Here is a 57671-nt window from a genome sequence, read left to right as displayed (position 1 = left end):
TCGCTGCTCAACGTGCAGAGATAAATTTGCCTTTTGAAAGAGCTGCAGCTATTGATTTAGCAGGTCGAGATGTACTAGATGCCGTTAAGATGTCCGTTAATCCAAAAGTGATAGAAACGCCTTTCATTGCTGGGGTAGCTATGAATGGTATTGAGGTCAAAGCTAAAGCGAGAATAACTGTCCGCGCTAATATTTCTCGTCTAGTAGGTGGTGCAGGAGAAGAAACAATTATTGCTCGTGTCGGCGAGGGTATCGTATCTACATTAGGATCTAGTGATTCCCATACTCAAGTATTAGAGAACCCCGATAACATTTCTAAGACAGTATTAAGTAAAGGGTTAGACTCAGGGACTGCTTTTGAAATCTTATCTATTGACATTGCAGACGTGGATATTAGTAAAAATATCGGGGCTGACTTACAAACTGAACAAGCGATTGCAGATAAAAATATAGCTCAAGCTAAAGCAGAAGAACGTCGTGCTATGGCCGTTGCCAAAGAACAAGAAATGAAAGCAAAAGTACAAGAAATGCGTTCTAAAGTAGTTGAAGCTGAAGCTGAAGTTCCGCTCGCTATGGCAGAGGCACTACGTTCAGGCAACATCGGTGTTAAAGATTATTATAATTTGAAGAATATAGAAGCCGATACTGGAATGAGAAATGCTATTAATGAACGAACGAATCAACAAGGCGATGAATCACCAGAAGAATAAACAGGGGTGGTGATCGAATGCAAATAGGTATATTTATTTTTGTTATGACTGTCCTAATATCTATTGGTCAAGCTCTATTAGATAAGGATCATAAAGATCGAGATACTAGCGAACCTACTCAACATGAACAGACTAATGAAGAGGATGGTGATAAAGTTGAAGAGCAAATGAGTGAGGCTAAAGATTTGAATCAGCCTAACTCTCAACAGGGTAGTCCTAAGGAGAGAACTAGACCGGAAAAAATGAATAACGATTCGCCTCAACCCAGTACTATTTCTCCTATTAATCCTGAACAACAATCTAGTGAAGCAAGTAAATTGAAACAACGTCAGCGTGAAAAAGATAAAGAAAAAAGACTAGAATTAGAACGGGAAATGTATGAACGAGTAGATGGGATACGGGCTGTGCTTGATCGTGAGAAAGAGATGAAGCTCGAACGCTTAGAAAAGAAGGCACAAGCGATTATTACTGATTCAACGCTTTCCATTCATACTAAACGTATAAGGTTAAAACAACTTTATCAAGCTAAAAATCAACCTCACTTAAATGATGACAAAATATTTGCTTATGATGAAGATGCAGTTATTAATGGTTTAATATGGTCTGAGATATTAAATAAGCCTAAACAATTAAATTAGTACAATCCTAAACTGGAAGGGAACAAATTTCTATACTATGTTCTCCTCCAGTTTTTGTAGTTTTAATAAATGTTTCGAGGGTACTTTATATAAACGAACTGAACTAAAGATGTATTGAGATGATACATTTAATCTACTGTACACTTTTACAATTACAAATTATCCTTAATATTTAATAGTTAGTATAAAAAATCCTTGATAAATCGACTCGCTTATTATATAACCCTTTGTAAGAAAGGTGAACTTAAGCTAAAATATAGATGAAATCATTAATATGTAAAGGAGCGGCTATATGCCTGGAATTATTCAAATTGATGACATCAACGTAGTTCAAGCTTTACTAGGTAGTAATGACGAACACATCGAAGCGATTGAAGATGGGTTTGATGTTATCATACATGCAAGAGGGCAAGAGATTGCTGTTAAAGGAACAAAAGTAGAAGAAGTAGAAAAAGCTGAAGATGTCCTCATCAACTTAAGAAAAGTGATAGAACAAGGAGTAACTATTACAATTAAAGATGTCGAAGCAGCAATCAAAATGGCAAAAAATAATACAATAGACTACCTTCTAGACTTATACGAAGAAGAAATAACTAAAGATGCGTTTGGTAAGACTATTCGCGCTAAGACTATGGGGCAACGTATGTACGTTAACGCTATGTTCCATAACGATCTTGTACTTGGTCTCGGACCAGCTGGGACAGGGAAAACTTTTTTAGCCGTAGTGTTTGCGGCTAAACAACTTCGTAAAGGCAATGTTAAGCGCATCGTGCTCACCCGTCCAGCAGTGGAAGCAGGTGAATCATTAGGGTTCTTACCTGGTGACTTAAAGGAAAAAGTTGACCCATATTTGCGTCCTTTATATGACGGTTTAAATACCGTATTAGGTAGAGAGCAAACAGCGCGCTTTATTGAGAGAGGTATAATTGAAATAGCCCCTTTAGCATACATGCGTGGTCGTACGCTCGACGATGCCTTTGTCATCTTAGACGAAGCACAAAATACCACCCATGCTCAGATGAAAATGTTCCTTACGCGCCTTGGGTTTGGCTCAAAAATGGTTGTCACTGGCGATCAATCCCAAATTGACTTACCTAAAGGTATTAAAAGCGGTCTAAATGAAGCTGTTAAAAAACTTAGAGATGTCAAGGGTATCAGTATTATGAAGCTTGATCAAACTGATGTAGTGCGACACCCATTAGTTAGTAGAATAATTGATCGATATGAAGGGACTGATTAAATGTTTACCGTAGATTTTAGTGATCATACTGATCAAGTATCAGAACAATGGCTTACTAACATAGAAGCGTTACTTAACTTCGCAAAGAAGAAAGAGAATATCGATGATGATGCTGAATTATCAGTCACTTTTACTGATAAAGAAGAAATTCAACAAATAAATAACACTTATCGCAATAAAAATAAAGTAACCGATGTGATATCATTTGCATTCGAAGAAGATGACCAGGAAATAGTGGGTGGTGAAATGCCACGTGTATTAGGCGACATTATTATCTGTACCGATGTAGCTGTGGAACAATCACAAGAATTTGGGCACTCGCTTGATAGAGAACTAGGTTTTCTAGCCCTTCATGGATTTTTACATTTATTAGGCTATGATCACATGACTGAAGAAGATGAAAGAGAAATGTTTGGTCGTCAAGAAGCGATATTAAGTGAATTTGGATTGAATAGATACTAGCAGATGAAACGCTTTACATACGCTTATCAAGGTTTAGTATCTTTATTACGAAAGGACCATAAATTTCTTTTACATTGTATTATTGCAACACTAGTCATTTTCTTCGGTATTTATTTTCATATTAATAAGTATGAATGGTTAATTATTATACTATGTATAGGTCTCGTGCTTGCTTTTGAAGCAATCAATACAGCAGTAGAGTTTGCCGTAGATTTAGCTACAGAAGAGTATCATCTTTACGCCAAATATGCTAAAGATATTGCTGCAACTAGTGTGCTCATTATTAGTATAATGGCTGCTATAATAGGGTTTGCCATCTTCTTACCTTATATTTTTAAATAAAGATGTATTTTTAATTTAAATAGTAAAAGGCAGGTAAAACTATGACAGAATTTAAATCAGGGTTCGTTTCCATTATTGGACGCCCTAATGTAGGTAAGTCTACATTTGTAAACCGAGTAGTCGGACATAAGATTGCCATTATGTCAGATAAGCCTCAAACTACTCGCAATAAGGTCCAAGGTGTTATGACTGAAGAAGATGCCCAAATTATCTTCCTTGATACGCCAGGCATCCATAAACCTAAGCATAAATTAGGTGATTATATGATGCGAGTAGCGCGTAATACGCTAGCGGAAATAGATGCTATCATGTTCATGGTAAATATCAATGAGGAAATTGGTCGTGGGGACGAATACATTATGGATATGCTAAAAGATATAGATACTCCTATATTCTTGGTGCTTAATAAGATAGATTTAGTACACCCTGATGAACTAATGCCTAGAATAGAACAATATCAAACATATATGCACTTCACAGAAATTGTACCTATGTCAGCGTTAGAAGGCTTAAATGTAGAGCATTTTATAGAAGTACTAAAATCACATCTTCCTGCAGGACCTAAGTACTACCCGGACAATCAAATTTCTGATCACCCTGAACAATTTGTAGTTAGTGAACTCATTAGAGAGAAAATTTTACATTTAACTAGTGAAGAAATCCCACATTCTATTGGCGTTAATGTCGATCGAATGATCAAAGAAGACGAAGATTTAGTACGCGTTGAAGCTACTATTTACGTAGAAAGAGATTCTCAAAAAGGCATCGTTATTGGCAAAGGCGGCAAAAAATTAAAAGAAGTAGGTAAACGTGCACGTGTCGATATCGAGCGATTACTCGGTTCTAAAGTATACTTGGAACTTTGGGTAAAGGTTCAAAAAGATTGGCGTAATAAAGTTAACTTTATCCGTCAGATGGGCTACATTGAAGATCAAGATTAGTACTGTAGAGAGTCGGTGGATATATGCTAATAAAGCAAAAGGGCATCATTATTAAATCTGTTGATTATGGCGAATCTGATAAGATCATTACGATTTTAAATGAGCATGGTGCTAAGATCCCTTTGTTGGTACGCCGGGCGAAGAAAAGTAACAGCAGTTTACAAGCTGATACTCAGCCCTTTGTCTTCGGTTTATTTATCTTTTCTCGCTGGAAAGGAATGGGAACGCTGAGCTCTGTAGATGTCATCAATCAAAATTTTCACTTGAGACTTGATATTTATGAAAGTAGCTATGCGTCATTGTGTGTTGAAACTATAGATCGATCTATTGAAGACGATGAAGTCTCACAATATAGTTATCAATTATTATCGTTCGCTTTAGAGAAGATGAGTGAAGGCATTTCAGCTCAACTCATGTCTGTCATAGTTTTGCTGAAATGTATGCCTGCTTTTGGTTTCAATGCTTCATTTAATCAGTGTGCAGTCAGTGGACAGACTGAACAATCTGCCTTATGCGGATATAGTTTTAAATATGATGGAGCTATTTCTGAAGCCTTTTTATCCGAGGATCCACATGCTGTAAGACTCTCTAATAAGACACTTTATTTACTTTATGTCTTGCAATCTTTACCTATAGATAAAATGGATGGTATAAACATTAAGCAACAGCTAGTCGATGAAATGTCTGAACTTATGATGATGTTATATAGAGAGTACGCTGGTATGTTTTTTAAAAGTCAAAAATTAATTAATCAACTACGACGGTTGGACTCCTAGTTAACGTTGTAACGTCATACTATATAGAACGAGTTACCCATATGCTAATTTATTGAGAAGCGTGAGATACGTAAAGCGCTTTAAAAGTGAGATCTTCTCTATTATATTCAATATAAACAATTGGTGAAAATGAACTTTAAAACATTCTAGCCTATACTTTGTAATCCTTAGAATAGTAATGAAAAAGGGAGCGGGGCAGAAATCTTTTTATTCAAATTAGATTTCTGTCCCGCTCCCTTTTCTCTCCTGCCCAAGACCTTTAAGTCCTAGACTCATTTTTAGTTGTTAGAAGTAATTCTTTAATTTACGTTTACTGTTTATCGACCTTAATATTTCACTTTCTCAGCTAAGAAAGCTTCTAATTCTGAAATAGGCATACGAATTTGTTCCATTGAATCTCTATCGCGCACAGTAACTTGATTGTCTTCTAATGAATCGAAATCGAAAGTGATGCAATAAGGTGTTCCGATTTCATCTTGGCGACGATAACGTTTGCCTATAGATTGCGATTCATCGAAATCTATTGAGAAGTGTGGACTTAATTGTTCAAAGACTTTGATAGCTTCGCCTGAGAGTTTTTTGCTTAATGGTAGCACAGCTGCTTTATACGGTGCTAAAGCAGGGTGGAAGTGAAGTACAGTACGAGCATCTTTACTTCCTTCTACTCCTTCTTCATCGTAAGCGTCACACAAGAATGCTAGCGTTACACGATCTGCACCAAGAGACGGTTCTATACAATAAGGTAAATATTTTTCATTTGTCTCTTGATCGTGGTAGCGGAAATCTTCACCTGAATGTTCTGCGTGCTTGCTTAGGTCAAAGTCTGTACGACTAGCTATGCCCCACAATTCACCCCAACCAAATGGGAAGCGATATTCTATATCTGTAGTAGCGTTTGAATAGTGAGAGAGTTCATCAGCATCATGGTCGCGTAAGCGCGTATTCGCTTCTTGCAAACCTAAATCTTTTAACCATTGGCTAGCAAAGGTTTTCCAATAGCTTTGCCACTCTATTTCTTCACCTGGTTTACAGAAGAATTCTAATTCCATTTGTTCAAATTCACGTGTTCTGAAAATGAAGTTTCCTGGAGTTATTTCGTTACGGAAAGATTTACCTATTTGGCCGATACCAAAAGGTAACTTCTTACGCATAGTACGCTGTACATTCTTATAATTTACAAAGATACCTTGTGCAGTTTCAGGACGTAAAAAGAGTTCACTAGATGAATCCTCAGTAACACCTTGGAAAGTCTTGAACATGAGGTTAAATTGACGTATATCAGTCCAATTTGCTGTACCGCTAACCGGACAAACAATTCCTTCTTCTTCGATGATTTTCTTCATTTCATCAAAGCTTAAACCATCTGCAACAAAATTCTCGTCGCCTTTTTCATTTCGCATATAATCCTCTATAAGGTTATCTGCACGGTAACGAATCTTGCTATCTTTATTATCAATCATCGGATCATTAAAGTTTCCGAGGTGTCCTGAAGCTTCCCACGTTTTCGGGTTCATTAAGATAGCCGCATCTAGTCCTACATTATACGGTGACTGAGTTATAAATTTTTGCCACCAAGCTCTTTTAATATTATTTTTTAACTCAACACCTAATGGTCCGTAATCCCAAGTGTTTGACAAGCCGCCATAGATATCACTGCCGGGAAATACGAAACCTCTGTGTTTAGCTAAATGAACTATACTTTCCATATCTTTTGCCATCAAATTTACACTCCTTCAACTTAAAAAAGTCCCAAGACAAAGCTCTTCTATCATACTTTGCCTTGGGACGAGTTGTGATTTTAATAATTATATCTAAGTACTAATCCATCACATTATATATTTGAATTAGTAGCTTATTTCTTTAATCTTTTTAACCCGCGGTTCCACCCAATTTAGTGTAGACACTCACTTTAATATCATTTAATTGTATGCCAAGTAAATTGTTAAGCTTTCACTTTTCTTAACTCGCTGTAACATACATTTTAATGGATACAGCTATCAATAGCAAGTAAATATATCAGTTTGTGAGTCGAGTTATTTCATTGTATAATAGTTATCTGTATAGGTGAAAGAGGTGAATAGCGATCGAATTGAGTAAAAGGCAACAACAAATTATAGAAATAGTAAAAAGTAAGGGGCCGATTACGGGGGAAAACATCGCCGAGAAACTCAACCTTACACGTGCTACGTTGCGACCTGATCTAGCTATACTAACGATGTCAGGGATTCTAGAAGCAAGACCGCGTGTTGGCTATTACTATACCAATAAATCTCAGAATAAGATCATTACTGAAGAGTTAAGCAAGTATATAGTAAAGGACTATGCTTCTCATCCAATTATCATCAAGAACGGCGTGTCTATTTATGATGCAATATGTACAATCTTCATGGAAGACGTGAGCACACTTTTTATTATTAACAACAAAGGGGACTTTGTAGGTGTCTGCTCTAGAAAGGATTTACTAAGAGCTTCCATGATGGGTGAAGATATACATACAACTCCTGTTGATATTATCATGACACGCATGCCTAACTTAAGTTATGTCACTACTCAAGATAAAGTGATTACTGCTGCACAATTGATGATTGAAAAGGAAATAGATTCTCTTCCTATCGTACAACATAAGCAGACAGGCACAGTAGAGATTAAAGGACGTATCTCGAAAACAACCATTACCAAACTGTTTGTATCATTATTTAAAGAATAGGTGGAAATATCAAATGGATAAGTTAAATATAATTGTTGCTTCAGATTCGGTTGGGGAAACTGCTGAATTAGTGGCACGAGCAGGACTATCGCAATTCAAACCAGATCAGTGTGAACAAGATATAACACGTTATCCTTATATTGAATCGTTTGAAAATGTTGATGAGGTTGTTCAAGTAGCAGAAGACACAAATTCAATTATCGTTTATACCTTAGTTAAACCTGAAATTAGAAAATATATGGAAACGCAAATTAGAGAGGCCGCAATCAAATCCGTAGATATTATGGGCCCGTTAATGCGTATTCTCACTGATGAATTGGAAGAAAAGCCTTTTTACGAACCTGGTTTAGTACATAGATTGGATGAGGCATACTTTAATAAGATTGAAGCCATTGAATTTGCGGTTAAATATGATGACGGTAAAGATCCGAAAGGTATAGCGAAGGCTGACATCATTCTACTCGGTATCTCCAGAACATCCAAGACCCCTTTATCTCAGTATTTAGCTCATAAAAGTTATAAGGTTCTTAACATACCGGTGGTGCCTGAAGTGACTCCTCCTGATAACTTATTCGACGTGGATCCAAATAAAATTATCGCCTTAAAGATTAGTGAAGAAAAATTAAATAAAATTCGTAAGGAACGTCTTAAACAGTTAGGATTAGGTGACTCAGCTCGATATGCTACTGAACAACGTATTCGTGAAGAACTTGATTATTTCCATACGCTCGTGAATAAAATTGGTTGCACTGTAATTGACGTTTCAGATAAAGCGATCGAAGAAACCGCTAACGATATTGTAAATATTATTGACCAAAATAATTTTAGTGATTTAAAAAAAGAAATAGATTCATAATTTAAAATGCTAGGTGATCCATAGTGCGCATAGATCAATCTGTTATTAATGAAATCAAAGAGAAGACTGATATATTAGATGTAGTAAGCGAATACGTCAAATTAGAAAAAAGAGGGCGCAATTACATAGGATTGTGTCCTTTTCATGATGAAAAAACACCTTCATTTACAGTTTCTGAAGATAAGCAAATTTGTCATTGCTTCGGTTGTAAAAAAGGCGGCAATGTATTTCAATTCATACAAGAAATTAAAGATATACCTTTTCAAGAGGCAGTAAAAGAACTAGGTGAGAGAGTCAATATTCAAGTCAATGTACCTACTGGCTCTGAGTCTTCTTCACATCAAATTGCTTCAGATGATTTACAGATGATTGAGATGCATGAACTCATGCAATCCTACTATCACTACGCTTTACTGAAAACCGTTGAGGGAGAAGAGGCGTTAAATTATTTAAAATCAAGAGGTTTTACAGAAGAAATAATTGAAAAACGAAAAATTGGTTTTGCACCTGATCATCCTCAGTTTTGCCATGATTTCTTACAGAAGAAAGGCTATGATATTGAACTTGCATATGAAGCAGGCCTCTTAGCTAGAAATGAAGAAAGCTTTAATTACTACGATCGATTCAGAAATAGAATAATGTTTCCTCTTAAGAATGCCCAAGGACGGACTGTAGGCTATTCAGGACGTACTTATACGAATCAAGAACCTAAATATCTTAATAGCCCTGAAACACCTATCTTTCATAAACGGCGCCTTCTTTATAATTTAGATCAAGCAAGACGTTCCATTAGAAAGTCTGATGAAATTTATTTGTTAGAAGGCTTTATGGACGTCATTAAATCAGACCAAGCTGGTTTGTCTCCAGTCGTTGCGACGATGGGGACTGAGTTATCCCAAGAACACTCTACAGTAATACGGAAATTAACTAACAATGTTACGCTGTTATATGACGGTGATGAAGCAGGCCAAAATGCTTCCTTAAAAACAGGTCAGCGCTTATTAGAGCAAGGGTTTAATATTTTTGTTATCAAATTGCCTAATAACATGGATCCTGATGATTATATTAAAACTCACGGAGAAGAAGCATTTACTCAGTTTGTCGCACGCGAGAAGAAGTCATTTGTTACATATAAAATTAATCTACATAAAGACGAAATACTACATAATGACTTAGCATACGAAAAATATTTGAAAGAAATCACTCAAGATATTTCATATATGTCATCATCAATTTTACGTAAGAAAGTCTTGCAAGAAGCGGCAGAATTGTTTAAAGTGAATTCTGATAGTCTTAATCGCTCTGTAAATCAATATTCACGTTTCGAGCCTTCTCATGATAGTGATGTCCGAATCGCTCCTGATTTTGGTCGACTCAATAAATATGAAAGAGCGGAAGTTTCTCTATTAAAACATTTCACTAGAGATAAGGATACTTTCTTGAATTATCAACAAAAACTGGAAGTAGAAGACTTTTCAAATAATTATTTTAAACACATATTTGACGTTTTGCGTAATTTTTATGCTGAGAATGATGTCTTTAAGCTGAGTGATGTTTTACAATATGTTGAATCTGATGAATTGAAGGAAGCTTTTATGGCACTTGATAACTATATGTTAAACGATATGCCATATGAACAAGAATTAGAAGATTATATTAATATTCTGCTTGCTAACAAGCAAGATGACTCGATAGATATACTTAAACATAGATTACAAGAAGCAAGTCGGTTAAATGATTTAGAACTACAAAAGTATTATTTAGAGAAAATCAAAAAATATTATCAAAACACGAAACTATAGTGTACAAAACAACCTTATATTTAGTATAATAATAGGGTTACTGAATGTTTAACACCAGGAATAGTTGTGAATGAATATAGTGTAATTTGTACTCGTTATTAATACATTGTTGACATTATAATCGGGAGGCCTTTTCATGTCTGGTAATGAAGTGAAAATAAAAAAACAAACGATCGATCCATCTCTTACTCTTGAAGATGTAAAAAAACAGTTGATTGAAAAAGGAAAAAAAGAAGGACATCTAAGCCATGAAGATATCGCTGATAAACTCCAAAACTTCGAAATGGATAGCGATCAAATGGACGATTTCTTCGACCAACTCAACGATAATGATATCAACCTGATAAATGAAAAAGATAACTCAGATACTGATGAGAAACTTAACCCTAATGATCTCAGTGCGCCTCCAGGTGTCAAGATTAACGATCCTGTGCGGATGTACTTAAAAGAAATTGGTCGCGTTGATTTACTCAGCGCTCAAGAGGAGATCGAATTAGCTAAGCGAATCGAAGAAGGGGACGAGGTCGCTAAATCTCGCTTAGCTGAAGCTAACTTAAGATTAGTTGTAAGTATTGCGAAGCGTTATGTAGGCCGTGGAATGCTGTTCTTAGATTTAATTCAAGAAGGTAATATGGGACTAATTAAAGCTGTAGAAAAGTTCGACTTTAATAAAGGATTCAAATTTTCTACTTATGCTACCTGGTGGATACGACAAGCAATCACTCGTGCTATCGCTGACCAAGCACGTACAATTCGTATCCCAGTTCATATGGTTGAAACGATTAATAAACTTATTCGTGTGCAAAGACAACTACTTCAAGATCTTGGACGTGATCCAGCTCCAGAAGAAATTGGAGAAGAAATGGACTTACCACCTGAAAAGGTTAGAGAAATCTTGAAGATAGCACAAGAACCTGTATCTCTTGAAACACCTATTGGCGAAGAAGACGATAGTCATCTTGGTGATTTCATAGAAGACCAAGAGGCTCAAAGTCCTTCAGACCATGCAGCATATGAACTACTAAAAGAGCAATTAGAAGATGTGTTAGATACACTGACTGATAGAGAAGAAAATGTGCTTCGGTTACGTTTTGGACTCGACGATGGAAGAACTCGAACGTTAGAAGAAGTAGGTAAAGTGTTCGGTGTAACGAGAGAACGGATTCGTCAAATAGAAGCCAAAGCTTTAAGAAAGCTAAGACATCCAAGTCGTAGTAAACGACTTAAAGACTTTATGGATTAATTTAAAATGGGGTGTGACTACTGATCCTTCTTACTCGGATATAGTCTCATCCCTTATTTTTACACTTGAGGAGTTATCTTATGATACATATTAATAGAAGACTGCAACTCGTTAGCCAGTACATCCAAGGTCCTAAACTCGCTGATATAGGTTCAGATCACGCGTATTTACCTATCTATGCCTTACAACACAATATTGTAAATACAGCTATCGCTGGAGAAATTATTGAAGGACCTTTTCGAGCATCGATTAAAAATGTCGAATCATATGGTTTATCTGAATTAGTAGACGTTCGCAAGGGAGACGGTTTATCTATTCTAGCTTCCGATGAAAAGGTAAATACGATTACGATTTGCGGTATGGGCGGGCCTTTGATAGGCCAAATATTAGAATCGGGTAAACATGCATTGCAGTCAAATCCTCGTCTCGTACTTCAAAGTAATATTCAAACCGCAGCTCTTCGTCAAACCTTACAAAATCTGAATTATTCTATCGTTGATGAACTAATATTTTTTGAAAAAAAGTTTATTTATGAAATTGTTGTAGCAGAAGTGCTAGATAAACAACGTCAACTGTCGCCACATGAAATTAAATTTGGCCCTATATTAATGCGTAATAAAAATGAAGCCTTCAGATCTAAATGGACAAAAGAACTTTCTACTCTGAATGAAATTAGCTCTAAATTAGATGAAGTAAAGCATAGAGAACGTCTAATAGCTTTAAATAAGGAAATAGATTCAATCAAAGAGGTGCTATTCACATGAAGTTACAAGAATTAATCCATACGCTTAATTATCAAGTCCCTTTTAATTCAGCAGAATCTTGGGACAATGTCGGTTTGCTTATCGGGGATGAGACCTCAGAAATTACAGGTATATTAACTACGCTGGATTGTACGGAAGGAGTAGTAGATGAAGCGCTTGAAAAAGATATGAATACAATTATTAGCCACCATCCTTTAATCTTTAAAGGGATTAAAAATATTAATCAAAGCGATGGGTACGGAGCAATTATACGTAAATTGATCAAACATGATATGAATCTCATAGCGCTACATACTAATTTGGATGTTCACCCTAATGGAGTGAATGCGATGCTAGCAAATCGTATACAACTGCTTGATACATCGATATTAAGCCCTAATCTTCATCACTATTATAAAGTTCAAGTCTTCATTCCTGAAGACTCTTCAGAAACTTTTAAAAGCAAACTGAGTGAATTAGGTTTAGCTCAAGAAGGAAACTACGAATCATGCTTCTTTCAAACCACGGGGCAAGGTCAATTTAAGCCAGTCGGTGCAGCAAATCCAACCATAGGGACCCATGATAAAATAGAATACGTAGAAGAAACTAAAATTGAATTCATGATTCGTTCAGATCAAAAAGTTCTAGCTCAAAATGCGATTGAAAAGTACCATCCATATGAAACGCCGGTATATGATATCATGCAAATGTCTAAGAACAGCAATAGCGGTTTAGGTGTAATTGGACATTTAGAAAAAGCGCTTTCTGTTGAAGAGTTTGTCCAACATGTGAAGAAGCAATTAGACATGAAAAGTGTACGCTTCATTGGTAACTTGAATGACAAAATTCAAAACGTAGCAATCATAGGTGGCGCTGGTATAGGTTTTGAAGAGTTAGCTCAACAGGCAGGTGCAGACATTTTCCTCACAGGAGATATTAAACATCATGAGGCTTTAGATGCTAAAATAGCTCATATAAACATGCTAGATATCAATCATTATAGCGAACACGTCATGAAGGAAGGTTTAATTCAATTGCTACAACGATGGTTCGAAGACTTAAATGTCCCTATTGAACCTTGTAAGATCAATACCGATCCGTATTATTATTTCTAGTACTTATTAAATAACGAATACTTATAGAGGAGTTAATATTAATGTCAAAGCATCCTTTTGAACATTTTAATTTAGATCCATCATTAATTATGGCGGTAAAAGATTTAAATTTTGACAAACCGACACCTATACAAAATCGAATCATTCCAAAAATAATCAAACGAACGAATTTAATCGGTCAATCTCAAACAGGTACTGGTAAATCTCACGCTTTCTTATTACCTCTAGTCCATAATATAGACCCAAATATCAAGGAACCACAGGCAATTATCGTAGCACCTACAAGGGAACTCGCTCAGCAATTATTTAATGTGGCTCAGCATTTAGTTCGTTTCAAAGAAGGCGTAACGACTAGATTATTTATTGGAGGTTCGGACATAGAAAGGGATAAACAGCGATTAAATCATCAACCACAACTCATTATTGGTACACCTACGCGTATTAATGATTTAGCAACACACGGTGATTTACACGTTTACCAAGCCTCTTATCTTATTATAGATGAAGCAGATTTGATGATTGATTTAGGATTAATAGAAGATGTAGATCATTTAACTTCTCGTTTAGATCGTTCTGCTCATATAGCTGTATTTAGTGCGACTATCCCTAAATCGCTTCAGCCATTTTTAAATAAATACTTAGAAAATCCGGATTATGTGAAAATTAATAATCAAACTCAAAATAAGAAAAATATTGACTTTTATTTAATACCTACCCGCAGTGAATCTAAAGTAGAGAAAACCCTTAAATTGATCGATATTCTCAATCCATACATTTGCATAATCTTCTGTAATAGTAGGGAAAATGCAAATGAGCTTCTAAATGAATTAAATCATGAAGGTATTAAAGCAGGCATGATACACGGCGGTCTTTCACCTAGAGAACGTAAACAGCAAATGAAACGTATTCGTAACCTTGATTTTCAATATGTGATAGCTAGCGACTTAGCTTCTAGAGGCATTGATATCGAAGGGGTGAGTCACGTTATCAATTTTGATGTTCCTCATGACATTGACTTCTTTACCCATCGAGTTGGTCGAACAGGGCGTGGACAATATAAAGGTATAGCTATTACACTTTACAGTCCTGATGAAGAAGATTATATAAGCCTCATTGAGGAAAAGGGATATCAATTTACTAATGTAGATATTAAAAACGGTGAACTCAAAGAAATTAAAGCGCATGATAAGCGTAAAAAGCGTCAAAGAAAAGAAGATCATTTAACTCAAAAAGTAAAAAGCAAAGCCCAACGTAATAACAAAAAGAAAGTCAAACCAGGATATAAAAAGAAATTTAAGAAAGAACTTGAAAATCTCAAACGTCAGGAACGAAAACACTATAGCAAAAAGCAAAAACGTTTAAAGAGAAAGAACAAATAAGGATAGGTGAATTATATGTTATTAGGCTCACATGTGTCTATGAAAGGAAAAAAGATGTTACAAGGCTCTGCCGAAGATGCTCATAAAAATGGAGCGACTACCTTCATGATTTATACTGGAGCACCTCAAAATACTCGCCGTAAAGCTATAGAAGATCTCAATATTGCCAACGGACACAAAGCGATGGAAGAATTTGGCTTATCAAATATTGTGGTACATGCGCCTTATATTATAAATATTGCTAATACACAAAAGCCACATGTATTTGAACTCGGTGTGGATTTTCTACAAAGTGAGATAGAGCGCACTCAAGCTATAGGAGCTAAGGATATCGTGTTACACCCGGGCTCTCACGTAGGAGCAGGCGCAGATACTGGAATTAAGAAAATTATCGAGGGACTTAATGAAGTTCTTACTCACGATAATGATGTTCGAATCGCATTAGAAACGATGGCAGGTAAAGGTTCAGAAATAGGCCGTAATTTCGAAGAGCTAACTCGTATAATCGATGGAGTAGAGCACAATGACCGCCTCTCAGTATGCTTTGATACTTGTCACACGCATGATGCTGGTTATAACGTTAAAGAGGATTTTGATGGCGTACTGAACGAGTTTGACAAGATTGTTGGTATTGATCGTATTAAAGTCGTTCACGTTAACGACAGTAAAAATGAAATAGGCGCACATAAAGATAGACATGAAAATATTGGATTTGGTCACATCGGCTTCGATGCGCTTAATTATATTGTCCATCACGATACGTTTACTGATATTCCTAAAATACTAGAAACACCTTTCGTTGGTGAAGATAAAAAGAATAAAAAAGAGCCTTTCAAATTCGAGATGAATATGCTTAAATCTCAAACTTTCGATCCAAATCTTAAAGAAAAAATCATGAATCAATAACACCTCATCTTCGATAAAACTATTGTTTGAAGTGAAAATTGCTCTCGATCTACAACATATTAGAAAATTATTAATTATAATAAAGGGAACGCCCTTATGACATTTTTATAAGAGATAAGTACTACGTCGTGTTACGTCCTAACATATCATTAAAATAAATTCTTCGGGAGCGGGAGAGAAATCTAATTTGAATAAAAAGATTTCTCTCCCGCTCCCATGTTCAGGTTCTGCTCAAATCCAAAACGCTTTTGTCCCGCCTCTTAGAATTCGTCCTTACATAAAGATGACTAACGATGTTAACTATACTGTTTGCCATTTCTCGTCTATAACTTTTTTAAAGCCATTAAGTGCTATTGTAGCCAGGCTCTTTTTAAGTCGAAAACATTACTATTTACAATAAATATACTTACCTGTATAGTATAATACGAGGTGAAAACATGTCTGAACCAGTTTTTGAATTAAGAAATATAGATTACTTTTACGACCACAAACATGTTTTAGAAGATATTAATATTCAAATTAATAAAGGGGAGTTTCTCGCAATAGTGGGCCCTAATGGGGCGGGAAAGTCAACACTATTGAAGCTCATTTTAGGGCTTTTGCCTTTGCAAAGAGGCGAGATATTTATCGATGGCGAGAATTATAAAGAACAACAAGAAACTCCTAAAATAAGTTACGTTTCCCAAAAAGCACGGGCGTTCAATGCCGGTTTCCCTGCAAGTGTTAAAGAAGTAGTTCTGAGCGGGCTTACCAAACAAAGACGCTTAATGCGGTGGTTTAGTAGTAGTGATAAGAAAGCTGTCTCAAAAGTGCTAGCAAGGCTTAATATTGAGCATCTCATCGATCGAAATATTTCAGAACTATCCGGGGGGCAACAACAGCGGATACTTATTGCACGGGCGCTCATAAGCGAACCGAGCATATTAGTATTAGATGAACCTACAAACGGAATCGACGCTAAACACGTTAATGAATTCTATCAAACGTTAGAATCTTTAAAACACGAAGGTGTCACTATTATTTTAGTTACTCATGACATCGGCGTCGTAGCGGATACAGCGACTGAAGTTGCTTGTTTAAACAAACATTTGCATTTTCATGGTTCAACTGAAGAATTTAAATCTTTAGATGAAGTTGAAATCTCTAAAATCTATGGCCATCCGGTTAGGTTTGTAGACCATCAACACGACAGGGAGTGCTGTAACTCATGATCGATGCAATATTGAATTTTGATTTCGTTAGATACTCTCTTATCAGCGGAATTTTAATAGGGTTAGTTGCACCCTTGATCGGCGCGTTCATCGTCGTGCGTAGACTTTCATTAATTGCTGATGCACTTAGTCACGTGACGCTCGGTGGTATTTCATTCGGGATGTACTTAATTTCAATTATGCCTGCAGTTGCTCTTATCAATCCTATGTGGTTTGGTATTTTGTACGCTATAGTAGGAGCATTACTAATAGAGAAATTACGTTCTTCTTATAATAACTATCAAGAAATCGCAATACCTATTATCATGAGTGCAGGAATTGCTTTAAGTGCGATCTTCATCTCTTTAGCTGATGGCTTTAATCAAGAGATTGTGGGACTATTATTTGGTTCTATTAGTGCTGTTACATTTAGTGATACGATTACTATTACGATCATTACTGTAATTGTTCTACTCTTCATTTTATTATTTTACAAAGAACTATTTATATTATCTTTTGATGAAGAATATAGTACTGTTATAGGTATACCGAAATGGATACAATTCTTGTTTATTGTTATTGTCGCAATGGTCATTTCAGCCTCTATGCGTATCGTTGGAATCTTACTGGTAAGTGCTTTAATTACCCTTCCAATTGCAATTTCTTTACGTATTACTCGATCATTTAAACAACTTATTGGATTAAGCATTCTTATCGGTGAATTTTCGGTAGTTGCAGGTTTAGTGATATCTTTTTATATGAATATCTCTCCTGGCGGTGTTATTGTACTGTTACTCGTTTTATTACTAGCGATAACGATGATTGCTCAAAAATTGAGATCGAGAAAAGCTAAAGGAGCTATAAGTTATGAAAACAGATAAAGCTATTAAAATATTGAAAGATAACGGTCACAAGTATACGAATAAACGTAGAGATATGATAGCTCTATTCGTAAAAGAGGATAAATACATCAATGCTAAACACGTGCAACATTGTTTAGAGCAGAACTATCCAGGTATTTCTTTTGATACGATCTATCGTAATTTACATTTGTTTAAAACTTTAGGCATAATTGAAAGCACAGAATTAGATGGGGAAATGAAATTCAGAATAGCTTGCACAAATCATCATCATCACCATTTTATTTGTGAAGTTTGTGGAGACACTAAAGTGATAGATTACTGTCCAATCGACTACATTAAATCTTCGTTACCCGGTGTTAGCATCAATACTCATAAATTAGAAGTTTATGGTGTTTGTGAAACTTGCCAGTAACGCTATCATTTTCAAATTAATCAAAATTACGGGAGCGGGACATAATGGTCTTTGACTAGAGAGAAAGAGGCTGGGACATAATGTAATGTCTCAGTCTCTTTCAGCATCTTGGCAGTAGATGACTGATTTGAAAATGCGCTTGTATCGAGCTTTTTTCAATTCTAGTCATCCTTGCCGGGGCGGGACTACGAAATCTTTTATTCAAATTAGCTTTCTGTCCTGCTCCTTTGTAATTTTTGATTTTACGACATAGGCCATTAGTATGAAATCTGATAAAACTACTCATATTGAGCGTAAAAATGTTTAATTAATCGTTATATGAGATATAATATAAACGTAAAAGATAACAATAGGTAGTGATTTCACAGAGTAGATCAAGCAAAATCTTTGTTGTCATCATTTAACATTGTTATTCTATAGCTTAACACAGTACTTAGGAGGATGATTATTTATGGCTTTTGAATTACCAAAATTACCTTACGATTACGATGCGCTAGAACCATATATCGATAAAGAAACAATGACTATTCACCATGACAAACATCATAACACTTATGTAACTAAATTAAATTCTGCTATTGAAGGTACAGATTTAGAATCTAAATCTATCGAAGAAATCGTTGCTAATTTAGATTCTGTACCTAGTGACATTCAAACAGCTGTTCGCAACAATGGTGGTGGTCACCTTAACCATTCATTATTCTGGGAAATGTTAACACCTAACTCAGAAGAAAAAGGTACAGTTATCGACGAAATTAAAAAACAATGGGGCTCATTAGACTCATTTAAAGAAGAATTCGCTAACACAGCTGCTGGACGTTTTGGTTCTGGCTGGGCATGGTTAGTAGTTAATAATGGTAAGCTTGAAATAACTTCAACACCTAACCAAGATAACCCAATTACAGAAGGCAAGACACCTATCTTAGGTTTAGATGTTTGGGAACATGCTTACTACCTTAAATATCAAAACGCACGTCCAGAATATATCAAACAATTCTGGAACGTTGTAAATTGGAGCAAAGTTGACGAATTATATAATGCAGCTAAATAAGTCTATATATTTAAGTGACATCCGTTCAACTAACTTAATAATTAATTAAATTAAGTAGAAAGGTACTAAGGCGGCAAAAATAATGCCCTTGGTGCCTTTTCTTTTATTTAAAATCTATTATTTTTTAAAAGCACTTAAATAAGTGTAAGTTGACTATTTCAATTAATAAATCATCCTAGTCATTATTAACTGATCAAGCTCTGGTTAATTATACTGTGACTCACGTATGTCACGGGTTTTGAAAACTTATAATACTTAATCATTTAACCGAATTAAATTCTTCTTCATTTATTTGATTAAAATGATAGAAAAATCTAGCAATATCATTTATGCTTTTAAAAGAGAACTTTTGAATAGAGGTAGGTTGACTTGTTAAAAAGGTTAAAAGAAAAATCTAATGATGAAAAAATTAGAAATACCATGAATAAAAGAATAAGGTTTATTTTTGGTATAATTGTTTTTATTTTTGCAATCATCGTTTTACGACTAGGTTATTTACAAATAGCCCAAGGTTCTCATTACAAACAACAAATAAAAAATAGTGAAAACATAACTGTTAATGAGTCTGTTCCTAGAGGTCGAATTCTCGATAGAAATGGCAATGTGTTAGTAGATAATGCTTCAAAAAAGGCTATTACCTACACGCGTGGTAAGAAGACTTCACAAAAAGAAATTTTACAAACAGCGAAAAAGTTATCTCATTTAATACATATGAAAACTGATAAAATAACTAAAAGAGATAAACAAGATTTCTGGATTCAGCTTCATCCTTACAAGTCTCAACAGATGATGAAGCATGAAGAAAAACTATTAAATGACGGTAGTATTTCTCAGGAGCAGTTTGACGATGCTCAAAGAGATAAAGTTGGTAAGAATCAATTCAAACAGTTAAGCAAAGATGATTTACAAGTTCTTGCTATTTATAGAGAAATGATGGCCGGAGCTACCTTAAATCCTCAGATGATTAAAAATGAGGGTGTTACCGACAAAGAATATGCGGCTGTTTCTCAAAAGTTATCTGAACTTCCCGGCGTGAATACGACGATGGATTGGGACCGTAAATATCCTTATGGTAAAACGTTAAGAGGCGTCTTCGGCGATGTATCGACACCTGAAGAAGGATTGCCTAAAGAATTGACAGATAAATATCTTTCAAAAGGTTATTCACGAAATGATAGAGTGGGTAAATCTTATCTTGAATATCAGTACGAAAATGTGCTTAAAGGTAAGAAAAAAGAGATGAAATATACGACTGATAAGTCAGGAGAAGTAAAAAACTCAAAAGTAGTTAACCCAGGCTCTAGAGGTGACGACCTTGTTCTAAGCATTGATATAGATCTACAGCAGAAGACAGAAGAATACTTAGAAAAGGAAATTAAGAAGCTAAGAAGTGAAGGCGCTAAGAATATGGATAAAGCCATCATAGTAGTTCAAGATCCTAAAAATGGTGATATTCTTGCTATGGCTGGTAAACAAATTGATAAAGACGGTAGTTTAACCGACTACGATATCGGTAGCTTTACTAGTCAATATGCTGTGGGCTCTTCTGTTAAAGGTGGAACTTTACTAGCCGGTTATCAAAATAATGCTATAAAAGTTGGAGAGCACATGATTGATGAACCACTTAAGTTTGGTGGTGGATTAACAAAACACTCTTACTTCAACCAACATGGTCGTAAAGAAATCGATGATCGAGAAGCATTAATGTATTCCTCAAACGTTTATATGTTTAAAACGGCACTTAAAATAGCTAAAGACGCATATTATGAAAATATGCCTCTACCACACAATATTTCTGATGCAGGGAATAAGCTGCGAAAAGGTTTAAATCAAGTGGGATTAGGTGTTAAAACGGGCATCGATCTACCTAATGAAACTAGTGGACAAATAGAGAAATTAGATACAAATGCAGGTAATTATTTAGACTTAGCAATTGGTCAATATGATACTTACACACCGATGCAACTCCTTCAGTATGTCTCTACCATCGCTAATAATGGCTATCGTATTCAACCTCATATAGGTCTTGAAGTTAGGGATGCTACGAATAAAGATGAGTTAGGACCAGTTAAACATAAAATAAAAGGTAACGTGTTAAATAAGGTTAATAACACCCCTGATCAACTAAACGAAGTTCAACAAGGTTTCAAAATGGCATTTAATAAAATACAAGGAACAGGTTACCAAAGTTTCCATAATACCGAGGTACCTTCAGCTGGGAAAACAGGTACAGCAGAAGTTTTCCAAGATGGACATCCACGCGTTAATTCAACTTATATTGGTTACGCACCAGCTGATAATCCTAAGTTGGCATTCTCGATAGTTTACACCAACCAACCTGTACCAGAACCATGGTTGAATGGCGGTGACTTAGGACGGGACGTTATAAATTATTACTTTAAAAATCATAAAGAAGACTAAGTGTTGATATCTCTCCTTTAATATTTTTGAATCGTAAAATAAAAAGGGAACATCAAATTATCATTTATTTACTACTTTTCAATTTACTTATGAAGTGGTATCATAAATAAGTCGTATTATGAAGATATAAGGAGGATTAAACATGCGCGTAGAAGTAACTCTTGCTTGCACTGAATGTGGTGACAGAAACTACATTTCATCTAAAAACAAGCGTAATAATCCAGAGCGTATTGAAATGAAAAAATTCTGTTCACGCGAGAATAAACACACTTTACATCGTGAAACTAAATAATATTTTCAATATTATAGAGAGGTCGGGGCAATAGCGTTTAGGATTTGAGCAGAACCGAACGATGACCAAATTTGTTTTTCAAATTTTGTCGAATCGTGAGCGTTTCTGGCGACAATCCTGCTTTTGGGACACCGTTAATCGGTATCCCAGAGCATAGAAACGTTTTGTCTCCACCTCTCTTTTTTATTTCAGAGCTGCCCCTGAATGACAGCTTAGAGATAAGGCGTTATAATAGGAATAGTCTTAAATGAGTGGGTGATATCAGTGGATAAGATGCAAATTAGACAATTAACATTAGATCAGATGAAGTCTCTTGATTATGAAACAAAATTATCTACTGATCAAATTTTAGCTAATAGACTGTTTAATAGTAATCTATATCATGATGCTAGAAACATCGGCATAGTACTTTCTATGCCTCACGAAATAGATACCAAACCTATCATTCAACAAATGCTTAATTCTTCCAAAAGGGTCTTTGTACCAGAGACAAATTATGAAACTAAGAAGATGGATTTTAAATTATTACCTAACCTAGATGGCTTAGGTACTGATGAAAAAGGTATCCCATGTGTCATTGAAGATACCCTAATATGTAACGAACTCGACCTATTGATTGTGCCGGGCGTTGCTTTTAATAAAGAAGGTTATCGTATCGGATATGGCGGTGGCTTTTTCGATCGATTTATCAGTCAATATAAACCTAAAACAATAAGTTTAGTATATGACTTTCAACTTAAAAGTTTTAATCATGAAACACATGATCAACCAGTCGATAGTATGATTATTGCATCAACCTAATCGGAGGCTACTATGATATCAGAAAAAGAGTATTGGAAAGAAATTTATTTTTGGATTAAATATAGAAATTATTATCTAGTACATACAAAAGACTCCTATTCAGAAGTCTGGTTAGCTCATAAACAATCTTCCAAAATAAGTATTTTTCATTATGGTGCACAATCTTCACAAGACATTCGTTTTCTTAAAGCGCGAGTTGAAGAACATTATAATGATATTTCACAACACTTAGATTTTAAACCCAAAGCCTTTAATATATATATTTTTACAGATGTCTCTTTGACCGAGAACCTCTCTACTGAAACTAACTATGCTAAATATGACTATAGAATAATAAATTCTTCACAATATTTTCACAACCAACATTCGAATATATTCTATAAATGGAGTAGTAAACTTGAGGGCAAGAAGACCAAATCTCATTATAAAAGGTTAGTCTTGAATGATAATCCGATAGAAAAACATATGATTCGTTTCGCTCCAATAACCTATAGTCTTATTGCACTGAACATTTTAATATGGCTAATCATGTTCTTAGTAATCAACCGTTTTTCAGATATCAAACTGTTAGACGTAGGCGGATTAGTGCACTTTAATTTTGTTCATGGAGAATGGTATAGACTTATTACTTCGATGTTTTTACACTTTAATTTAGAGCATCTATTTATGAATATGATAAGCCTATTTATATTTGGTAAGATTGTTGAATCTATAGTGGGGCACTGGCGAATGCTCGCCATCTATTTATTTTCAGGGATTTTTGGAAATTTCGCCTCTCTTTCATTTAATACTCAAACTGTTTCTGCGGGAGCGAGCGGTGCCATCTTCGGATTAATTGGTGCAATCTTTACTTTTATGTTTATTGCTAAAACGTTTAATCGTAAAATGGTAGGACAGCTACTCATTGTTCTAGTCATACTTATAGGTATATCGATCTTTATTCCTAATATTAATATTATCGCGCATATTGGTGGCCTCATAGGAGGCGTGCTCATAACTTTAATTGGTTATTATTATCGTTCAAATCGCAATGCTTTTTGGATCACTTTAATTATAGCTTTAATACTTTTTATCATTGCTCAAATTCGAATTTATACTATACAAGAAAAGAATATTTACAATCATATCATTGCGAATGAAATGAAAAAGGGCGACTACTCCAGTGCTAATAAGATGGTTAAACACACTATTTCCAAGCACTATGACGATGATTATACGTACTATTTAAAAGGTTTAATCACGGCAAGCCAAGAGTCAAAGACAGAAGCTATATCAGTGTGGCAGCGTGGTTTGCGTATCTATCCTCGTTCGAGTATACTGAACTACGAGCTTGCAGTAGCTAGTCGTGCTTTAGATAATAAACAGAAAGCTAAAAAGTATATAAAAAAAGCAGTTAGCGAAGACCCAAATAATAAAGCTTATCAACGGCTAAAAGACGAGTTGGATGATTAGCATGAATTATAAAATTAATGACTTCTATGACGTTTTACAACTTTTAAAACAATTTGGCTGCATTATTTATTTTAAAGACCCGCTAGATCGATTAGAAATGATTGAACAAGAAATCAACTCCCTTTATCACTATGAGTTGATTTCTAAGGATGAGTATCTTAAGTGTAAAGTTATCATTAGTCAAAAAAGGAAGTAATTAAATATGTCAGAAATAATATTAGCAGCAGATATCGGTGGTACGACTTGTAAACTCGGTATTTTTAATTCTAATTTGGATCAACTTCATAAATGGTCAATTAAAACTAATACAACTGATCCGACGGGCTACAAACTTTTAGAAGACATTTATTTATCATTTCAAGAACAATTAGATCATCTAGATTATACATTTGATGATGTGCTTGGCGTAGGCATTGGTGTACCCGGACCTGTTGATTTTAAATCGGGTGTAGTCAATGGTGCCGTCAATTTATACTGGACAGGTCAAGTCGATGTTCGTCGCACTTTCCAAAACTTTATTGATTGTCCAATCTATGTTGATAACGATGCTAACGTAGCAGCACTAGGCGAAAAACATAAGGGAGCTGGAAATGAATCTGAGGACGTTGTAGCTATAACGCTTGGTACAGGTCTTGGTGGTGGTATTATTTCAAATGGTGAAATAGTTCACGGTCACCAAGGTTCTGGTGCAGAGATAGGTCACTTCCGTATTGATCAAGATCAAAGGTTTGATTGTAATTGTGGTAAATCAGGTTGTGTAGAAACAGTTGCTTCAGCCACAGGGGTACTCAATTTAGTTTATTTTTACTATCCCAAACTGACATTTAAGTCTTCAATTCTAGAAAAAATAAAAGCCCATAAAGTAACTGCTAAAGATGTGTTTGATGCTGCTAAAGCAGGAGATCAGTTCTGTATATTTATCACAGAAAAAGTAGCTAATTATATCGCCTACGTGTGTAGTATTATTAGTGTCACGAGCAATCCGGAATATATTGTCTTAGGCGGTGGTATGTCTACAGCAGGAGATATTTTAATTGAAAATATTAAAACCGAATATTACAATTTAACTTTCACCCCAGCGCAACATGACACTAAAATAGTTCAAGCTCAACTCGGTAACGATGCAGGTATAACTGGCGCAGCTGGATTAATATACACTTATGTAATTGAAAGAGGAGGACTAAAGTAATGGCTATAGTTGATGTGGTAGTTATTCCAGTAGGTACAGAGGGACCTAGTGTGAGTAAGTACATAGCTGAGATTCAAACTAAATTAGAGGAATATAAAGCTAAAGGTAAAATTGATTACCAGCTCACTCCTATGAATACACTAATTGAAGGCGATTTAAATGAGCTATTTGAAGTAGTACAAGCAATTCATGAGTTACCGTTTGATAAAGGCTTAAACAGAGTCTGTACGAATATCCGTATCGATGATCGTCGAGATAAATCGCGTAAAATGAATGATAAATTAGACTCTGTTCACAAACATTTAAATAAAGATGGTGAAAGTTAATGTATATTTCTCACTTAACATTAGGTATTGCAAGTACTAATACTTATTTTATCGAAGAGAATAATAGTATGATATTAGTAGACCCTTCTAGTGAAAGTTAAAAGATTCTAAACAAAATTGAATCAAGTGATTCAAAACTAGTAGCAATATTACTTACGCACGCTCACTTTGATCACATTGGCGCTTTAGATGATGTGCTTGCAAAGCATGATGTTCCAGTTTACTTAAGTGAGAAAGAATTTGACTTTCTCACAGACCCAGAAAAGAACGGGGCTGCTAAATTTAAACAATATGGGCTACCTGAAATAAGAAGTTATGCCGATCCTACTCCTCTTGCGGAGGGGGATCTTACCATAGCGGATTTTAATATAAAGGTGCTGCATACACCTGGGCATTCTCCTGGTAGTTTAACTTATATTTTTAAAGACTTTGCTATTGTCGGTGATACTTTATTTAACAATGGTATTGGGAGAACAGATCTCTACCAAGGTGATTTTGAAACTCTTATCGATAGCATTAAATTTAAACTCTTCGATTTAAATGAAGTCTTACCTCTATATCCGGGTCATGGGCCGTCTACAACTATAGAAAAAGAGATCGATAATCCTTATCTTTTAGGTTACTAATAATTAAGGCTGGGATAAAAAGGTCTTTGACTAGAGAGAAAGAGGCTGGGACATAATGGTCTTTAACTAGAGAGAAAGGGTCTGGGATATTATATAATGTCCCAGACCCTTTCAGCATCTTGGCAGTAGATGACTGATTTGAAAATGCGCTTGTATCAAGCTTTTTCAATTCTAGTCATCCTTGCCGGGGCGGGACTACGAAATCTTTTTTTAAAATTAGATTTCTGTCCCGCTCCCTTCAACATCTCGGCAGTAGATGACTGATTTAAAAATGCGCTTGTATCAAGCTTTTTTCAATTCTAGTCATCCTTGCCGGGGCGGGACTACGAAATCTTTTTTTAAAATTAGATTTCTGTCCCGCTCCCTACTAATAATCCCCCATTGAATAAGAGTAATATTAACACCTCCTACGTGTATATAAATAGGAGGTGTTTTTTTGAAGCTTTTATTTAAGGAAATTATAAGCCGAGCGATTAACAAAGAGGCTTCAGATGTACATTTTATTCCAGCTGAGGAAGTAGTTTATATTAAATTTCGAATCAATGACAATCTAATTAACTTTGAAACAGTGAACCGAAATACTTATTCTAAGTTACTTACTTACATGAAATACTTAGCAGGATTAGATGTTTCAACGCATATTACGGCTCAAAGTGGTCGATATCTCTATCAATCGAAGCAACCCTTTTATCTAAGAATTTCAACCTTGCCTTTATCCCTAGGTATCGAAAGTTGTGTTATACGTCTAATACCTCAATATTTTAAAGGGCAAAAGGATTCTAAATCAACTCATGTTCTATATAACCTTATGAATAAGAAGCAAGGGTTAATTCTTTTTAGTGGTCCGACTGGCTCGGGGAAAAGTACTTTAATGTACCAAATGATATTACATGCGAAAAAGAAACTCAATGCTAACATTATTACTGTAGAGGATCCTATAGAACAGCGAATTGAAGGGATAACCCAGATCACTATTAACGAAAAAGCTGGTATAACTTATTCCTCCTCATTCAAAGCGATTCTAAGATGTGATCCAGATATAATCCTTATAGGAGAGATAAGGGATAACAATGTAGCTAAATATGTTATTCAAGCAAGTTTAAGTGGACACTTAGTATTATCAACCATTCATGCAAGTGATTGTGTGGGGACACTGTTGCGTTTACGAGAAATGGGCATTACTGAACAAGAGATCAAACAATCTGTATTAAATATTACTAATCAACGTTTACTCCCTAATAGTGAAGATCAACGAGAGTTAGTTTGCGAGATGATGTCGAAAGCTGATATTAACTATTTCTTTGCGAACAAAGAAACGCTTCCTTTCGAATTTAATAATTTGTCATGTATTCTATCAAAAATGTCTAAAGAGGGGGTAATATGTGAAGAAACTATCGATAGATATCTCTAAATTACTCAGCAAGAAGCCTCTTAATACGCTAAACCAAATTGAATTACTTAAACGTTTAGCTGATCTATTAGCACATGGATTTACTTTAACTGAAGCATTTCAGTTTCTATTTCAATATCTCACATTAAAAGAACAATCGTTACATCATAAAATTTTAGACAAGCTAGAAGAAGGAGAATCTTGTACTACAGTTCTATCGTTGCTTAAATATCCTAAAACTATTATTACTCAAGTTTACTTTTCAGAGAAATTTGGTGAATTACTCAGCTGTTTAAATTCTGCTATAGAATTTATGGAGCAGAATCATAAAGCTAAACAACAGTTACTTAAAACTTTGCAATATCCAATTGTATTACTATCAGTATTCATTGTTATGCTTGTAACATTGAATCAAACGGTTATACCTGAGTTCCAACATTTATATGCTACGATGGATGTTCCACTTTCTCCATTTCAAACATTTTTGACAAACTTTATTAAACTTTTACCTCCTTGTATATTACTGTCCTCTATATTTCTATTGCTTATGTTTTTAATAGTAAAAGTTATCTTTTCAAGAATGACGATAGCCCAACGTATTAAATTCTCCCTCCAAATACCTATATACAACAGTTATTACAAATTATTTAAAACATATCGTTTGGCTAATGAATTCTCACTTTTTTATAGGAATGGTGTTAATTTGAATCACATAGTAAACATCTATACTCAACAGCAAGAAGATACTTATTTGCACTATTTAGGCTACTATATAGCTACGAAGACTGAAAAAGGAGTGGCACTTGAAGGCATTTTAGCTGAACTTGGTTGTTTTGAAAGCGAATTAATAACGTTTATAGCTCAAGGTCAAAAAAAGGGAAAACTTGAAGTAGAACTTAAATTATATAGTTCTATACTCATTTCTAAAATCGAACGCCTTATATTAAAGCATTTACGCTTTATCCAACCTACAATTTTTACCTTACTCGCTCTCTTAATAGTTTCTTTATATCTTGTTATTATGCTACCTATGTTTGAACTAATGCAGTCAATCAAATAGAAAGGAACCTTCATGAATAAATTTAAAGTTAAAAATTTAAAAAAAGCATTCACTTTAATAGAAATGTTACTAGTACTTCTTATAATAAGCTTACTATTAATATTAATTATCCCCAATATCTCAAAACAGTCAGAGCATATTCAATCTACCGGGTGTAATGCTCAAATTAAAATGATAAATAGTCAAGTAGAAGCATATACTCTAAAGAATGACCGTAAACCTAATTCGATAGATGATTTAGTTAAAGAGGGCTATATCAAAGAACAACAAAAGCACTGTAAAAATGGGCAAAATATAGTTCTTCAGAGTGGAGAAGCTCGTGCTGAATAGCAATTGTAAAGGCTTTACTTATATAGAGACACTATTTGTTATGTTAATCATTAGCATACTACTTTATATTCAAGCACCTTCATCTAAAATTAATTATCAGTTTAATAAGTCCGATCACAAAAATATAGCTCAGTTAATCACTCACTTTAATCTTTATAAATCTTTAGCAATTAAAAAGAAGCATTCTATAGTTCTTTATTTTCATAAAGGGGCTAATCGAATAAAAGTAAAGGAAGAAGGAAATAAGAAGGAAGATTATATCTTTTTGAGTAAAGGGTTCATTGATAACAGAAGCAATTTGAACTACATTAACTTCGATAAAAAGGGCCATATCAATCAATTTGGCTCTCTATACATTAACATCAATTCAAATGTTTACAGAATTATATTTCATATCGAAAAGGGGCGAATTCGTTTTGAAAAAGCTTAATGTTAAAGGGAGTCTGTTATTGGATGGGTTAATTTCCTTGAGTATCATATCACTACTCTGCTTTCTATTAGTGCCATTAATGATAAAGCTAGATCACACTTTAACAGAAAAGGAAAGTGAAATCGAAATGAAACGTTTATTAGCAACTGTAAGTCATAAATATTCTTTAAGAGAATTAAAGCATGGTTTACAGATTTCAAATTCCAATATTTATACCTACAATGACCAGTTATGTATTACTTCCAAACATAAGTCTTTATGCACAAGTATTTAAAATTAAATAGTTTTACATTTATAGAACTTTTACTCGCTTTATCCCTGACTTCTGTTATTTTGTTAACGCTCCCTTTATTAATAAAGAGTACCTCCTTTTTCGATTCCCAATTATTAAACAATACTGATATAGATTTAGAATTCTTTGCTCGAGATTTAATAGATGATTTCTCAAATGCTCGCAATACTGTTATTTCACAAAAGAATCAAGTTACTACGATCAAGTCACCTAGTTCAAAAGTCAGCTATACATTTAATCATCATAAGATAATTAAACAAATAGACGATAGAGGTAACATTACTGTGTTAAACCATGTAAGTTATTTTGAAGCTCACAAAATTAATAAGTTGCTCATCGAAATTAGAATTAAAATACAGGATAAACAATATGATAAAGAAAAAATCTTCTATATTTAAAGTAAACGCTTATTTATACCCTTTAGTTATGGGGGTTTTTATGCTATATTTATCACTAATTTCAATCTATGTTGTCCAGTATACAATTAAGATCAAAACATTGGATAACATTGAAAGTTATTACGACGATAAAATTAAACACTCAATACTAAAGGGAGATTACAGTGAAAAAAAATATTGAAGCTCCAATTATTATTACCGGGTTTATGGGAGTAGGGAAAACGACTTTCGGTCAGTATATAGCTGATTTGAATAACTTATCCTTTGTAGATTTAGATGAATATATAGTTAAAAATGAGAGTCAAAGCATTCCAACTATTTTCAATGACTACGGCGAAAGCTATTTTAGATCTCTAGAAGCTAAATATTTACACGAATGTTTAACAAAGTTTAACGTTATAGCAACAGGAGGAGGTATCATTGAAGGAGATGAATCTTATGAATTATTACGAAAGCAAAAGTTCGTGATTTGGCTAGATTGTCATATAGAAATAATCTACAACCGTATTAAAGAGGATAAAAACCGACCAAATGCAAATAAGAAATCATTAACTGACTTAAAAAACTTGTATTTTAATAGATATTCAAGATATAATGAAATCGCATTCATTAAAGTGAATAGTAATCAACCTCTTAAAGATTTATACAGTGCAATCTTTAGAGATTGAACATGCGATTGATCAGTGTTGGAGAGAATGAGGTCGGGTTAAGTTATCTTATAGTATCTTTGAAAGATTCAGATTTAGGCTTTCTTATGAAATATCTAGTAGATCTAATTAATGAAACTCAGCAAATCATTTCTTATTAAATCTACTGCTGTCTATTAGATACTAAGTTAATATCTTGCTAACACATGCCGTTACTCATCGCCGAAGGTGCAAGTTCTAACGAATCTCTCAGGCAAAAGGATATCACTGTGACGCATTCCTGAAACACGATGACAGGGTAGCTTTATCTAGCTACTCTGTTTTTTTAATATTCATAGAGGGGGCAAAAAGATGACAAGTGAACTTAAACAAACGCCACTTTATCAAACATTCGTTGATAGTGGCGCGAAAATTGTAGAATTTGGTGGATGGGCAATGCCTGTTCAATTTTCAAGTATAAAAGAAGAACATAACGCTGTAAGAACAAATAAAGGATTATTTGATGTCAGTCACATGGGCGAGGTATTAATAAGCGGTAAGGAAGCCGCTAAAGCTGTGCAATACCTTCTATCAAATGATACCGATAAACTTGAAATTGGTAAAGCACAATATACTGCTTTATGTAATGAACAAGGCGGAGTTATTGACGATCTAATTACTTATCAAATAGGAGATAATGAATATTTACTAGTAGTCAATGCCGCTAATACTGAAAAGGATTTCAATTGGATCCAACAACATGTTCAAGAATTTGATCTTAACGTAAAAAATGTTTCTGATCAGTACGGTCAACTAGCTATCCAAGGTCCAAAAGCGAGAGACCTTGTACAAGAACTAGTCGATGTCGACGTTTCTGAGATGAAACCTTTTGAATTTAAACTAGATGTCACATTGTTTGATAAGAAAGTTATTCTTTCTCAATCTGGTTACACAGGTGAAGATGGTTTTGAAGTTTACTGTAACGCTCAAGATTCAGTAGATATATGGAATGGATTTTTAAAATATGATGTAGAACCGTGTGGTTTAGGTGCTCGGGATACTCTACGTTTAGAAGCAGGTTTACCACTTCATGGGCAAGATTTAACTGAGACGATCACTCCATATGAGGGCGGCATAGGTTTTGCTGCTAAACCGCTTATTGAAGCAGACTTTATTGGTAAAGAAGTTCTTAAAGATCAAAAAGAAAATGGTTCACCTAGACGAACAGTAGGTATTGAAATGATAGAAAAAGGTATTCCTAGAACTGGTTATACAGTTATGAATAACGAGGGAGTAGAAATCGGTGAAGTTACATCCGGTACTCAATCTCCTTTAAGCGGTAAAGCTATCGGTCTCGCTCTTATAAAACGTGAAGAATTTGAGATGGGTAAAGAAATTATAGTTCAAGTGCGTAAGAGACAGGTTAAAGGTAAAATAGTTAAGAAAAATCAAATCATTAAAGAATAGTGGAGGTAGAATGAATGAGTCATCGTTATATACCATTAACAGATAAAGACCGTGAAGAAATGCTTGAAACGATTGGTGCCGACTCAATCAACGATTTATTTGAAGATGTCCCTCAAGACATATTACTTGGAAGAGAGTTAAACATTCCGAATGCAGAACCTGAGACAAGCTTATTAAAAAGACTTACTCGTATTTCTCATAAAAATGTTACTAAAGCTACGCATACTTCATTTTTAGGTGCTGGTGTATATGATCACTATACTCCGGCTGTCGTAGATGCCATGATATCCCGCTCAGAATTTTACACAGCTTATACACCTTACCAGCCTGAAATATCTCAAGGTGAGTTACAAGCTATCTTTGAATTTCAAACATTAATATGCGAACTTACCGATATGGATATTGCAAATTCCTCTATGTATGATGGAATGACAAGCTTTGCAGAAGCCTGCATATTAGCTTTTAATCAAACTAAGAAGAATAAGATTGTCGTATCTAAAGGTTTACATTACCAAGCATTGCAAGTCTTACATACTTATGCAAAAGTAAGAGAAGAGTTTGAGGTCGTAGAAGTTGATTTAGATGGCACGATAACTGACTTGGCTAAATTAGAAGAAGCTATTGATGATAATACAGCAGCAGTAGCAGTTCAATATCCAAACTTCTATGGTTCAATTGAAGATCTAGAGAAGATTAACGCTTTTATTGAAAATAAGAAAGCTTTACTTATAGTTTACTCGAATCCGTTGGCCCTCGGGTTATTGACACCACCTGGATCATTCGGTGCTGATATTGTAGTAGGAGATACTCAACCATTTGGTATACCAACTCAATTTGGTGGCCCACACTGTGGCTATTTCGCTACAACGAAAAAGCTCATGCGAAAAGTACCTGGTCGTCTTGTAGGACAAACCGAAGATGAAGAAGGCAACCGCGGTTTCGTTCTTACGTTGCAAGCTCGGGAACAACACATCCGCAGAGATAAAGCTACTTCGAATATCTGTTCAAATCAAGCACTAAATGCACTTGCATCATCTATATGTATGTCCGCTTTAGGGAAGCAAGGTATCTATGAAATAGCGTTACGTAATTTTGAAAATGCTAATTACGCTAAGTCAAAATTTAAAGAAGCTGGTTTTCAAGTATCAGAGGCGCCAACTTATAATGAATTTGTAGTAGAGTTCAATAAACCTGTTTCTGAAATAAATGACGCACTTATTAAAGAAGGATTTATTGGTGGATTTGATTTAGGAGAAGCTACAGATCAGTTTAAAAATCATATGTTAGTGGCGGTTACAGAACTTAGAACTAAAGATGAAATTAATACATTCATACAGAAAGCTGGTGAATTAAATGGTAGTAAGTAAATCTAGTCCTCTAATATTTGAGAGATCAAGAGCGGGACGTTCTGCATATTCATTGCCTGAAAAAGAAGTTGAAATCCAAGCTGTTGATGAATTATTAGACAGTAAATTTATCAGGAAAGATAAAGCAGAACTCCCTGAAGTAGCAGAGCTTGATTTAGTAAGACATTATACTGAGCTTTCTAATAAGAACTTCGGTGTGGATTCAGGTTTTTATCCTTTGGGCTCTTGTACGATGAAATATAATCCTAAAATTAATGAAAAGGTAGCTCGATTGGATGGGTTTGCTGAAGCTCATCCCTTACAAGACGAATCACAAGTTCAAGGTTCTCTAGAAATAATTCATAGTCTGCAAGAAGAACTTAAAGAGATAACAGGTATGGATGAGGTTACGCTTCAACCTGCTGCTGGTGCTCATGGCGAATGGACCGCTTTAATGATATTTAAAGCCTATCATCAAGATAATGGGGAAGGACATAGAAATGAAGTAATTGTACCCGATTCTGCTCATGGAACGAATCCTGCCTCAGCTGCTTTTGCCGGGTTCAAATCAGTTACAGTTAAATCTAATGAGCGTGGCGAAGTAGATATAGATGATCTTAAACGAGTGGTTAGCGACCGCACTGCAGCGATCATGCTTACTAATCCAAATACACTTGGTATTTTTGAAAAAAATATCATGGAAATTAGAGAAATAGTACATGAAGCTGGTGGCTTACTATACTACGATGGTGCCAATTTAAATGCAATCATGGATAAGGTGCGTCCAGGAGATATGGGCTTTGATGCAGTACATTTAAACCTGCATAAAACGTTTACTGGTCCTCACGGAGGAGGAGGACCTGGTTCCGGCCCTGTCGGCGTTGTTAGTGAACTAGCAGAATATTTGCCTAAACCTCTCGTAATCAAAGAAGGTAACACATATAAGTATCAAAATAATATTAAACGTTCTATTGGTCGAGTTAAGCCATTCTATGGTAACTTCGGAATATATTTAAGAGCTTACACTTACATTCGTTCAATGGGGAATAAAGGTCTCGAAGAGGTATCTGAAACCGCGATACTTAATGCGAATTACATCAAAGCTCGTTTGAAAGATCACTTTGAAATTCCATATCAACAATATTGCAAACATGAATTCGTTTTAAGCGGTTCTAAACAAAAAGAACTTGGTGTACGTACATTAGATATGGCTAAGCGACTGCTTGATTTTGGGGTACATCCACCGACTATATATTTCCCGATTAATGTTGATGAAGGTATGATGATTGAGCCAACCGAAACCGAATCTAAAGAAACGCTCGACTATTTCTGTGATGCTATGATACAAATAGCTGAGGAAGCTAAAAATGATCCTGACAAAGTCTTAGAAGCACCGCATCATACTATTATAGATAGACTCGATGAAACTAAAGCAGCTCGTAAACCAGTGCTCAAATTTGATGAATTACACGAAGAAAAAAAGTGACAAATAGCTTTAATATAGAATGATATTTTAAAGGGAGCGGGGCAGAAATCTAATTTGAATAAAAAGATTTCTGTCCCGCTCCCTTAATTTATTCAGTTCATAGCTTTTAACCTATTGATTATAGCTTAGTCATCCACACGCGCTAGCTTGTAAGCTACGAACTCATTGCTTCTACAATTTACAACTGAAATTCTTCTGATTAGCTCATCCTATTACCGAAGAAGCTAAGGCGAATGATTGGTGATAAATAATTTAAATAATCTATACAAAAAGGGCGTGAGATAAAACCCTAAAAAGAGCAGAGGTCAGGACAAAAGCGTTTCTGTCTAAAATCCTGCTTTTGGGACGCCGTTAATCGGTTTCCCAGAGCACAAAAGCTTTATGTCCCAAACCCTGCTCTTCTTTATTTATACAATAACCTGTATTATACCTAAAGTGTCGTCATAAACTCCTCTAGCTTCAAATATAATAATAGAAAACTGAGTGTTTAGAGAGTTACTTTTTTGATTTAATTTTCCCAGTCCACTTTTTATAGCCGCCCTTAAGCATGTATATATCTTTAAATCCATTTTTCTTAAGGATCCGTGCGGCACGAAAAGCTGCTACTCCATTAGCATCACAGAGGTAGATGGGCTGATCTTTTCTCAAACCTTGAAACCTTTGCTTAAACATAGTAATTGGTATGTTTCTCGCACCATTAATATGGCCGTAATCATAATCTACTTTTTCACGTACGTCGATAACTTGAGCTTTGCGTAAACCCTTATGAAATTCATTTTGATCTAATTCAGTAACAGCGCGTTTATTCCAAATCATTTGTATAACCATGTATAAAATAATTAAGACAATAATGATTAGCGCTATGTATACAAAATTACTCATCTTGCATCCTCCCTCATAAATCGCTATTATATATTATAAGACTGCAACTACAATTAATCAAAATTTTTATAGCAACACATCTAAACGAGTAAATACATATTATAAGGTTGAGATATGAAGATAATGACGTTTTTAGTATGTTATTAAATTATGAAGTAACTTAAGTAGTTTTGTCGAAATCCGTTCTATCATCTTATAATAGATTACTTCTAACGTTCCTTATATCTTGACCTCTTTTAATAAGGGGTTTTATTAATGACTGAAACATGGAATTTTATAAATACTGGGAGCCATGATCCTTTTTATAATATGGCTATGGATGAGGCTTTACTAAATTTTGTATCTCAGGGTGAAATAGAGCCTGTTATACGGTTTTATACGTGGGATCCTCCTACTTTATCTGTAGGATATTTTCAAAGGCTAGAGAAAGAAATTGATATCGATAAAGTGCGTGAGAAAGGCTACGGATTGGTGAGAAGGCCTACGGGGGGCAGAGGCGTACTCCATGATAAAGAGTTAACTTATAGTGTGATTGTTCCGGAAGATCATCCTGAAATGCCAACAACTGTAACAGAAGCTTATAAGGTTATCTCTCAAGGATTATTAGAAGGTTTCAGAAGTCTTGGCTTCGACGCTTATTTTTCAATACCTCGATCTGAAGAAGAACGCGCTAAATTGCGTCAACCGAGAAGCGCCGTATGTTTCGATGCCCCAAGCTGGTACGAACTTGTAGTTGAGGGTAAAAAGATTGCTGGGAGCGCTCAAGTACGACAAAAAGGAGTCATTCTTCAACATGGCTCTTTGCTACAAGACGTAGATATAGATGACTTGTTTGATATGTTTAAGTTTAAAAATCCTAGATTAAAAGAAAAGATGAAGGCCGCTTTTCTAGAAAAAGCGGTTGCTATGAACGATATATCACAAAAGCATATTACGATTGAGGAAATGGAAGAAGCATTTGAACAAGGGTTTAAAAAAGGGCTAAATATCGATTTACAGCCTTTACAACTTACTGAAGAGCAACTAAAAGAGGTAGAGAAAATTAGAGATAAATATAAATCGGACGAGTGGATGTATAGGAAATAATTTAAGTTATTACTTGATTTGAAAATAACTATAAAACCGATCCTTGATAATTCATAAGAGATGTTTAAGTTATTACGTATGACTGAACATCCTAATGATTTAAGGATCGGTTATATTTATATTAATTTTTTCTTTTGTACTTACGTTGGGCACGTTTGTACTTTCGTTGATCTTCGGTTAAGAAGAAGAAATAGTATATTAAGTAAATGATTAGAGCAATTACACCGAGTGTAATCAACGTGCGTATAATACTAAAGAAAAAGACATCGATGTTCATTATTAAGCCAAAAGCAGCAATAATAATGACAATCCAAAATAGTACATTTTTCAAAGCTGACACTCCTATAAAACTTTAAGTTAGCCTTCTTTATGACTCAATTTTAACTTCTGAGAGCTTGTTCTGACCTTTTTTTAATTTCTTATTATCTTTATTAGCGTACCCTTGATGAATATAATGAAAAGCTGTTTTCAAAGATTTATGCAGATCCGATATAGCTCTATCTTTACGTTTGTCATCACTACTTATATTATTTTTATCAAATTGATCTTTGTAGTTAGAGTATGCATCTTCAATATCCTCGTTGATACGCGACAATTTTGATTCAATTTTGTCAGACTGTTTATTGTTGTTTACTTTGCCTTTAATTTTTTCATAATCTTCTAGTGACTTTGTCACATCTTTATAATATTGTGAGGAAACTTTATAATTTGATGCTTTCTTTTTATTACTCTTAGTTTGTTTCATATTCTTTTTATCTTTTTCCAACGATTTTATTTCTTCATTAAGTGAACTTTTATCTTGTTCTATTTCTTGAATTTCAAGCTTTAGCTTGTGGTTTTCATCACGTAAGTTTGTGGTTTTTTGTTCTAGTTGAGATAGATTCTGACTCCCGCATCCAGCTAATAAACTCGATGCTAGTAGAATAGCGATAAATTTTCTTTTCATTATTTAACTCCTACATTAAAAAAACTAAACATCTCTAAGTTAATTATGCTATCATTTTATGATATAAACGGTAAAAGTACAAACTTAACGAATGGGGGATTTCAGAGCATGACTCGTTTAGAACGAATTGATCAACTACTTGAACAAAAAAATTTAGATGCTGTAGTGGTGCTATCAGATTTTAACAGACGATATTTATCTCAGTTCACAGGTACAAGTGGTGCGCTAATCATATCAAGAAATTCTCGCATATTACTTACAGATTTCCGCTATATGAAGCAAGCCAATACACAAGCTACTGACTTTGAAATTATAAATCAAGATGGCAACCTGATTGAAGCTATCAAAACTAAATTATCAGCGCTTAACCTACAAAATATTGGGTTTGAGGGAGATTTAGTTTCATATGATACGTACTTACAGTTAAGTAAAGCTCCTATTAGTCTAGTAAGTGTTTCTGGCTATATTGAAAAGATAAGGGAAATAAAAAATGACACTGAAATAGAAATCATTCAAGAAGCAGCTCAAATTGTAGATGATGCTTATGAATATATATTAACAATTGTGAAACCTGGAATGACTGAACGAGAAATTAAGGCTAAATTAGAAAGTAAAATGTTAGAATTAGGTGCTGACGATACCTCATTCGATACGATTGTAGCTTCAGGTCATAGAGGCGCATTACCACATGGTGTAGCAAGCGATAAAGTAGTAGAAAGTGGAGAGATGATCACTCTAGATTACGGAGCTTATTACCAAGGGTATGCTTCCGACATTACCCGTACATTTGCATTGGGAGAACCAGATGACAGATTGAAGACTATACACCAAATCGTCTTGGAAGCTAACATAAAAGCAATTAATGAAGCTAAGCCCGGTATGACTGCTAAAGATTTAGATCAAATTGCGAGAGATTATATTAGTCAATACGGATACGGCGAATATTTTGGTCATTCTCTAGGTCACGGCATTGGATTAGATGTTCATGAGGGTCCTGTGCTCTCTCATCGCAATAAAGACGTTCTCAATGTTGGTAACTGTGTTACAATAGAGCCTGGTATCTACATTGAACATTTAGGAGGAGTTCGCATCGAGGACGATATATTAATTACGAATGAGGGATGTGAACGCTTTACTAAATCAAATAAAGAGCTTATTATTTTATAATAAGAGTGTATAAGAGGAGGAAACTGAATGATTTCGGTTAATGATTTTAAAACAGGATTAACAATCTCAGTTGATAATGGTATTTGGAAAGTAATTGATTTCCAACACGTTAAACCTGGTAAAGGTTCTGCGTTTGTCCGCTCAAAATTACGTAATTTAAGAACTGGCGCCATTCAAGAAAAAACATTCCGTGCCGGTGAGAAAGTGGAACAAGCTATGATTGATAATCGCCGTATGCAATATTTGTATGCTGATGGTAACTCTCATGTCTTTATGGACAATGAAACATTTGAACAAGTTGAGTTACCAGGTGACTATCTTGAAAATGAACTAAACTTCTTAAAAGCTAATATGGATGTTCAAATCCAAAGTTACGAAGGCGAAATTATAGGCATTGAACTACCTAAAACAGTTGAACTTGAAGTAACTGAAACTGAACCGGGCATCAAAGGTGATACAGCTACAGGGGCAACTAAATCAGCTACTGTAGAAACAGGTTACACTTTAAATGTGCCATTATTTGTTAACGAAGGTGATATATTAGTCATCAATACAAGCGATGGCAGTTATGCATCTCGTGCCTAAATGTATAGCAACTTCAAGGGCAAATTTATACATTGGCTAAACCTGAAATAAATAAAGCATACTAAGATTAAAGTCTGGGACATAAATCCTAGAAAAAATAGGGGAGCGGGACAGAAATCTAATTTGAACAAAAAGATTTCGTAGTCCCGCCCCGGCAAGGATGACTAGAATTGAAAAAAGCTTGATACAAGCGCATTTTCAAATCAGTCATCTACTGCCAAGATGCTGAAAAAGGCTGAGACATTACATTATGTCCCAGCCTCTTTCTTCTTTCTATACTTCATATTGAACGGCTTCGCTTTTATAGAGCCCCAACTCGCTGTGCTTATGAGAGCGGGACAGAAATCTTATTTGAATAAAAAGATTTCGTAGTCCCGCCCCGGCAAGGATGACTAGAATTGAAAAAAGCTTGATACAAGCGCATTTTCAAATCAGTCATCTACTGCCAAGATGCTAAAAGGGTCTGGGACATTACATTATGTCCCAGCCTCTTTCTCTCTAGTCAAAGACCAATATGTCCCGCTCCCTATATAAAATCAATATTTCTATACTTGAATTGAATATTTTGGTCAAGTAAAATAAAATAGATAGATGAAATCAATCTGAAGGAGTCAGTTCTATGAATTTTAAAGAAATAAAAGAGTTAATTGAAATACTTGATCAATCAAGTTTAACTGAAATTAATATAGAAGAAAAAGATAAGGTAGTTAACCTAAAAAAAGAAAAAGAAACTGAAATCATCACACCACAAGTAAATGCTCAACAACCGGTACAAGCTTACTCAGCTCCAGCAGATCATACAGCTAATCAATCCCAAGCTCCTAGCGAAAGTGATGAAGCTACAAAGGATGATAATTCTCAAACTATCAATGCACCTATGGTAGGTACATTCTATAAAGCACCTTCACCAGAAGAAGATCCGTACGTACAAGTAGGAGATACAGTATCAAATGAGACAACTGTTTGTATATTAGAAGCGATGAAATTATTTAATGAAATTCAAGCAGAAGTCTCAGGGGAAATTACTGAAATATTAGTTGAGGACGGTCAAATGGTAGAGTATGGCCAACCGTTATTCAAGGTGAAATAATATGAACAAGATACTAATAGCTAATCGTGGCGAAATAGCAGTTCGCATTATACGAGCATGTCAAGAATTAGGTATACAAACAGTTGCAATATACTCTGAAGGCGACAAAGATGCTTTACATACTCAAATAGCAGACGAAGCGTACTGTGTCGGACCTACGCAATCTAAAGATTCATATCTAAACATCCCCAACATCTTGTCTATTGCTACTTCAACTGGTTGCGATGGCATCCATCCTGGTTATGGATTTTTAGCTGAAAATGGGGACTTTGCAGAACTTTGTGAAGCTTGTCAGTTACATTTTATAGGCCCAAGTTTTGAGTCGATTCAAAAGATGGGTATTAAAGACGTGGCTAAAGAAGAAATGAAGCGAGCTAATGTTCCAGTCGTACCTGGTAGTGAAGGGTTAGTTGATTCCATTGAAGATGCACAGACGCTAGCTAAAGAGATTGGATTTCCTGTAATCATCAAAGCTACTGCTGGCGGCGGCGGAAAAGGTATTCGTGTCGCACGCGATGATAAAGAGTTAATTAATGGATTTAAGATGACGCAGCAGGAAGCAGAAACTGCTTTTGGTAACGGTGGCTTATATCTAGAAAAGTTTATAGAAAACTTTCGACACATTGAGATTCAGATTATGGGAGACAAACACGGCAACATTATACATTTAGGCGAGAGAGATTGTACTATCCAACGACGTATGCAGAAATTAGTAGAGGAAGCACCATCTCCAATCCTTACCGAAGATAAACGGCAAGAAATGGGAGAGGCAGCCATACGTGCGGCTAAAGCAGTGAATTATGAAAATGCTGGCACAATAGAATTTATTTATGACTTAGATACTGACGACTTCTACTTTATGGAAATGAATACACGTATTCAAGTTGAACATCCAGTAACCGAAATGGTGACGGGAGTTGATCTAGTTAAGTTACAACTCAAAGTAGCTATGGGGGAAAAACTCCCTGTCACGCAGGACGATATTCGTATTGATGGACATGCCATGGAGTTTAGGATCAATGCTGAAAATCCCTATAAGAACTTTATGCCTTCACCCGGTAAGATTAACCAGTACTTAGCGCCCGGAGGATTTGGTGTACGTGTAGAATCAGCTTGTTATACTAATTACACTATTCCTCCATATTACGATTCAATGATGGGTAAATTAATTGTTCATCAACCTTCACGTGATGAAGCGATAATGTGTGGTCTGCGTGCTCTGAGTGAATACTTAGTATTGGGGATTGATACTACTATTCCATTCCACATGAAGCTCTTAAATCATGAGACTTTTAGAAGTGGTGAATTCAATACTAAGTTCTTAGAGAAATATAGCATTATGGATGAAGAAACTGATTAATCTCTCATTATTCAACTCAATTTATTTAGTATTTACTAAAATGGTTAGTTTAACAGTGCTCATTATCCATATTGAACGAGTCGAGTTCAATATAATGGGGTAATCATTATCAAATTTGTAGCACTCTTAGGTAAACACATCCTTAAAGGTGAGTCTCTGAGATCAAATTGATATTTATCTCACTTTAATACCAAAATTCAAAATTTGAAGGAGTTTAACATGAGTCGTAAAGAATCAAGAATTCAAGCATTCCAAACTCTATTTCAATTAGAAGTTGAAAACACAGATTTAACTATTAACGAGGCGATCGATTTTATTAAAGATGAAAACACGGAAGTAGATTTTGACTTTATACATTGGCTGGTTACTGGTGTGAAAGACCACGAAAGCGTGTTAGATAACAATATAAAACCTCATTTGAAAGATTGGACCTTAGAGCGTCTCTTAAAAACAGATAGAATTATCTTAAGAATGTCTACCTTTGAACTTCTCAATGGAGAAACACCACCAAAAGTTGTTATAAATGAAGCTGTAGAATTAGCTAAACAATTTAGCGATGAGAATCATCATAAATTCATCAACGGAGTCTTAAGTAATATTAAGTAAAGTGTGGTGCCTACATGTCTAATTATTTATCTGTTTCAACGTTAACTAAATATATTAAGTATAAATTTGACCGTGATCCACATTTACAATCTGTCCTTATTAAAGGAGAGCTTTCTAACTTCAAACGTCATTCTAGCGGACATTTATATTTCAATGTGAAAGACGATCAAAGCGTTATCAATGCTATGATGTTTAAAGGGAATGCGTCAAAATTAGATTTCGATCCTAAAGAAGGAGATCAAGTCTTAATCGAAGCTAGAGTTTCGGTGTTCGAAAAAAGAGGGAACTATCAAATTTATGTTAATAAAATGCATCAAGACGGTGTAGGTAATCTATATCAGCGTTTAGAACAATTGAAGAAAAAACTGAATAAAGAAGGGCTATTTGATAACAGTGCTAAGAAACCGCTCCCAACTTATCCTACTAAAATAGCGGTACTTACAGCTAATACAGGCGCAGCAATACGTGATATACACTCTACATTGAATAATCGTTACCCTTTAGCAGAACAAATTCACATCAGTACACTCGTACAGGGCCAACAAGCTAAAGATGATATAATTAAAAACTTAAAATATGCTGACCAACTTGGGGTAGATATTATTATCGTAGGACGAGGTGGGGGCTCCATAGAAGATTTATGGAACTTCAATGAAGAAGAAGTTGCCAGAACCATCTACGCATGTAAGACTCCTATAATTTCTGCAGTTGGTCATGAGACAGATTTTACCATAAGTGATTTCGTTGCCGATGCTCGAGCAGCCACTCCTACACAGGCGGCAGTGATGGCCACGCCAGATCAATTTGATATTACGCAAAGAATCAAACAAATGCAACTCAACCTCTCACGTGCTGTTCAACAGAACTTAAAGAGCTATCGAAAACATTTAGAACATACGACGTCTTATTATAAGCTTCAAACTCCTACTCTCCTGTATGATCAACAAATACAGCGTAGAGACGAATTAGAGAAACAACTTATTTATAATGTTAAATTGAGAATTTCTCAAACGCACCATCATTTTAATATAATTTCACAAAAATTAAATGTAAAATTATTATTAAATGAATTATCCAATAATAAAGCTGAACAGGTTAGACTCCATGATGCGTTAATCAATCTATTGCGCCTTAAGCTAACTAATAGTAAACATAAGCTACAACATCAAGTAGAATTGCTAAATAACTTAAGCCCAACCAATACTATGCTGAGAGGGTACGCTATTGCAAAAAAAGAGGATAATGTTGTAACTAGTACGCATGATATCAATAACGGCGACCGATTATTTCTTGAAATGAAAGATGGCACAGTCGAAACTAAAGTAGAGGAAGTTAGGTGTAAAGATGAGTGAAAAGAAACAAAGCTTCGAAGAAATGATGAGTGAATTAGAAAATATTGTTCAAAAACTTGATGATGAGACGGTTTCTTTAGAGGAATCTCTAGACTTGTATCAACGAGGAATGAAATTATCTGCTTCATGTGAAGAGACGCTCAAAAATGCTGAGAAGAAAGTCAATGAACTTATTAAAGAAGAAAATGATGCTTCTAATGAGGATGAACAGAACTATGAATCCACAAATGAATAAGTATATTTCATTAATTAATGATGAATTGAAGCAAATCGTTCCTTCTTCTTTTTTAGGGACTAACCTAGAAGAAAGTATGCAATATTCATTAGAAGCTGGTGGTAAGAGAATTCGTCCTTTACTCACTCTATTAACTCTTCAAACTTTAAATAAGGATATCCATTATGGTATGCAGACTGCTCTAGCTTTAGAAATGATACATACCTATTCTCTTATACATGATGATCTACCCTCTATGGATGATGATGATTATAGACGTGGTCAATTGACGAATCACAAGGTATTCGGTGAATGGAAAGCAATATTAGCTGGCGATGCACTTTTAACTAAAGCTTTTCAACTTATTAGCAATGATCATCTTCTTGCTACAGAAGTGAGGATTCAAATTATTAAACGATTATCTGAAGCTAGCGGTCATATGGGAATGGTAGGCGGCCAAGTACTTGATATGGAAAGTGAGAATAAAGAGATCGACTTAGAAACATTACAACTCATCCATAAAACTAAGACAGGAGCCTTATTAAAGTTTGCTGTTATGGCCGCAGTAGATATCGCTCAGCCCAATAATCACATCGCTCAGTCATTAGAACGCTTCAGTGAACATCTCGGCTTAATGTTTCAGATTAAAGATGATTTACTAGACGTCTACGGAGATGAAGATAAGTTAGGTAAATCGGTAGGGAGCGACGTTTCAAATCATAAGAGTACTTATGTTTCTCTACTAGGTAAAAAGGGTGCAGAAGAAAAACTAAACGATGAAGCAGTAGCAGCTAAATCAATCTTAAATGAAATAGAAAGAGACTATGATGTTAGCAATCTTAGTGAAATAGTAGACCTGTTTGCTAATCGTGATCATTAATAAGAACTATTACTAACTACAATCTTGTCTTATATGACCCAGTTTTCTACTATGTTTAAATCAGAAAACTGGGTTTTATTGATAACTCTAGATCATTATAAGATTTGAAGTAAGTATTTGTTATATCTTTAAATATACATCTCTATGCGTCTAATGACATTAGCATAAAGTATTATCATAACTTCTCTAAAGCTTTATGAAGCTTAAAATTTCATCAGTAGTAGAACGATGATCAATATGCTAAAATTAATGTATAAATATTCGTTAAAGAGGTGGACAGGATGGCAAAAAAGTCAGTGCGTCACATTAAAATACGTGAAATAATTTCTAATGAAAAGATCGAAACTCAAGACGAACTCGTACGACGTTTAAATGAATTTGAGCTTAACGTCACTCAAGCTACTGTATCAAGGGATATTAAAGAGCTTCAATTAATAAAGGTGCCTACACCTACAGGTCAATATGTATATAGCTTACCAAATGATCGCAAATACCATCCTTTAGAAAAGTTAGGTCGCTATTTAATGGATTCCTTTGTAAATATTGACGAATCTAACAATTTATTAGTACTTAAGACTTTGCCTGGTAACGCTCAATCGATAGGAGCCATCTTAGATCAGATAGATTGGGACGAAGTATTAGGTACGATTTGCGGTGATGATACATGCTTGATTATTTGCAGAGACAAAGCAGCAAGCGAAACTACTAAGACAAGAATCTTTAATTTATTATAAGAATAAGGAAGTGAACAATTCATGTTACAAACCTTATCTATTAAACAATTTGCTATTATAGATACGCTTGAAATTCAATTCTCTGATGGTCTCACTGTACTCAGTGGTGAAACGGGTGCTGGTAAATCTATAATTATCGATGCTATTGGTCAATTAATAGGTATGCGAGCTTCTTCTGATTATGTGCGTCATGGCGAGAAAAAGGCTATTATTGAAGGTATATTTGATATAGATGATAGTAAAGATGCTATTAGCATACTAGAAGACTTGTCGATTGATGTTGAAGAAGATTTCTTATTAGTTAAGAGAGAAATTTTCAGCACTGGTAAAAGTATTTGTCGTATCAATAATCAAGTAGTTACTTTAGCTGTGTTGAGAAAAGTAATGCAAGAATTACTAGATATCCACGGTCAACACGAAACACAAACACTGTTGAAACAAAAATATCATTTACAATTACTTGATAACTATTCTGAAGGCAGTTATCAAGAGTTGTTAGATCAATATACTACAACTTATGATAAGTATATAAGTAAAAAGAGAGAACTGTCAGATTTAGAATCAGCAGACCAAGCATTATTGCAACGCTTAGACCTGTTGAAATTTCAAAATGATGAGCTCAAAGAAGCACACTTAAAAGAGAATGAAGTCGAGCAGTTAGAAGCAGATATCAACCGCATTAAAAATTCTGAAAACCTAAATCTTGCTCTTAATAATGCTCATCTTACATTAACAGATGAGCATGCAATTACAGATCGGCTTTATGAGTTGAGCAATCAACTTGATACGATTAACCAAATTCTACCTGAAAAATATGACTCATTAAAAGAGGAAATTGATCAATTTTACTATACTTTAGAAGATGCTAAACACCAGTTATACGATGAACTAACTAACACCGAATTTGATGAACAATATTTAAACGAATTAGAATCACGTATGAACTTACTCAACAATTTAAAACGAAAATATGGTAAAGATGTTAGTGAATTAATTACTTATCAAGAGAAAATTGAAAGTGAAATTAATAAAATCGAGAATTATGAAGCAAGCACCTCTCAGTTACGTAAAGAAATATCTGAACTCTACCATCAAGTCATTACAATAGGAAAAGATTTATCGAAAGCTCGGCGTCAGGTAGCTCAAACGTTAAGAGATCACATTGTTGATGAGATTCAAAACTTACAGATGAAAGATGCAAATCTAGAAATCTCTTTTAAGCCTTTGGATGAACCGAATCGCGAAGGAATAGAATTTATCGAATTTCTAATAAGCCCAAATAAAGGTGAGCCTTTAAAAAGTTTAAATAAAATCGCGTCTGGTGGCGAACTTTCACGTATCATGTTAGCTTTAAAGACTATCTTTGTGAAATCACGTGGCCAAACCGCTATACTTTTTGATGAAGTTGATTCAGGTGTATCAGGACAAGCCGCACAAAAAATGGCAGAAAAAATGCGTGATTTAGCAAACTACATCCAAGTTATTTGTATTTCTCATCTCCCTCAAGTTGCTAGCATGAGTGATCACCATCTATTAATATCTAAAGATACGTTAGATGATAGAACAACTACTAAAGTAGAAGAATTAATTGATGAAACACGAATAGATGAAGTTGCTCGGATGATATCTGGGGCAAACGTAACTGAATTAACCCGCCAAAATGCAAAGGAAATGATCGAGCAAAATCATAAACTTTAAAAAGTCTTTTTACTTTAACTTCGTCTTAATTAGAGCGGGACGACTATTTTTATTTTAAATGTGTTCCGCTCTTATATCATAAATGGAATTTATAAGCTTTAATAATTTTATATTATTACTTTATATTGTAAAATAAATATGATTATTAGTTCTAATATCTTTGATTAAACTTACATAAGACATTGTTAGACGTTTTTTAAAGGTTCAAGCTCTATAAGAGTGAAAAAGAACTTCCGAGTTTATTTAGAATAGTAGTGAGTCTTAAATAGATATCGCTAAGAAAACGTATAAATTATATTCAACTTTATTGATTTTTAATCACTCATTGCTAATTTATTAGATTGGAGAACTGTTATGGCAGAAGAACAATATGATTTAGTAGTATTAGGCGGCGGAACTGCTGGTTACGTGGCTGCTATCAGAGCATCGCAACTTGGTAAGAAAGTTGCTCTCGTTGAAAATGACTTACTAGGTGGGACTTGTTTACATAAAGGTTGTATACCTACGAAAGCACTTCTCAAATCAGCAGAAGTGGCTACAACTGTTAAAAACGCTACTGATTTCGGCGTTAATGTCAATGAATTTAATTTTAGCTTCCAAAAGATGATGGCTAGGAAAGAAGAAATAGTACAACAAATGTTTCGAGGCATTGAGCAATTAATGAATAATAACGCCATCGATGTATTTAATGGATATGGAAGAATACTTGGACCATCTATATTTTCTCCTAGAAGCGGTACGATTTCAGTGGAATATGAAGATGGCGATTCAACGTTGATACCGAATGATTATGTACTTATTTCCACAGGGTCTAAGCCAACTGCTTTGCCGTTTATTCCATTTGATCATACAACAGTGTTATCAAGTGATGACCTTCTCAATTTACAACAGTTACCTCAGTCCATAGTCATCATTGGGGGAGGCGTAATTGGTTTAGAATTTGCTTCATTACTCAACGACTTACAAGTAGATGTAACCGTTATTGAAGCATGCGAGCGTATCCTGCCTAGTGAAAGTAACACGATAGCAAGATCACTAAAACGCGCTCTCGAAGATAAAGGCGTTACGATAATTGAAAATACGAAACTCACTGAAGATGATGTAATTGTTAAAGACCAAAGCATTGAAATATATATCAATGAAGAACCTCAAGTATTTGACAAATGTCTAGTTGCTATAGGAAGACAACCGAATACAGCTGACATCGGTTTGCAAAACACTCATATTTCAACGGATGAGCAAGGCTTTATTAAAGTGAATGATTACCAGCAAACAGCAGATAATCACATCTATGCAGCTGGTGATTGTATTGGACAGTTACAACTTGCTCATGTAGGTAGCAAAGAAGCTATCACAGCTGTTGAACATATGTTTGACGCTTCACCGCTATCAGTGAATTACTCACAAATGCCGCGTTGTATTTATACAGCGCCTGAAATGGCAGCGATCGGATTAACATATGAAGAAGCAAAAAAACAAGGATATGAAGTTAAAACTGCAAAGGTTCCTTTTAGAGCTATCGGTAAAGCAGTTATTGAGAGTTTGGATCTACAAAGCGCTTTCTGCGAAGTAGTCTATAATGCGACAGATAAAGAAATTCTTGGTATAGCAATGATTGGACCTCACGTAACCGAACTTATCAATGAAATTTCACTGTTATCGTTTATGAATGGTTCTGCACTGGAATTAGGGTTAACTACACATGCTCATCCATCACTCTCAGAAGTATTGAGTGAGTTAGGTTTAAACATTGAAAAGAGAGCAATCCATATCTGAAGGAGGAAAACCGATGATAGACTACAAAAGTGTAGGGCTAAGCGAAGAAGACTTAAAAACAATGTATAAGTGGATGGATTTAGGTCGAAAAATTGATGAAAGAATGTGGCTATTAAATCGAGCAGGTAAGATCCCTTTCGTTATAAGTTGTCAAGGACAAGAAGCTACACAAATAGGTATGGCGTACGCTATGAAAGAAGGGGACATATCTTCCCCTTATTATCGTGATTTAGCATTCGTTACCTATCTAGGTATGACACCATTAGATACGATGCTTTCTGCCTTCGGTAAAAGGGATGACATCAATTCTGGTGGTAAGCAAATGCCTTCTCATTTCAGTCAGAAGTCCTTGGGTATATTATCTCAAAGTTCGCCAGTAGGAACTCAAATATTACATGCAGTAGGAGCAGCTTTATCCTTAAAGATGGATCGAAAATCTAATATTGCTATCACCACTGTTGGAGAAGGAAGTTCCAATCAAGGTGATTTCCACGAAGGTCTAAACTTTGCTGGAGTTCATAAACTCCCATTCATCTGCGTTATCGAAAATAATAAATACGCCATTTCAGTGCCTGATAATTTGCAATACAGCGCTGAAAAACTATCAGATCGTGCGCTTGGCTACGGTATCCATGGGGAGCAAGTAGATGGCAACGATCCCATTGCAATGTATAAAGCAATGAAAGAAGCAAGAGAGCGCGCTATTAAAGGGGAAGGCTCTACCCTCATCGAAGCTCTGTGTACACGCATGACGCCTCACTCTTCTGACGATGATGACAAATATAGATCTCAAGAGGTACGTGATGGTCTTAAAGATTTGGATTGCAATATAAGGTTTAAAAACTATTTATTAGAACATAATATGATTAGCGAAGAGTGGTTGGCTGACTTGGAGAAGGAACATAAGAGTATTGTTAACCAAGCAACCAAAGAAGCTGAAAAAGCGCCTTATCCAGACGCCCAAGAAACCTATACACATGTCTATGACGAAAGGAGCTCTATCTGATGAGTAAACTATCCTATTTAGAGGCTATACATCAAGCTCTAGAACAAGCAATGGAAAAAGATAATAACGTATTTATATTGGGCGAAGATGTCGGTAAAAAAGGCGGCGTTTTTGGTGTTACGTCGGGTCTACAAGAGAAATTCGGCATAGAACGTGTTATTGACACTCCATTAGCAGAGTCAAATATAGTGGGGACGGCTATTGGCGCTGCTATGTTAGGTAAAAGACCTGTAGCAGAAATTCAATTCGCAGAATATATACTGCCAGCTACTAATCAAATAATGAGTGAAGCAGCTAAAATACGGTACCGCTCTAATAATGATTGGCAATCCCCAATTACAGTGCGTTCTCCTTTCGGAGGGGGCATACATGGTGCATTGTATCATTCTCAAAGTATTGAAAGTGTCTTCGCGTCAACTCCAGGACTCACAGTCGTCATACCTTCCTCTCCTTATGATGCGAAAGGTTTGTTACTTTCTTCTATTGAGTCAAATGATCCAGTGCTATACTTTGAACACAAGAAAGCATATCGACTGTTAAAAGAGGAAGTCCCTGAGGAGTACTACACAGTACCGCTGGGCAAAGCAGACATCAAACGACATGGCGAGGATTTAACAGTTTTTACATATGGTCTCTGCGTTAATTATAGCATTCAAGCCGCTGATGCTCTTGAAGAAGAAGGAATCAGTATAGAAGTAGTGGACTTAAGAACAGTTTACCCATTAGATAAAGAGACGATCATTCAGCGTGCTAAAAATACTGGTAAAATTTTATTAGTTACCGAAGACAATTTAGAAGGTAGTGTGATGTCTGAAGTGTCTGCAATTATTGCTGAGCATTGTCTCTTTGACTTAGACGCTCCCATAATGAGATTAGCTGGTCCTGACGTGCCTTCAATGCCTTTTTCTCCACCCCTTGAAGATGAGTTTATGATCAATCCAGATAAGATTAAGAAAAAAATGCGTGAGTTAGCAGAATTCTAAGGAGGTTCAACGATGGAACTTAAAATGCCTAAGTTAGGTGAAAGCGTGCATGAAGGCACAATTGAACAATGGCTTGTAGCAGAGGGAGAACAAGTAGAAGAGTATGACCCGATCTGTGAAGTAATTACAGATAAAGTTACAGCTGAAGTCCCCTCAACTCATGCTGGAACGATCACCTCTATTGTTGTAGGCGAAGGCGATACCGTTAAAGTAGGAAGTGTCATTTGTCATTTAGACACTGAAGAAGAGGTTACTCATTCTAACGCTGAGATTACGGAAGAAAAAGATAATCAATCCTCACATACTCAGCGCGATGAACAAGAAGATTCAACTAGCTATGATAATTTAAGAAAAAATACTTTTAATAATAATGATGTAGAAACTTCTCAACCTAAAAATAATGGAAGATATTCGCCAGTCGTCTTTAGATTGGCGAGTGAACATAACATCAATTTATCCGAGGTGGTCGGTACCGGCTTTGAAGGACGGGTTACTAAAAAAGACATTCAGAAATTAATTTCGCAATCCTCAAATCAAGATTCATCAGACAAGCAAACTCAATTTGATTCCACTACGGATAAGAAGGAGGACGTTCATATATCTGAAGGTGGAGACTCTATACCAGTCACTGGCATCCGTAAACAGATTGCCCAGAATATGGTTAAAAGTTCTACTGAAATTCCTCATGCTTGGATGATGGTTGAAGCTGATGCAACGCAACTTGTGCAAACTAGAAATCACTATAAAGACACTTTCAAGCACAACGAAGGCTTTAATCTAACCTATTTTGCTTTCTTTATAAAAGCAGTGGCCGAAACACTTAAATCATATCCAATGCTTAATAGTAGCTGGCATGAGGATGAAATCAAAGTTAATAAAGACATCAATATTTCTATAGCGGTGGCGGATGAAAATAAATTGTATGTGCCGGTCATTAAACACGCTGACGAGAAATCGATTAAAGGTATAGCTAAAGAAATCAATGACTTAGCTAATAAAGCACGCAATAATGAACTCACTTCTGAAGATATGAAGGGAGGCACCTTTACGGTTAATAGTACAGGTACATTTGGCTCTATATCTTCAATGGGTATCATCAATCACCCACAGGCGGCAATATTACAAGTAGAATCTATCGTTAAGAAACCGGTAGTAATCGATGATATGATAGCAATTCGCCATATGGTAAACCTTTGTTTATCCATAGACCATCGTATACTCGACGGTCTACTAGCTGGTCGTTTTATGCAAATGATAAAGGATAAGATCGAAAGCTATTCAATTAACCAGACGAGTATTTATTAATACAAACATGTTTATTGATGATTGCTTAATGAGTTAGTAGAATATGTATATGAAACTGCAACGGAGGCTGATTGAATGGATTTAAATTTTGATTTATATATGAATGATGTAGTAGAACAAGCTCGTAATGAAATTGAAGAAGCTGGTTATGAACAACTAACCACTGCAGATGAAGTTGATCAGGTGCTCAACCAAAAAGGTACAACGCTTGTAATGGTTAATTCTGTTTGTGGTTGTGCTGGCGGTATAGCTAGACCAGCCGCTTCACATGCTTTACACTTCGATAAACTACCTGACCGATTGGTAACAGTATTCGCTGGTCAAGATAAAGAAGCTACTCAACAAGCACGAGAGTATTTTGAAGGTTATCCACCATCAAGCCCTTCATTTGGCCTCGTGAAAGATGGAGAAGTAAAAGCTATGATAGAACGACATCAAATAGAAGGACATGAAGTTATGGATGTTATCACACAGCTACAAAATCTTTTCGATGAATACTGTGCGGAAAGATAGGGGAACTCAAAATGTTGAGTTTAAATCCTTACCGAATAGGGTTTAGAACGATTAAGACGGCAATTGGTATGGCGCTAGGCATTATTATCGCTAAATGGCTCGGATTAGATAATTTTGCTTCTAGTGCCATTTTAGTAGTGTTATGTATTAAGCATACTAAAATACATTCTGTGCAAGCGATCTTCTCTAGGTTTGTATCCTGTTTAATGATATTGTTGATTGGTATGTCTGCGTTTGGTTTGCTTGGCCAACATGCTCTAGTAGTCGGTCTCATCGTTCTACTTTTTATACCTTTAACTGTTGTATTTAAAGTACAAGAAGGGGTCATAACTAGTTGTGTCATCCTTCTACACGTTTTTAATGCCAAGACTATTGATATACACTTATTTATAAATGAAATCTTACTCTTGTGTGTAGGTTTAGGAATCGCTTTTCTAATGAATCTGATCATGCCTAGCATGGACGCTGGCTTAAATAAGTATAAGGTGGATGTTGAGGACCGTTTCGCTCAAATCTTCGAAGGTTTTAGTTCTCAGTTGAAAGAAAGAGATCGCTCTAAATATATAGATAAGCAAATCGAACAGTTACAACTTGTTATTAAAAAAGCTAAATCATTTGCTTTTAGAGATGTTAAGAATCACTTCGTTAGAAATGAGAATTCATACTATCACTACTTTGATATGCGCGAGGAGCAACTTGATTTATTAAAGAGGATTTTTAACCTGTTAGACCATATTGTGACTCGTGATGATTCTTTAGAGGAACTATCTGAATTGATGGCTGAAATTGCTCTTAACGTAAATAGCAATGACTATACTGCTCTCAGATTACATTCTTTATACCAAATTCGTTTGCATATTAAATCAGCTGATTTACCTACGACCCATGATGAACTTGAAACACGTGCTAGTATTATGCAAATATTATACGAATTGGAAGCTTATTTAAATATCAAATCCCAGTTTGGCTCACTACGCATGCATAACGATGTTAAAAATTCTTAAAAGAGGGACGAGACCATAAACATTGAGTTAAGCTATTATCGCTAAATCAATGTTTATGACCTCGTCCTTTTTATTATCTAACTACCCACTAAAGGGACTAAACTTGTAAGTAACAACGCGAGTATCACAGCAATGAGCATTACTATGATAATGACTCTAAATACTTTATTATTCATACTATGTTCCTCCACATAAATTTATGTTTATACTTTCATTATAGCACGTCATATAACGTTTATTTATATTATTTGTCGATCTTATTAGAGGCTGGGACAGAAATCTTTTTTATTCAATTTAGATTTCTGTCCCGCTCCCATTGTAGTTTGCATACAAATTCAGTTAGACTAAATTTATATCTATTTTGGGAGGCGATTACTTGATTAATAACAAGAGATTACTTAATACATTTATCGAATTAGTTAAAATAAATTCAGAAACCGGAAATGAAGCTGAAATACAGTCTTTTCTGAAATCAAAACTATCCCGCTTAGGATTAGAAATAGAAGAGGATGAAGCGCAAAAAGAGAATGGTTTAGGTGCTAATAATTTGGTTTGTACTTTACCCTCAACAGAAGGTTACGAAGATTGTGAGATAATTTATTTCACTAGTCATATGGATACAGTTGTTCCGGGGAAGAATGTTAATCCTATTATTAAAGAAGATGGCTATGTTTATTCGGATGGTACCACAGTGTTAGGCGCTGATGATAAAGCAGGACTTGCTACTTTAATAGAAACAATAGAAGTTATTCAAGAACAAGACCTACCACATGGACCAGTACAATTTGTACTAACTGTAGCAGAAGAAGGTGGTTTGCTGGGAGCTAAAGTGCTAAATTCCCGTCTGTTGAAAGCCAAGTACGGGTATGCAGTTGATGCAAGCCAACCGGTTGGCACGACTGTTATTGGGGCTCCTTATCAAGCCAAAATTAATGCAGTTATATATGGGAAAACCGCTCATGCCAGCACGCCCACTAAAGGTATTAGCGCCATTAATATCGCAGCTAAAGCTATTAGTAGAATGAAGCTGGGACAAATCGATGAACTAACCACTGCTAATATAGGTCGTTTCGAAGGAGGGACTGCTACCAATATAGTCGCTGAAAAAGTAAAAATTTATGCAGAAACGCGCTCTCATGAAGAAAGTCGGGTTCTTAATCAGGCTCATCATATGCAGAACATCTTTGAGCAGACAGCAAACGATTATGGAACTTCAGCAGATGTTGAATCCAATGTTAGCTATCCAGGATTCAAGATATCACCTGAGGCTCCGGTGACTCAATTAGCTATGGCAGCTGCTAAGTCATTGAATTTAGTGCCTAAGACAGTGATAGCTGGAGGAGGATCAGATGGAAGTATATTCAATTCTCTAGGCATTCCCACAGTTATCTTAGGAGTGGGATATGAGAACATCCATACTACATCTGAACGTATTGCTATTGATTCGCTTAATTTGTTGACCGGGCAGATATTAAAGATTATAGAATTAAACAGTTCTGGTTGCAAAGCATGAAGTAGGCCTTAAAGGTATGGTACAATGAGAGCGAAAATTTATACAAGAGAGGTTAGTATTATGGCACAACAAATTGGAGTTGTAGGACTAGCGGTGATGGGTAAAAATTTAGCGTGGAATATTGAATCACGTGGCTACAGAGTTTCAGTCTTTAATCGCTCCCCTGAAAAAACGGAAGAGATGGTTAAAGAGTCTCAAGGTAAAAACATTCACCCTACCTATTCTTTAGAAGAATTTGTAAACTCACTAGAAAAACCACGTAAAATTTTACTCATGGTTAAAGCAGGGCCAGCTACAGATACTACGATCGATCAATTATTGCCATTATTAGATAATGATGACATTCTAATCGATGGTGGTAACACTAATTACGAACATACAATTCGTCGTAATAGAAATCTAGCTGAAAGTGGTATTAATTTCATCGGTATGGGCGTTTCAGGTGGAGAAATAGGTGCTCTAACTGGTCCGTCCCTCATGCCTGGAGGTCAGCGCCAAGCTTTTGAAAAAATGGAAGATATATTGCGTTCGATTTCCGCTAAAGCAGACGATGGCGCGCCTTGTGTGTCTTATATAGGTCCTAATGGAGCAGGGCATTATGTCAAAATGGTACATAATGGTATAGAATACGCGGACATGCAACTTATTGCTGAGAGTTATATTATGATGAAAGATTTATTAGGCATGTCTCATGAAGAAATTTCTAATACCTTCAGCGAGTGGAATAGTGGGGAGCTATCTAGTTATTTAATTGAAATCACAGGTAATATTTTCACTAAAATAGATAAGGAAACAAATGAACCGCTAGTTGAAAAAATACTAGACACCGCCGGCCAAAAAGGTACAGGTAAATGGACTTCTATCAACGCGTTAGAATTAGGTATCCCACTGACAATCATAACTGAATCTGTATTCGCGCGCTTTATCTCATCTATCAAAGAAGAACGCGTGAAAGCCTCAAAACATTTAGAAGGCCCTAAAGTTACTTTTAACGGCGATAAAAAAGCATTTCTTGAAAAAATCCGTAAAGCTCTTTATATGAGTAAGATATGCTCTTATGCTCAAGGATTTGCGCAAATGCGAAGAGCTAGCGTCGAAAACGATTGGAATTTACAGTTAGGTGAACTTGCTATGATATGGCGTGAGGGGTGTATCATACGCGCACAATTTTTACAAAAGATAAAAGAAGCTTATGATAATGATGCCAACTTAGATAATCTCTTACTTGACCCTTACTTCAAAGATATTGTTACTCATTATCAAAGTGCTTTGAGAGAAGTAGCGTCTACAGCTATTCAACATGGTATTGCGACTCCAGGATTCTCCGCAAGTATAAATTACTATGATAGCTACCGAACTGAAGATTTACCTGCTAATTTAATACAAGCACAACGCGATTATTTTGGAGCTCATACTTACGAGCGCAAAGATAGAGAAGGTGTCTTCCATACTGACTGGGTTGAGAAATAAACCAATTCTAAGTATAGAGCATTAAGTAATATGTCATTCTGTAACAACTTCGTTATACGAAGAAATGAGGCTGGGACATAAATCCCAGAAAAAATAGCACTCAGATGATTTATTTCATTTCATCTGAGTGCTTCTTCATATTCCATACTTCGTATTATTGGCTCGCTTTCCTAGGGTGCCGTCTCAGCCTCGG

General features: G+C 35.3%; 60 protein-coding genes, 1 pseudogene and 1 riboswitch (1 of these 62 running past the window's edge). Of the genes and pseudogenes, 56 read left to right on the top strand and 5 right to left on the bottom strand.

Features of this window, described 5'->3' with window-relative positions; all coding sequences use genetic code 11:
* The 7 genes from floA to recO form a co-directional block, all read left to right on the top strand.
* On the top strand, nucleotides 1-710 hold the 3' portion of the coding sequence (gene floA, locus N9R04_RS06935) for a flotillin-like protein FloA (protein ID WP_262855980.1). 283 nt of this gene lie to the left of the window's left edge; 710 of the gene's 993 nt are visible here — the last part of the coding sequence; its start codon lies off the left edge, out of view; the stop codon is at nucleotides 708-710.
* A gap of 17 nt (nucleotides 711-727) precedes the next feature.
* Nucleotides 728-1348 carry a hypothetical protein gene (locus N9R04_RS06930; RefSeq protein WP_262855979.1) on the top strand — a complete coding sequence of 207 codons (621 nt, stop codon included), beginning with the start codon at nucleotides 728-730 and terminating at the stop codon, nucleotides 1346-1348.
* Between the two features lie 292 nt (nucleotides 1349-1640).
* Complete coding sequence (locus N9R04_RS06925; RefSeq protein WP_262855978.1) at nucleotides 1641-2588, top strand: PhoH family protein; 948 nt, start codon at nucleotides 1641-1643, stop codon at nucleotides 2586-2588.
* Complete coding sequence (ybeY, locus tag N9R04_RS06920) at nucleotides 2589-3050, top strand: rRNA maturation RNase YbeY (protein WP_262855977.1); 462 nt, start codon at nucleotides 2589-2591, stop codon at nucleotides 3048-3050.
* 3 nt (nucleotides 3051-3053) lie between these two features.
* Nucleotides 3054-3392 (top strand): diacylglycerol kinase family protein, encoded by a 339-nt coding sequence (locus N9R04_RS06915; protein ID WP_262855976.1) that lies wholly within the window; start codon nucleotides 3054-3056, stop codon nucleotides 3390-3392.
* 41 nt (nucleotides 3393-3433) lie between these two features.
* Nucleotides 3434-4333 (top strand): GTPase Era, encoded by a 900-nt coding sequence (era, locus tag N9R04_RS06910; protein ID WP_262855975.1) that lies wholly within the window; start codon nucleotides 3434-3436, stop codon nucleotides 4331-4333.
* Between the two features lie 23 nt (nucleotides 4334-4356).
* Nucleotides 4357-5109, top strand: coding sequence for a DNA repair protein RecO (gene recO, locus N9R04_RS06905; RefSeq protein WP_262855974.1), 753 nt, complete (start codon nucleotides 4357-4359; stop codon nucleotides 5107-5109).
* 326 nt (nucleotides 5110-5435) lie between these two features.
* Here recO and N9R04_RS06900 read toward each other — a convergent pair whose 3' ends face one another.
* Entirely contained in the window at nucleotides 5436-6827 is a 1392-nt protein-coding gene (locus tag N9R04_RS06900; protein ID WP_262855973.1) for a glycine--tRNA ligase, read from the bottom strand.
* A 365-nt stretch (nucleotides 6828-7192) separates the two neighbouring features.
* Here N9R04_RS06900 and ccpN point away from each other — a divergent pair, with 365 nt between their 5' ends.
* The 30 genes and pseudogenes from ccpN (at nucleotide 7193) to gcvPB (ending at nucleotide 35308) form a co-directional block, all read left to right on the top strand.
* Nucleotides 7193-7816: a transcriptional regulator CcpN gene (gene ccpN / locus N9R04_RS06895; RefSeq protein ID WP_262856033.1), complete on the top strand. Its 624-nt coding sequence runs from the start codon at nucleotides 7193-7195 to the stop codon at nucleotides 7814-7816.
* Between the two features lie 13 nt (nucleotides 7817-7829).
* A complete protein-coding gene (locus N9R04_RS06890; RefSeq protein WP_262855972.1) occupies nucleotides 7830-8672 on the top strand; it encodes a pyruvate, water dikinase regulatory protein in 843 nt (280 codons plus the stop codon).
* A 23-nt stretch (nucleotides 8673-8695) separates the two neighbouring features.
* Nucleotides 8696-10474, top strand: coding sequence for a DNA primase (dnaG, locus tag N9R04_RS06885; RefSeq protein WP_262855971.1), 1779 nt, complete (start codon nucleotides 8696-8698; stop codon nucleotides 10472-10474).
* 136 nt (nucleotides 10475-10610) lie between these two features.
* Nucleotides 10611-11717: an RNA polymerase sigma factor RpoD gene (gene rpoD, locus N9R04_RS06880; RefSeq protein ID WP_262855970.1), complete on the top strand. Its 1107-nt coding sequence runs from the start codon at nucleotides 10611-10613 to the stop codon at nucleotides 11715-11717.
* Between the two features lie 80 nt (nucleotides 11718-11797).
* Nucleotides 11798-12481: a tRNA (adenine(22)-N(1))-methyltransferase gene (locus N9R04_RS06875; protein ID WP_262855969.1), complete on the top strand. Its 684-nt coding sequence runs from the start codon at nucleotides 11798-11800 to the stop codon at nucleotides 12479-12481.
* Complete coding sequence (locus tag N9R04_RS06870) at nucleotides 12478-13575, top strand: Nif3-like dinuclear metal center hexameric protein (RefSeq protein ID WP_262855968.1); 1098 nt, start codon at nucleotides 12478-12480, stop codon at nucleotides 13573-13575. The genes N9R04_RS06875 and N9R04_RS06870 overlap by 4 nt, the downstream gene beginning before the upstream one ends.
* A 41-nt stretch (nucleotides 13576-13616) precedes the next feature.
* Entirely contained in the window at nucleotides 13617-14954 is a 1338-nt protein-coding gene (locus tag N9R04_RS06865; protein WP_262855967.1) for a DEAD/DEAH box helicase, read from the top strand.
* A gap of 15 nt (nucleotides 14955-14969) precedes the next feature.
* Nucleotides 14970-15860, top strand: coding sequence for a deoxyribonuclease IV (locus N9R04_RS06860; RefSeq protein ID WP_262856032.1), 891 nt, complete (start codon nucleotides 14970-14972; stop codon nucleotides 15858-15860).
* A 422-nt stretch (nucleotides 15861-16282) separates the two neighbouring features.
* Nucleotides 16283-17071 carry a metal ABC transporter ATP-binding protein gene (locus N9R04_RS06855; RefSeq protein ID WP_262856031.1) on the top strand — a complete coding sequence of 263 codons (789 nt, stop codon included), beginning with the start codon at nucleotides 16283-16285 and terminating at the stop codon, nucleotides 17069-17071.
* The gene (locus N9R04_RS06850) at nucleotides 17068-17931 is read left to right on the top strand and encodes a metal ABC transporter permease (protein WP_262855966.1); all 864 of its coding nucleotides are present in this window, start codon (nucleotides 17068-17070) and stop codon (nucleotides 17929-17931) included. Before N9R04_RS06855 ends, N9R04_RS06850 begins: the two co-directional genes overlap by 4 nt.
* Nucleotides 17918-18325, top strand: coding sequence for a Fur family transcriptional regulator (locus N9R04_RS06845; protein ID WP_262855964.1), 408 nt, complete (start codon nucleotides 17918-17920; stop codon nucleotides 18323-18325). Before N9R04_RS06850 ends, N9R04_RS06845 begins: the two co-directional genes overlap by 14 nt.
* 451 nt (nucleotides 18326-18776) lie before the next feature.
* Nucleotides 18777-19376 carry a superoxide dismutase gene (locus tag N9R04_RS06840; RefSeq protein ID WP_262855963.1) on the top strand — a complete coding sequence of 200 codons (600 nt, stop codon included), beginning with the start codon at nucleotides 18777-18779 and terminating at the stop codon, nucleotides 19374-19376.
* A 369-nt stretch (nucleotides 19377-19745) separates the two neighbouring features.
* Complete coding sequence (locus N9R04_RS06835; RefSeq protein ID WP_262855962.1) at nucleotides 19746-21797, top strand: peptidoglycan D,D-transpeptidase FtsI family protein; 2052 nt, start codon at nucleotides 19746-19748, stop codon at nucleotides 21795-21797.
* A 142-nt stretch (nucleotides 21798-21939) separates the two neighbouring features.
* A complete protein-coding gene (rpmG, locus tag N9R04_RS06830) occupies nucleotides 21940-22089 on the top strand; it encodes a 50S ribosomal protein L33 (protein WP_262855961.1) in 150 nt (49 codons plus the stop codon).
* A gap of 273 nt (nucleotides 22090-22362) precedes the next feature.
* Nucleotides 22363-22890 carry a 5-formyltetrahydrofolate cyclo-ligase gene (locus N9R04_RS06825; RefSeq protein ID WP_306439838.1) on the top strand — a complete coding sequence of 176 codons (528 nt, stop codon included), beginning with the start codon at nucleotides 22363-22365 and terminating at the stop codon, nucleotides 22888-22890.
* 12 nt (nucleotides 22891-22902) lie between these two features.
* Complete coding sequence (locus tag N9R04_RS06820; RefSeq protein ID WP_262855959.1) at nucleotides 22903-24342, top strand: rhomboid family protein; 1440 nt, start codon at nucleotides 22903-22905, stop codon at nucleotides 24340-24342.
* Between the two features lies 1 nt (nucleotide 24343).
* Nucleotides 24344-24538, top strand: coding sequence for a YqgQ family protein (locus N9R04_RS06815; protein ID WP_262855958.1), 195 nt, complete (start codon nucleotides 24344-24346; stop codon nucleotides 24536-24538).
* Nucleotides 24539-24544: 6 nt separating this feature from the next.
* Nucleotides 24545-25531, top strand: coding sequence for an ROK family glucokinase (locus N9R04_RS06810; protein ID WP_262855957.1), 987 nt, complete (start codon nucleotides 24545-24547; stop codon nucleotides 25529-25531).
* Entirely contained in the window at nucleotides 25531-25857 is a 327-nt protein-coding gene (locus tag N9R04_RS06805) for an MTH1187 family thiamine-binding protein (RefSeq protein ID WP_262855956.1), read from the top strand. Before N9R04_RS06810 ends, N9R04_RS06805 begins: the two co-directional genes overlap by 1 nt.
* Nucleotides 25857-26483, top strand: a pseudogene (locus N9R04_RS06800) (MBL fold metallo-hydrolase). The gene N9R04_RS06805 and the pseudogene N9R04_RS06800 overlap by 1 nt, the downstream one beginning before the upstream one ends.
* 436 nt (nucleotides 26484-26919) lie before the next feature.
* The gene (gene comGA / locus N9R04_RS06795; protein ID WP_262855955.1) at nucleotides 26920-27894 is read left to right on the top strand and encodes a competence type IV pilus ATPase ComGA; all 975 of its coding nucleotides are present in this window, start codon (nucleotides 26920-26922) and stop codon (nucleotides 27892-27894) included.
* Nucleotides 27866-28933, top strand: a complete 1068-nt coding sequence (comGB, locus tag N9R04_RS06790; protein WP_262855954.1) for a competence type IV pilus assembly protein ComGB — start codon at nucleotides 27866-27868, stop codon at nucleotides 28931-28933. The genes comGA and comGB overlap by 29 nt, the downstream gene beginning before the upstream one ends.
* 12 nt (nucleotides 28934-28945) lie before the next feature.
* A complete protein-coding gene (gene comGC, locus N9R04_RS06785; RefSeq protein ID WP_262855953.1) occupies nucleotides 28946-29263 on the top strand; it encodes a competence type IV pilus major pilin ComGC in 318 nt (105 codons plus the stop codon).
* A 40-nt stretch (nucleotides 29264-29303) separates the two neighbouring features.
* A complete protein-coding gene (locus tag N9R04_RS06780; RefSeq protein WP_262855952.1) occupies nucleotides 29304-29693 on the top strand; it encodes a competence protein in 390 nt (129 codons plus the stop codon).
* Nucleotides 29680-29967 (top strand): hypothetical protein, encoded by a 288-nt coding sequence (locus N9R04_RS06775; RefSeq protein WP_262855950.1) that lies wholly within the window; start codon nucleotides 29680-29682, stop codon nucleotides 29965-29967. The genes N9R04_RS06780 and N9R04_RS06775 overlap by 14 nt, the downstream gene beginning before the upstream one ends.
* Nucleotides 29968-30026: 59 nt before the next feature.
* Nucleotides 30027-30383: a competence type IV pilus minor pilin ComGF gene (locus tag N9R04_RS06770; protein WP_262855943.1), complete on the top strand. Its 357-nt coding sequence runs from the start codon at nucleotides 30027-30029 to the stop codon at nucleotides 30381-30383.
* Between the two features lie 206 nt (nucleotides 30384-30589).
* On the top strand, nucleotides 30590-31051 hold the full coding sequence (locus N9R04_RS06765; RefSeq protein ID WP_373316348.1) for a shikimate kinase: 462 nt from the start codon (nucleotides 30590-30592) through the stop codon (nucleotides 31049-31051).
* A gap of 171 nt (nucleotides 31052-31222) precedes the next feature.
* Nucleotides 31223-31302: riboswitch (glycine riboswitch) on the top strand.
* Between the two features lie 79 nt (nucleotides 31303-31381).
* Nucleotides 31382-32476 carry a glycine cleavage system aminomethyltransferase GcvT gene (gene gcvT / locus N9R04_RS06760; RefSeq protein ID WP_262855930.1) on the top strand — a complete coding sequence of 365 codons (1095 nt, stop codon included), beginning with the start codon at nucleotides 31382-31384 and terminating at the stop codon, nucleotides 32474-32476.
* A 14-nt stretch (nucleotides 32477-32490) separates the two neighbouring features.
* The gene (gene gcvPA / locus N9R04_RS06755; protein ID WP_262855924.1) at nucleotides 32491-33843 is read left to right on the top strand and encodes an aminomethyl-transferring glycine dehydrogenase subunit GcvPA; all 1353 of its coding nucleotides are present in this window, start codon (nucleotides 32491-32493) and stop codon (nucleotides 33841-33843) included.
* On the top strand, nucleotides 33830-35308 hold the full coding sequence (gene gcvPB / locus N9R04_RS06750; RefSeq protein WP_262855917.1) for an aminomethyl-transferring glycine dehydrogenase subunit GcvPB: 1479 nt from the start codon (nucleotides 33830-33832) through the stop codon (nucleotides 35306-35308). Before gcvPA ends, gcvPB begins: the two co-directional genes overlap by 14 nt.
* 495 nt (nucleotides 35309-35803) lie before the next feature.
* Here the strand turns inward: gcvPB and N9R04_RS06745 are convergent, their stop codons facing one another.
* Entirely contained in the window at nucleotides 35804-36190 is a 387-nt protein-coding gene (locus tag N9R04_RS06745; RefSeq protein ID WP_262855913.1) for a rhodanese-like domain-containing protein, read from the bottom strand.
* A gap of 255 nt (nucleotides 36191-36445) precedes the next feature.
* Between N9R04_RS06745 and lipM the strand changes: the two genes are divergently transcribed.
* Nucleotides 36446-37276, top strand: a complete 831-nt coding sequence (gene lipM / locus N9R04_RS06740; RefSeq protein ID WP_262855910.1) for an octanoyltransferase LipM — start codon at nucleotides 36446-36448, stop codon at nucleotides 37274-37276.
* Nucleotides 37277-37397: 121 nt separating this feature from the next.
* Here lipM and N9R04_RS06735 read toward each other — a convergent pair whose 3' ends face one another.
* Together N9R04_RS06735 and N9R04_RS06730 are read right to left on the bottom strand one after the other, a co-directional pair.
* Nucleotides 37398-37607, bottom strand: a complete 210-nt coding sequence (locus N9R04_RS06735) for an SA1362 family protein (RefSeq protein WP_262855908.1) — start codon at nucleotides 37605-37607, stop codon at nucleotides 37398-37400.
* 36 nt (nucleotides 37608-37643) lie between these two features.
* Entirely contained in the window at nucleotides 37644-38222 is a 579-nt protein-coding gene (locus tag N9R04_RS06730; protein ID WP_262855907.1) for a hypothetical protein, read from the bottom strand.
* 108 nt (nucleotides 38223-38330) lie between these two features.
* On the opposite strand from N9R04_RS06730, the gene N9R04_RS06725 reads away from it, so the two are divergent.
* The 16 genes from N9R04_RS06725 (at nucleotide 38331) to N9R04_RS06650 (ending at nucleotide 54495) form a co-directional block, all read left to right on the top strand.
* Nucleotides 38331-39389, top strand: coding sequence for a M24 family metallopeptidase (locus N9R04_RS06725; RefSeq protein WP_262855906.1), 1059 nt, complete (start codon nucleotides 38331-38333; stop codon nucleotides 39387-39389).
* Nucleotides 39390-39416: 27 nt separating this feature from the next.
* On the top strand, nucleotides 39417-39974 hold the full coding sequence (gene efp, locus N9R04_RS06720) for an elongation factor P (protein ID WP_262855904.1): 558 nt from the start codon (nucleotides 39417-39419) through the stop codon (nucleotides 39972-39974).
* A gap of 619 nt (nucleotides 39975-40593) precedes the next feature.
* A complete protein-coding gene (gene accB / locus N9R04_RS06715; RefSeq protein WP_262855903.1) occupies nucleotides 40594-41064 on the top strand; it encodes an acetyl-CoA carboxylase biotin carboxyl carrier protein in 471 nt (156 codons plus the stop codon).
* A 1-nt stretch (nucleotide 41065) separates the two neighbouring features.
* Nucleotides 41066-42424, top strand: coding sequence for an acetyl-CoA carboxylase biotin carboxylase subunit (gene accC, locus N9R04_RS06710; protein WP_262855902.1), 1359 nt, complete (start codon nucleotides 41066-41068; stop codon nucleotides 42422-42424).
* A 219-nt stretch (nucleotides 42425-42643) separates the two neighbouring features.
* Entirely contained in the window at nucleotides 42644-43030 is a 387-nt protein-coding gene (gene nusB, locus N9R04_RS06705; RefSeq protein ID WP_262855901.1) for a transcription antitermination factor NusB, read from the top strand.
* 14 nt (nucleotides 43031-43044) lie between these two features.
* A complete protein-coding gene (gene xseA / locus N9R04_RS06700; protein WP_262855900.1) occupies nucleotides 43045-44382 on the top strand; it encodes an exodeoxyribonuclease VII large subunit in 1338 nt (445 codons plus the stop codon).
* Nucleotides 44375-44617: an exodeoxyribonuclease VII small subunit gene (locus N9R04_RS06695; RefSeq protein WP_262855899.1), complete on the top strand. Its 243-nt coding sequence runs from the start codon at nucleotides 44375-44377 to the stop codon at nucleotides 44615-44617. Before xseA ends, N9R04_RS06695 begins: the two co-directional genes overlap by 8 nt.
* Nucleotides 44598-45476 (top strand): polyprenyl synthetase family protein, encoded by an 879-nt coding sequence (locus tag N9R04_RS06690; RefSeq protein WP_373316347.1) that lies wholly within the window; start codon nucleotides 44598-44600, stop codon nucleotides 45474-45476. Before N9R04_RS06695 ends, N9R04_RS06690 begins: the two co-directional genes overlap by 20 nt.
* A gap of 281 nt (nucleotides 45477-45757) precedes the next feature.
* Nucleotides 45758-46210: a transcriptional regulator AhrC/ArgR gene (gene ahrC / locus N9R04_RS06685; protein ID WP_262855898.1), complete on the top strand. Its 453-nt coding sequence runs from the start codon at nucleotides 45758-45760 to the stop codon at nucleotides 46208-46210.
* Between the two features lie 21 nt (nucleotides 46211-46231).
* A complete protein-coding gene (gene recN / locus N9R04_RS06680; protein WP_262855897.1) occupies nucleotides 46232-47908 on the top strand; it encodes a DNA repair protein RecN in 1677 nt (558 codons plus the stop codon).
* Nucleotides 47909-48262: 354 nt separating this feature from the next.
* The gene (gene lpdA, locus N9R04_RS06675) at nucleotides 48263-49684 is read left to right on the top strand and encodes a dihydrolipoyl dehydrogenase (protein WP_262855896.1); all 1422 of its coding nucleotides are present in this window, start codon (nucleotides 48263-48265) and stop codon (nucleotides 49682-49684) included.
* Between the two features lie 13 nt (nucleotides 49685-49697).
* Nucleotides 49698-50690 (top strand): thiamine pyrophosphate-dependent dehydrogenase E1 component subunit alpha, encoded by a 993-nt coding sequence (locus N9R04_RS06670; RefSeq protein WP_262855895.1) that lies wholly within the window; start codon nucleotides 49698-49700, stop codon nucleotides 50688-50690.
* On the top strand, nucleotides 50690-51673 hold the full coding sequence (locus tag N9R04_RS06665; RefSeq protein WP_262855894.1) for an alpha-ketoacid dehydrogenase subunit beta: 984 nt from the start codon (nucleotides 50690-50692) through the stop codon (nucleotides 51671-51673). The genes N9R04_RS06670 and N9R04_RS06665 overlap by 1 nt, the downstream gene beginning before the upstream one ends.
* A gap of 12 nt (nucleotides 51674-51685) precedes the next feature.
* Nucleotides 51686-52978: a dihydrolipoamide acetyltransferase family protein gene (locus tag N9R04_RS06660; RefSeq protein ID WP_262855893.1), complete on the top strand. Its 1293-nt coding sequence runs from the start codon at nucleotides 51686-51688 to the stop codon at nucleotides 52976-52978.
* A gap of 75 nt (nucleotides 52979-53053) precedes the next feature.
* On the top strand, nucleotides 53054-53491 hold the full coding sequence (gene brxB, locus N9R04_RS06655) for a bacilliredoxin BrxB (protein WP_262855892.1): 438 nt from the start codon (nucleotides 53054-53056) through the stop codon (nucleotides 53489-53491).
* An 11-nt stretch (nucleotides 53492-53502) separates the two neighbouring features.
* A complete protein-coding gene (locus N9R04_RS06650; RefSeq protein ID WP_262855891.1) occupies nucleotides 53503-54495 on the top strand; it encodes an aromatic acid exporter family protein in 993 nt (330 codons plus the stop codon).
* Between the two features lie 77 nt (nucleotides 54496-54572).
* Here the strand turns inward: N9R04_RS06650 and prli42 are convergent, their stop codons facing one another.
* Nucleotides 54573-54671, bottom strand: coding sequence for a stressosome-associated protein Prli42 (gene prli42 / locus N9R04_RS06645; protein WP_262855890.1), 99 nt, complete (start codon nucleotides 54669-54671; stop codon nucleotides 54573-54575).
* A 200-nt stretch (nucleotides 54672-54871) separates the two neighbouring features.
* On the opposite strand from prli42, the gene N9R04_RS06640 reads away from it, so the two are divergent.
* Both N9R04_RS06640 and gnd read left to right on the top strand, forming a co-directional pair.
* Nucleotides 54872-56008, top strand: coding sequence for a M20/M25/M40 family metallo-hydrolase (locus tag N9R04_RS06640; protein ID WP_262855889.1), 1137 nt, complete (start codon nucleotides 54872-54874; stop codon nucleotides 56006-56008).
* Nucleotides 56009-56068: 60 nt separating this feature from the next.
* The gene (gene gnd, locus N9R04_RS06635) at nucleotides 56069-57478 is read left to right on the top strand and encodes an NADP-dependent phosphogluconate dehydrogenase (protein ID WP_262855888.1); all 1410 of its coding nucleotides are present in this window, start codon (nucleotides 56069-56071) and stop codon (nucleotides 57476-57478) included.
* Nucleotides 57479-57671: the final 193 nt, after the last annotated feature.

The organism is Staphylococcus marylandisciuri, assembly GCF_025519785.1.
Taxonomy (GTDB): Bacteria; Bacillota; Bacilli; order Staphylococcales; family Staphylococcaceae; genus Staphylococcus; species Staphylococcus marylandisciuri.
The sequence above is the reverse complement of the archived record's forward strand: the minus strand, read 5'-3'. Positions and strand labels throughout refer to the sequence as shown.

Bases quoted from the DNA above. Each gene is read 5' to 3' on its own strand.
- N9R04_RS06930 (WP_262855979.1), top strand. From the start codon at position 728: ATGCAAATAGGTATATTTATTTTTGTTATGACTGTCCTAATATCTATT.
- N9R04_RS06925 (WP_262855978.1), top strand. From the start codon at position 1,641: ATGCCTGGAATTATTCAAATTGATGACATCAACGTAGTTCAAGCTTTA.
- ybeY (WP_262855977.1), top strand. From the start codon at position 2,589: ATGTTTACCGTAGATTTTAGTGATCATACTGATCAAGTATCAGAACAA.
- N9R04_RS06915 (WP_262855976.1), top strand. From the start codon at position 3,054: ATGAAACGCTTTACATACGCTTATCAAGGTTTAGTATCTTTATTACGA.
- era (WP_262855975.1), top strand. From the start codon at position 3,434: ATGACAGAATTTAAATCAGGGTTCGTTTCCATTATTGGACGCCCTAAT.
- recO (WP_262855974.1), top strand. From the start codon at position 4,357: ATGCTAATAAAGCAAAAGGGCATCATTATTAAATCTGTTGATTATGGC.
- N9R04_RS06900 (WP_262855973.1), bottom strand. From the start codon at position 6,827: ATGGCAAAAGATATGGAAAGTATAGTTCATTTAGCTAAACACAGAGGT.
- N9R04_RS06890 (WP_262855972.1), top strand. From the start codon at position 7,830: ATGGATAAGTTAAATATAATTGTTGCTTCAGATTCGGTTGGGGAAACT.
- rpoD (WP_262855970.1), top strand. From the start codon at position 10,611: ATGTCTGGTAATGAAGTGAAAATAAAAAAACAAACGATCGATCCATCT.
- N9R04_RS06875 (WP_262855969.1), top strand. From the start codon at position 11,798: ATGATACATATTAATAGAAGACTGCAACTCGTTAGCCAGTACATCCAA.
- N9R04_RS06870 (WP_262855968.1), top strand. From the start codon at position 12,478: ATGAAGTTACAAGAATTAATCCATACGCTTAATTATCAAGTCCCTTTT.
- N9R04_RS06865 (WP_262855967.1), top strand. From the start codon at position 13,617: ATGTCAAAGCATCCTTTTGAACATTTTAATTTAGATCCATCATTAATT.
- N9R04_RS06860 (WP_262856032.1), top strand. From the start codon at position 14,970: ATGTTATTAGGCTCACATGTGTCTATGAAAGGAAAAAAGATGTTACAA.
- N9R04_RS06850 (WP_262855966.1), top strand. From the start codon at position 17,068: ATGATCGATGCAATATTGAATTTTGATTTCGTTAGATACTCTCTTATC.
- N9R04_RS06845 (WP_262855964.1), top strand. From the start codon at position 17,918: ATGAAAACAGATAAAGCTATTAAAATATTGAAAGATAACGGTCACAAG.
- N9R04_RS06840 (WP_262855963.1), top strand. From the start codon at position 18,777: ATGGCTTTTGAATTACCAAAATTACCTTACGATTACGATGCGCTAGAA.
- rpmG (WP_262855961.1), top strand. From the start codon at position 21,940: ATGCGCGTAGAAGTAACTCTTGCTTGCACTGAATGTGGTGACAGAAAC.
- N9R04_RS06825 (WP_306439838.1), top strand. From the start codon at position 22,363: ATGCAAATTAGACAATTAACATTAGATCAGATGAAGTCTCTTGATTAT.
- N9R04_RS06820 (WP_262855959.1), top strand. From the start codon at position 22,903: ATGATATCAGAAAAAGAGTATTGGAAAGAAATTTATTTTTGGATTAAA.
- N9R04_RS06815 (WP_262855958.1), top strand. From the start codon at position 24,344: ATGAATTATAAAATTAATGACTTCTATGACGTTTTACAACTTTTAAAA.
- N9R04_RS06810 (WP_262855957.1), top strand. From the start codon at position 24,545: ATGTCAGAAATAATATTAGCAGCAGATATCGGTGGTACGACTTGTAAA.
- N9R04_RS06805 (WP_262855956.1), top strand. From the start codon at position 25,531: ATGGCTATAGTTGATGTGGTAGTTATTCCAGTAGGTACAGAGGGACCT.
- comGC (WP_262855953.1), top strand. From the start codon at position 28,946: ATGAATAAATTTAAAGTTAAAAATTTAAAAAAAGCATTCACTTTAATA.
- N9R04_RS06780 (WP_262855952.1), top strand. From the start codon at position 29,304: ATGTTAATCATTAGCATACTACTTTATATTCAAGCACCTTCATCTAAA.
- N9R04_RS06765 (WP_373316348.1), top strand. From the start codon at position 30,590: ATGGGAGTAGGGAAAACGACTTTCGGTCAGTATATAGCTGATTTGAAT.
- gcvT (WP_262855930.1), top strand. From the start codon at position 31,382: ATGACAAGTGAACTTAAACAAACGCCACTTTATCAAACATTCGTTGAT.
- gcvPA (WP_262855924.1), top strand. From the start codon at position 32,491: ATGAGTCATCGTTATATACCATTAACAGATAAAGACCGTGAAGAAATG.
- gcvPB (WP_262855917.1), top strand. From the start codon at position 33,830: ATGGTAGTAAGTAAATCTAGTCCTCTAATATTTGAGAGATCAAGAGCG.
- N9R04_RS06745 (WP_262855913.1), bottom strand. From the start codon at position 36,190: ATGAGTAATTTTGTATACATAGCGCTAATCATTATTGTCTTAATTATT.
- lipM (WP_262855910.1), top strand. From the start codon at position 36,446: ATGACTGAAACATGGAATTTTATAAATACTGGGAGCCATGATCCTTTT.
- N9R04_RS06730 (WP_262855907.1), bottom strand. From the start codon at position 38,222: ATGAAAAGAAAATTTATCGCTATTCTACTAGCATCGAGTTTATTAGCT.
- N9R04_RS06725 (WP_262855906.1), top strand. From the start codon at position 38,331: ATGACTCGTTTAGAACGAATTGATCAACTACTTGAACAAAAAAATTTA.
- efp (WP_262855904.1), top strand. From the start codon at position 39,417: ATGATTTCGGTTAATGATTTTAAAACAGGATTAACAATCTCAGTTGAT.
- accB (WP_262855903.1), top strand. From the start codon at position 40,594: ATGAATTTTAAAGAAATAAAAGAGTTAATTGAAATACTTGATCAATCA.
- accC (WP_262855902.1), top strand. From the start codon at position 41,066: ATGAACAAGATACTAATAGCTAATCGTGGCGAAATAGCAGTTCGCATT.
- nusB (WP_262855901.1), top strand. From the start codon at position 42,644: ATGAGTCGTAAAGAATCAAGAATTCAAGCATTCCAAACTCTATTTCAA.
- xseA (WP_262855900.1), top strand. From the start codon at position 43,045: ATGTCTAATTATTTATCTGTTTCAACGTTAACTAAATATATTAAGTAT.
- N9R04_RS06695 (WP_262855899.1), top strand. From the start codon at position 44,375: ATGAGTGAAAAGAAACAAAGCTTCGAAGAAATGATGAGTGAATTAGAA.
- N9R04_RS06690 (WP_373316347.1), top strand. From the start codon at position 44,598: ATGAATCCACAAATGAATAAGTATATTTCATTAATTAATGATGAATTG.
- ahrC (WP_262855898.1), top strand. From the start codon at position 45,758: ATGGCAAAAAAGTCAGTGCGTCACATTAAAATACGTGAAATAATTTCT.
- recN (WP_262855897.1), top strand. From the start codon at position 46,232: ATGTTACAAACCTTATCTATTAAACAATTTGCTATTATAGATACGCTT.
- lpdA (WP_262855896.1), top strand. From the start codon at position 48,263: ATGGCAGAAGAACAATATGATTTAGTAGTATTAGGCGGCGGAACTGCT.
- N9R04_RS06670 (WP_262855895.1), top strand. From the start codon at position 49,698: ATGATAGACTACAAAAGTGTAGGGCTAAGCGAAGAAGACTTAAAAACA.
- N9R04_RS06665 (WP_262855894.1), top strand. From the start codon at position 50,690: ATGAGTAAACTATCCTATTTAGAGGCTATACATCAAGCTCTAGAACAA.
- N9R04_RS06660 (WP_262855893.1), top strand. From the start codon at position 51,686: ATGGAACTTAAAATGCCTAAGTTAGGTGAAAGCGTGCATGAAGGCACA.
- brxB (WP_262855892.1), top strand. From the start codon at position 53,054: ATGGATTTAAATTTTGATTTATATATGAATGATGTAGTAGAACAAGCT.
- N9R04_RS06650 (WP_262855891.1), top strand. From the start codon at position 53,503: ATGTTGAGTTTAAATCCTTACCGAATAGGGTTTAGAACGATTAAGACG.
- prli42 (WP_262855890.1), bottom strand. From the start codon at position 54,671: ATGAATAATAAAGTATTTAGAGTCATTATCATAGTAATGCTCATTGCT.
- gnd (WP_262855888.1), top strand. From the start codon at position 56,069: ATGGCACAACAAATTGGAGTTGTAGGACTAGCGGTGATGGGTAAAAAT.